Source organism: Halomonas sp. CKK8 (assembly GCF_029625235.1).
Classification (GTDB): Bacteria; Pseudomonadota; Gammaproteobacteria; order Pseudomonadales; family Halomonadaceae; genus Halomonas; species Halomonas ventosae.
The window spans coordinates 734190-789901 of sequence record NZ_CP121193.1 but is presented as its reverse complement, the minus strand read 5'-3'; the positions used below and the strand labels follow the sequence as shown (position 1 = coordinate 789901).

The 55712-nt window shown below is 67.9% G+C and carries 52 protein-coding genes (1 of these 52 only partly in view); 24 read left to right on the top strand and 28 right to left on the bottom strand.

Annotation, left to right across the window (positions count from 1 at the left end):
- Nucleotides 1-188, top strand: partial view of a zf-HC2 domain-containing protein gene (locus tag P8934_RS03755; protein WP_347403448.1) — the 3' portion only. It extends 4 nt beyond the left edge of the window; 188 of the gene's 192 nt are visible here — the last part of the coding sequence; its start codon lies off the left edge, out of view; it ends in the stop codon at nucleotides 186-188.
- A 29-nt stretch (nucleotides 189-217) separates the two neighbouring features.
- On the opposite strand, the gene P8934_RS03750 is transcribed toward P8934_RS03755, so the two are convergent.
- On the bottom strand, nucleotides 218-676 hold the full coding sequence (locus P8934_RS03750) for a DUF302 domain-containing protein (RefSeq protein WP_278033004.1): 459 nt from the start codon (nucleotides 674-676) through the stop codon (nucleotides 218-220).
- 114 nt (nucleotides 677-790) lie between these two features.
- Nucleotides 791-1048 carry a hypothetical protein gene (locus tag P8934_RS03745; protein ID WP_278033003.1) on the bottom strand — a complete coding sequence of 86 codons (258 nt, stop codon included), beginning with the start codon at nucleotides 1046-1048 and terminating at the stop codon, nucleotides 791-793.
- Between the two features lie 297 nt (nucleotides 1049-1345).
- Between P8934_RS03745 and P8934_RS03740 the strand changes: the two genes are divergently transcribed.
- Complete coding sequence (locus tag P8934_RS03740) at nucleotides 1346-2011, top strand: DUF3047 domain-containing protein (RefSeq protein WP_278033002.1); 666 nt, start codon at nucleotides 1346-1348, stop codon at nucleotides 2009-2011.
- A 58-nt stretch (nucleotides 2012-2069) separates the two neighbouring features.
- Here P8934_RS03740 and P8934_RS03735 read toward each other — a convergent pair whose 3' ends face one another.
- From P8934_RS03735 to P8934_RS03720, 4 genes are all read right to left on the bottom strand, one after another.
- Nucleotides 2070-2555, bottom strand: a complete 486-nt coding sequence (locus P8934_RS03735; RefSeq protein WP_278033001.1) for a DUF302 domain-containing protein — start codon at nucleotides 2553-2555, stop codon at nucleotides 2070-2072.
- Entirely contained in the window at nucleotides 2555-3130 is a 576-nt protein-coding gene (locus P8934_RS03730) for a DinB family protein (RefSeq protein WP_278033000.1), read from the bottom strand. The genes P8934_RS03735 and P8934_RS03730 overlap by 1 nt, the downstream gene beginning before the upstream one ends.
- Before the next feature lie 123 nt (nucleotides 3131-3253).
- A complete protein-coding gene (locus tag P8934_RS03725; protein WP_278032999.1) occupies nucleotides 3254-3601 on the bottom strand; it encodes a hypothetical protein in 348 nt (115 codons plus the stop codon).
- A gap of 123 nt (nucleotides 3602-3724) precedes the next feature.
- Nucleotides 3725-6121 carry a PqqD family peptide modification chaperone gene (locus P8934_RS03720; protein WP_278032998.1) on the bottom strand — a complete coding sequence of 799 codons (2397 nt, stop codon included), beginning with the start codon at nucleotides 6119-6121 and terminating at the stop codon, nucleotides 3725-3727.
- 157 nt (nucleotides 6122-6278) lie between these two features.
- Between P8934_RS03720 and P8934_RS03715 the strand changes: the two genes are divergently transcribed.
- The 3 genes from P8934_RS03715 (at nucleotide 6279) to P8934_RS03705 (ending at nucleotide 8637) form a co-directional block, all read left to right on the top strand.
- Nucleotides 6279-6869 carry a TetR/AcrR family transcriptional regulator gene (locus P8934_RS03715; RefSeq protein WP_278032997.1) on the top strand — a complete coding sequence of 197 codons (591 nt, stop codon included), beginning with the start codon at nucleotides 6279-6281 and terminating at the stop codon, nucleotides 6867-6869.
- 86 nt (nucleotides 6870-6955) lie between these two features.
- On the top strand, nucleotides 6956-7525 hold the full coding sequence (locus P8934_RS03710; protein WP_278032996.1) for a carboxymuconolactone decarboxylase family protein: 570 nt from the start codon (nucleotides 6956-6958) through the stop codon (nucleotides 7523-7525).
- A gap of 152 nt (nucleotides 7526-7677) precedes the next feature.
- Nucleotides 7678-8637, top strand: a complete 960-nt coding sequence (locus tag P8934_RS03705; protein ID WP_278032995.1) for a sulfurtransferase — start codon at nucleotides 7678-7680, stop codon at nucleotides 8635-8637.
- A gap of 80 nt (nucleotides 8638-8717) precedes the next feature.
- Here P8934_RS03705 and P8934_RS03700 read toward each other — a convergent pair whose 3' ends face one another.
- From P8934_RS03700 to doeA, 12 genes are all read right to left on the bottom strand, one after another.
- A complete protein-coding gene (locus tag P8934_RS03700) occupies nucleotides 8718-9401 on the bottom strand; it encodes a haloacid dehalogenase type II (protein ID WP_278032994.1) in 684 nt (227 codons plus the stop codon).
- A gap of 81 nt (nucleotides 9402-9482) precedes the next feature.
- Nucleotides 9483-10430, bottom strand: a complete 948-nt coding sequence (locus P8934_RS03695) for a cyclodeaminase (RefSeq protein WP_278032993.1) — start codon at nucleotides 10428-10430, stop codon at nucleotides 9483-9485.
- Nucleotides 10431-10527: 97 nt separating this feature from the next.
- A complete protein-coding gene (eutB, locus tag P8934_RS03690; RefSeq protein WP_278032992.1) occupies nucleotides 10528-11520 on the bottom strand; it encodes a hydroxyectoine utilization dehydratase EutB in 993 nt (330 codons plus the stop codon).
- 93 nt (nucleotides 11521-11613) lie between these two features.
- The gene (locus tag P8934_RS03685) at nucleotides 11614-13041 is read right to left on the bottom strand and encodes an aminotransferase (RefSeq protein WP_278032991.1); all 1428 of its coding nucleotides are present in this window, start codon (nucleotides 13039-13041) and stop codon (nucleotides 11614-11616) included.
- 71 nt (nucleotides 13042-13112) lie between these two features.
- On the bottom strand, nucleotides 13113-14594 hold the full coding sequence (locus tag P8934_RS03680) for an NAD-dependent succinate-semialdehyde dehydrogenase (protein ID WP_278032990.1): 1482 nt from the start codon (nucleotides 14592-14594) through the stop codon (nucleotides 13113-13115).
- 223 nt (nucleotides 14595-14817) lie between these two features.
- A complete protein-coding gene (locus tag P8934_RS03675; RefSeq protein WP_278032989.1) occupies nucleotides 14818-17601 on the bottom strand; it encodes a beta-eliminating lyase-related protein in 2784 nt (927 codons plus the stop codon).
- Between the two features lie 46 nt (nucleotides 17602-17647).
- Nucleotides 17648-18646: a C45 family peptidase gene (locus P8934_RS03670; protein WP_258176215.1), complete on the bottom strand. Its 999-nt coding sequence runs from the start codon at nucleotides 18644-18646 to the stop codon at nucleotides 17648-17650.
- A gap of 47 nt (nucleotides 18647-18693) precedes the next feature.
- Nucleotides 18694-20277, bottom strand: a complete 1584-nt coding sequence (locus P8934_RS03665) for a biotin carboxylase (RefSeq protein WP_278032988.1) — start codon at nucleotides 20275-20277, stop codon at nucleotides 18694-18696.
- 45 nt (nucleotides 20278-20322) lie between these two features.
- Nucleotides 20323-21192 (bottom strand): carbon-nitrogen hydrolase family protein, encoded by an 870-nt coding sequence (locus P8934_RS03660; protein WP_278032987.1) that lies wholly within the window; start codon nucleotides 21190-21192, stop codon nucleotides 20323-20325.
- A 205-nt stretch (nucleotides 21193-21397) separates the two neighbouring features.
- Entirely contained in the window at nucleotides 21398-21871 is a 474-nt protein-coding gene (locus P8934_RS03655; RefSeq protein ID WP_278032986.1) for an Lrp/AsnC family transcriptional regulator, read from the bottom strand.
- Nucleotides 21872-21887: 16 nt separating this feature from the next.
- Complete coding sequence (gene doeB, locus P8934_RS03650) at nucleotides 21888-22901, bottom strand: N(2)-acetyl-L-2,4-diaminobutanoate deacetylase DoeB (protein WP_278032985.1); 1014 nt, start codon at nucleotides 22899-22901, stop codon at nucleotides 21888-21890.
- A 191-nt stretch (nucleotides 22902-23092) separates the two neighbouring features.
- Nucleotides 23093-24292, bottom strand: a complete 1200-nt coding sequence (gene doeA / locus P8934_RS03645; RefSeq protein WP_278032984.1) for an ectoine hydrolase DoeA — start codon at nucleotides 24290-24292, stop codon at nucleotides 23093-23095.
- A 272-nt stretch (nucleotides 24293-24564) separates the two neighbouring features.
- Here doeA and P8934_RS03640 point away from each other — a divergent pair, with 272 nt between their 5' ends.
- From P8934_RS03640 to P8934_RS03630, 3 genes are all read left to right on the top strand, one after another.
- The gene (locus P8934_RS03640; RefSeq protein ID WP_278032983.1) at nucleotides 24565-25515 is read left to right on the top strand and encodes a glyoxylate/hydroxypyruvate reductase A; all 951 of its coding nucleotides are present in this window, start codon (nucleotides 24565-24567) and stop codon (nucleotides 25513-25515) included.
- A gap of 76 nt (nucleotides 25516-25591) precedes the next feature.
- On the top strand, nucleotides 25592-26158 hold the full coding sequence (locus P8934_RS03635; RefSeq protein ID WP_278032982.1) for an isochorismatase family protein: 567 nt from the start codon (nucleotides 25592-25594) through the stop codon (nucleotides 26156-26158).
- Nucleotides 26155-27501 (top strand): nicotinate phosphoribosyltransferase, encoded by a 1347-nt coding sequence (locus P8934_RS03630; protein ID WP_278032981.1) that lies wholly within the window; start codon nucleotides 26155-26157, stop codon nucleotides 27499-27501. Before P8934_RS03635 ends, P8934_RS03630 begins: the two co-directional genes overlap by 4 nt.
- Nucleotides 27502-27626: 125 nt before the next feature.
- On the opposite strand, the gene yghU is transcribed toward P8934_RS03630, so the two are convergent.
- The 4 genes from yghU to P8934_RS03610 all read right to left on the bottom strand — a co-directional run bounded on the left by yghU (nucleotide 27627) and on the right by P8934_RS03610 (nucleotide 30705).
- The gene (gene yghU / locus P8934_RS03625; protein WP_278032980.1) at nucleotides 27627-28490 is read right to left on the bottom strand and encodes a glutathione-dependent disulfide-bond oxidoreductase; all 864 of its coding nucleotides are present in this window, start codon (nucleotides 28488-28490) and stop codon (nucleotides 27627-27629) included.
- A gap of 134 nt (nucleotides 28491-28624) precedes the next feature.
- Complete coding sequence (locus tag P8934_RS03620; RefSeq protein ID WP_278032979.1) at nucleotides 28625-29362, bottom strand: SDR family oxidoreductase; 738 nt, start codon at nucleotides 29360-29362, stop codon at nucleotides 28625-28627.
- A 127-nt stretch (nucleotides 29363-29489) separates the two neighbouring features.
- Complete coding sequence (locus P8934_RS03615) at nucleotides 29490-30092, bottom strand: TetR/AcrR family transcriptional regulator (RefSeq protein ID WP_278032978.1); 603 nt, start codon at nucleotides 30090-30092, stop codon at nucleotides 29490-29492.
- A 52-nt stretch (nucleotides 30093-30144) separates the two neighbouring features.
- Nucleotides 30145-30705: a DJ-1/PfpI family protein gene (locus P8934_RS03610; RefSeq protein ID WP_278032977.1), complete on the bottom strand. Its 561-nt coding sequence runs from the start codon at nucleotides 30703-30705 to the stop codon at nucleotides 30145-30147.
- Nucleotides 30706-30873: 168 nt separating this feature from the next.
- On the opposite strand from P8934_RS03610, the gene P8934_RS03605 reads away from it, so the two are divergent.
- From P8934_RS03605 to betT, 6 genes are all read left to right on the top strand, one after another.
- A complete protein-coding gene (locus tag P8934_RS03605) occupies nucleotides 30874-31557 on the top strand; it encodes a hypothetical protein (RefSeq protein ID WP_278032976.1) in 684 nt (227 codons plus the stop codon).
- Between the two features lie 57 nt (nucleotides 31558-31614).
- Entirely contained in the window at nucleotides 31615-32541 is a 927-nt protein-coding gene (locus P8934_RS03600; protein WP_278032975.1) for a lysine exporter LysO family protein, read from the top strand.
- Nucleotides 32542-32699: 158 nt separating this feature from the next.
- Nucleotides 32700-34139, top strand: a complete 1440-nt coding sequence (locus P8934_RS03595) for an ATP-binding protein (RefSeq protein WP_278032974.1) — start codon at nucleotides 32700-32702, stop codon at nucleotides 34137-34139.
- Nucleotides 34136-34843, top strand: a complete 708-nt coding sequence (locus P8934_RS03590; protein ID WP_278032973.1) for a response regulator — start codon at nucleotides 34136-34138, stop codon at nucleotides 34841-34843. The genes P8934_RS03595 and P8934_RS03590 overlap by 4 nt, the downstream gene beginning before the upstream one ends.
- A 112-nt stretch (nucleotides 34844-34955) precedes the next feature.
- The gene (locus P8934_RS03585) at nucleotides 34956-35618 is read left to right on the top strand and encodes a hypothetical protein (RefSeq protein WP_278032972.1); all 663 of its coding nucleotides are present in this window, start codon (nucleotides 34956-34958) and stop codon (nucleotides 35616-35618) included.
- 203 nt (nucleotides 35619-35821) lie between these two features.
- Nucleotides 35822-37873: a choline BCCT transporter BetT gene (gene betT, locus P8934_RS03580; protein WP_278032971.1), complete on the top strand. Its 2052-nt coding sequence runs from the start codon at nucleotides 35822-35824 to the stop codon at nucleotides 37871-37873.
- Between the two features lie 141 nt (nucleotides 37874-38014).
- Here betT and P8934_RS03575 read toward each other — a convergent pair whose 3' ends face one another.
- Nucleotides 38015-39559, bottom strand: coding sequence for a carbohydrate porin (locus tag P8934_RS03575; protein WP_278032970.1), 1545 nt, complete (start codon nucleotides 39557-39559; stop codon nucleotides 38015-38017).
- Between the two features lie 262 nt (nucleotides 39560-39821).
- On the opposite strand from P8934_RS03575, the gene P8934_RS03570 reads away from it, so the two are divergent.
- The 8 genes from P8934_RS03570 to P8934_RS03535 all read left to right on the top strand — a co-directional run bounded on the left by P8934_RS03570 (nucleotide 39822) and on the right by P8934_RS03535 (nucleotide 48986).
- Entirely contained in the window at nucleotides 39822-40682 is an 861-nt protein-coding gene (locus P8934_RS03570; protein ID WP_278032969.1) for an aldo/keto reductase, read from the top strand.
- 179 nt (nucleotides 40683-40861) lie between these two features.
- Nucleotides 40862-42130 (top strand): ABC transporter substrate-binding protein, encoded by a 1269-nt coding sequence (locus P8934_RS03565; protein ID WP_278032968.1) that lies wholly within the window; start codon nucleotides 40862-40864, stop codon nucleotides 42128-42130.
- A 14-nt stretch (nucleotides 42131-42144) separates the two neighbouring features.
- Nucleotides 42145-43119: a sugar ABC transporter permease gene (locus P8934_RS03560; RefSeq protein WP_278032967.1), complete on the top strand. Its 975-nt coding sequence runs from the start codon at nucleotides 42145-42147 to the stop codon at nucleotides 43117-43119.
- Nucleotides 43116-43958, top strand: coding sequence for a carbohydrate ABC transporter permease (locus tag P8934_RS03555; RefSeq protein WP_106229696.1), 843 nt, complete (start codon nucleotides 43116-43118; stop codon nucleotides 43956-43958). Before P8934_RS03560 ends, P8934_RS03555 begins: the two co-directional genes overlap by 4 nt.
- Nucleotides 43959-43978: 20 nt before the next feature.
- Complete coding sequence (locus P8934_RS03550) at nucleotides 43979-45595, top strand: alpha-glucosidase (protein ID WP_278032966.1); 1617 nt, start codon at nucleotides 43979-43981, stop codon at nucleotides 45593-45595.
- A 46-nt stretch (nucleotides 45596-45641) separates the two neighbouring features.
- A complete protein-coding gene (gene ugpC / locus P8934_RS03545) occupies nucleotides 45642-46748 on the top strand; it encodes a sn-glycerol-3-phosphate ABC transporter ATP-binding protein UgpC (RefSeq protein WP_278032965.1) in 1107 nt (368 codons plus the stop codon).
- 109 nt (nucleotides 46749-46857) lie between these two features.
- Nucleotides 46858-47907, top strand: coding sequence for a LacI family DNA-binding transcriptional regulator (locus P8934_RS03540; RefSeq protein WP_278032964.1), 1050 nt, complete (start codon nucleotides 46858-46860; stop codon nucleotides 47905-47907).
- A 137-nt stretch (nucleotides 47908-48044) separates the two neighbouring features.
- A complete protein-coding gene (locus tag P8934_RS03535; RefSeq protein ID WP_278032963.1) occupies nucleotides 48045-48986 on the top strand; it encodes a carbon-nitrogen hydrolase family protein in 942 nt (313 codons plus the stop codon).
- A 35-nt stretch (nucleotides 48987-49021) separates the two neighbouring features.
- Here the strand turns inward: P8934_RS03535 and P8934_RS03530 are convergent, their stop codons facing one another.
- Together P8934_RS03530 and P8934_RS03525 are read right to left on the bottom strand one after the other, a co-directional pair.
- A complete protein-coding gene (locus P8934_RS03530) occupies nucleotides 49022-49441 on the bottom strand; it encodes a secondary thiamine-phosphate synthase enzyme YjbQ (RefSeq protein WP_278032962.1) in 420 nt (139 codons plus the stop codon).
- An 89-nt stretch (nucleotides 49442-49530) separates the two neighbouring features.
- Complete coding sequence (locus tag P8934_RS03525; protein WP_278032961.1) at nucleotides 49531-50145, bottom strand: methyltransferase domain-containing protein; 615 nt, start codon at nucleotides 50143-50145, stop codon at nucleotides 49531-49533.
- Nucleotides 50146-50395: 250 nt separating this feature from the next.
- On the opposite strand from P8934_RS03525, the gene P8934_RS03520 reads away from it, so the two are divergent.
- Complete coding sequence (locus tag P8934_RS03520) at nucleotides 50396-50635, top strand: hypothetical protein (protein WP_278032960.1); 240 nt, start codon at nucleotides 50396-50398, stop codon at nucleotides 50633-50635.
- 78 nt (nucleotides 50636-50713) lie between these two features.
- On the opposite strand, the gene P8934_RS03515 is transcribed toward P8934_RS03520, so the two are convergent.
- Complete coding sequence (locus P8934_RS03515) at nucleotides 50714-52234, bottom strand: aldehyde dehydrogenase family protein (RefSeq protein ID WP_278032959.1); 1521 nt, start codon at nucleotides 52232-52234, stop codon at nucleotides 50714-50716.
- 138 nt (nucleotides 52235-52372) lie between these two features.
- On the opposite strand from P8934_RS03515, the gene P8934_RS03510 reads away from it, so the two are divergent.
- Nucleotides 52373-53056 carry a response regulator transcription factor gene (locus tag P8934_RS03510; RefSeq protein ID WP_278032958.1) on the top strand — a complete coding sequence of 228 codons (684 nt, stop codon included), beginning with the start codon at nucleotides 52373-52375 and terminating at the stop codon, nucleotides 53054-53056.
- Here P8934_RS03510 and P8934_RS03505 read toward each other — a convergent pair.
- Together P8934_RS03505 and nosP are read right to left on the bottom strand one after the other, a co-directional pair.
- Nucleotides 53048-54451 (bottom strand): hybrid sensor histidine kinase/response regulator, encoded by a 1404-nt coding sequence (locus P8934_RS03505; protein ID WP_278032957.1) that lies wholly within the window; start codon nucleotides 54449-54451, stop codon nucleotides 53048-53050. The genes P8934_RS03510 and P8934_RS03505 overlap by 9 nt on opposite strands.
- A complete protein-coding gene (gene nosP, locus P8934_RS03500; protein WP_278032956.1) occupies nucleotides 54381-55580 on the bottom strand; it encodes a nitric oxide-sensing protein NosP in 1200 nt (399 codons plus the stop codon). Before nosP ends, P8934_RS03505 begins: the two co-directional genes overlap by 71 nt.
- Nucleotides 55581-55712: the final 132 nt, after the last annotated feature.

Sequence of the window (55712 nt, the reverse complement as noted above, 5' to 3'; positions counted from 1 at the left end):
TGATGTGCAAGGAAGCGACCCGCCTGATGTCCCTCAAGCAGGACCGCCCTCTCACCTTCCAGGAACGGGTTTCCCTGAGGCTACACCTTTCCATGTGCGGCGCCTGCCGAGAATGCGACAGACAGTTCACGCTGCTTCATGAGGCCGGCAGGCGATTCGGCCCGGAGCAGGACGATGACGGGCACTAAAGGCCCGTCACTCCTTCACAGCCTTGACTTCACTGGCCTGCGGCAGCGTTTGCCACGCCCTCCAGCACACCGGCGACCTTGTCCAGAGGCAGGTCGCATTCCTCCAGGGAGTGGCGCTCGGCCAGGTAGTGTGGCGAATTCCACTCCAGCCTGACGCCTTCGTCCGTCTCCCGCACCACCATCTTCTGGGGCAGGTCCAGCGCCATGCTCCCCTGGCACTGCATCATCGGCGTACCTACCTGCGGATTACCGAAGATGAAGGTACGGGTCGCCGGCAACGAGAGCCCCACGCCCTCCGCATTGGCGGTGTGATCGACAACAGTCATCAGGGTGAGTCCCTTGTCCTCGATGGCCTCACGAAGCCGCTCCTCGACTCGATCGATATCGTCGCTCGACTGCAGGTGCCTCACCCCGTGCTCTTCCGCCTGCACCACCAGCGGCATGGCCACGAACATGGCCATGGCCGTCCAGATCAGCGTCTTGCCCATGGAACCTCCTCACTTCCAGCAAATGCCCTGTCAGGATGGGCAAGACCCACGCACAAGGCAAGAAACCCGGGCCTGAAGGATCAGGTCCGGGTTCAATCGCTCCAGGGCAGGGGATCAGTTCCACCAGTAGCGCAGGGCATCTCGCGTCTGCTGCCATTCTTCATCTGACCGGCGATGCTGCCCTTCTCCACGCTGACTCACATCCCTGCTGCGCCGCTGATCGATGGAGTTCTCCGACTGAATGGCCGAGCTTGTACTTTTTTCTTGCAACGCCTGACGACGCTTCTCCTGATACTCCGAGTCCATCGCCATCAGGGGTCCGGCACTCAGCATCTGGGCCATCATGGCCAATGTTACGATTCGAATTTTCATGGCTACACCTCGTGACTCTCGGCTAATAAAAGACCTTTAATCAGGTCTTGATACTTTGTCCACTTGAAGCCATTATCCTTACGACACATCCAAAAAAGAGACGACATCAATGAAAGAAAATCGGAAGAACCCTATCACTTCATGAAGTAACGAGGAGATGGATCCAGCTCTATCACGACAAACCCCCGCCTTCTCTTTATCACATGACGAAACCCTGTTGACGTGATGACGTCATAAGATAGTAGAGACACCACCGACCCGACCCAGAGCGCTTGATATAAAGGGAGTGATTTCCCCATGACCAGACCCTTTTCCCTCTTCGGCCTGCTAACGTTGATGACACTGGTCGCAGGACCGGTCATCGCAGCAGATGACCTGACGTTCTCGCCGGATGATATTCACGCCTGGCCGACACGAAATTTCGAGGGCGAGACCCAGTACCGGGTCATCGAACGGGATGGCATGCGACTCCTCCAGGCCAGCGCCCGGCAGCAGGCCTCGGCAAAATACCTGGAACGCGAGGTCGACCTTCGCGAGACGCCCTACCTGCACTGGTGCTGGCAGGTATCAGGCATACATGAGGGGCTCGACGAGACACGAAAGTCGGGTGACGATTACCCGGCCAGGGTCTATGTGGCCCGCAAGACGGGGCTGCTGCCCTGGCAGGTCGAGTCGGTGAACTACGTCTGGGCCTCGAGCCAGCCGGCAGGGTCGGACTGGCCCAATGCCTTTACCTCACGCGCCCAGTTGCTGGCCCTGCAGAGTGGCGAGGCCCGCGTAGGCGAATGGGTGGCGGAAGTGCGGGATATCCGCGAGGACTATCAGCGACTCTTCGGGAGTCGCCCGGACCACATCGATGGCCTCGCCCTGATGAGCGACGGTGACAATGCCGGGGTGGATGCCACGGCCTGGTTCACCCACCTGGCCTTCTCCGCGAGTCCCGAGCCACCCGATTGTCCTTGAGTACGTCCGGTGGACAACCCTTCAGGCATGGGCAGCAGGTCAGCGCAGCGCCAGGTCACTACTCCGTTGCCTCGGTGGCACGCTTGGCAATGGCAGCGAACAGGGTATCGAGTTCGCGGCCCACCGTTTCCAGTTCCTCGCCGGCCGCGTCCACGTAGGGCTCGAGCAGATGCGACGGCGTCTTCCAGGAGAGGGTGGCGCTGCCATCATCATTTTCGGTGACATAAAAGCGCATGGGGGCCTCGATCATCGCCGGGACGCTCAGCCGCAGGATCCGAACCGCATAGTCGTTGCGAAACACGCCGACGACCCGGTTGCCGGGGATGGTGACCCCGCGGTTTGCGGCGGCCTCGGTGGGCCCCGCCTCGGTGACCACGAACATGCCCTCGGCCTCGACCGCCTCCCGCAGGTCCTCAAGCAGTTCATCGAAGCCAAACGAGGTGGGCGTGACCTGCCAGCCCTGGTCGGGCCAACGGGGTTCGGCGCTCACGGGGGCCGCCACGATCAGCACCAGCAGCCAGCTCGCCAGTATCATGCGCTTCATCAGGCACTCCTCCGCGAGATTGGCACCTGCTCCTCGGGTGCCCGCTGCCAGTGCCGAAGGGTGGAGGGATGCACCCCGAACGACTCGGGCAGGTGGATACCCGACTGTTCGGCCAAGAGGGCAATGATCGCCATGTGGTGAATGCTGTGGCTGGTCAGGAAGGCAAGCTCTCGGTTGAGGCTCGACGTCAGGGAGAGCCTCTCGTTGTCCAGGGGATAGGCCAGGGTCAGCGCGCCCGACCACGGCTCGCCGTCCAGCGCCGACAGCCTTGATTCGATGCCGGCCAGATGGCTTGCGGCTTGCTGCGGCCATTGCTCGAGGGCCTCGTCGCGTCGGCGCTGTTCATAGTCGATGACCTCCTCTCCTCGATCGAGGCCGTCGAGGAGGGCATCGTAATGATCGATGATGTGACGCACATGCTTGCCCAGGGTGTGGCGTCCGTGCTCGCCGAACGCCTGTCGATAACGCTCAGGGGCGAGGGCCGCGACCATGCGCCTCAGCTGGGCAAGGGCCAGCAGGTTCTCCTCGACGAGACGCGCCGTGTCGGGAGACGGCCGGGAGTGACATGATGTCATGACGGGTGTCCTGTGAGTTCCACTTTGGGTTACGTCAGGGGATCGCCGTGAAGCGGCAGAGGGAAGAAGCCAGGCCGCCACCGTGGTGACGGACCTGGTCTCCCGCTGAGGGGAAGGAAGGGCTCATCCCTCCCCTTCGCCCTCGCCTTCTGCTTCACCTTCGCCTTCTGCTTCGCCCTCGCCTTCTGCTTCGCCTTCCGCTTTGCCCTCGCCCTTTTCCATGTCCTCGTACTCACCTTCTGCCTTGGCTTCACCCTCGGCGCCACCCTCGGCGCCACCCTCGGCGTGTGCCTCGGCAAGCATCAGGGGAGCCTCCTGGCCATTGGTATAGCTCAGCTCGGGGGATGTCTCGCCGGCCACGGCCTGGAAGGCCGCTCCGCTGGCGACCAGGGCGAGTGCCGGTGCCGTGTAGCCCAGCTGACGGCTGAGGCGACTCAGCAGGCTACGGCGCTTCTCGTCTTGCAGTGTCATGATCATGACCTCCTTGATACAGGGTGGGCGACATGCCAGGCATGTCGTCTTGCCGTGACGCCGGCCCGTGGCCGGCTTCTTCAACGGCGATGCCGGGGGCATCACCGGTTGCTCATGCCCCTGTTACCCCCTCGCCATGGCGGGAGGGTTGACCGAAGGGGCGATGTCTATCCGGGTGACCAGCCATTCGGCCAGTGACGCGGCATCCGGCGCCCCTGGCCCTGACCTCACCGTGCACACGGCCAGGGTGGAGAGCCAGTCGCCCAGAATCGTCACGCTCTGGGTATCCAGCGCCTGGCCATCAACGGTCAGGCAATTCGGCAGCAAGGCGCCGAGCGCCTCCAGCATGGCCTCCGGGGCAAGGGCCTGGTCGGCAGATGCCTCGGCCGGCAGCAGCATGCCACGAAGGGCCACGCTGTCGGGCAACCCGCTCGGGTTCACGCCGGCGACACCCTGCAGCGGAAAGTCCAGGGGTTCGGCGATGGCCGGATCCGAGAGGTCCAGGCGCACGCCGCGGGTCAGCACGCCCGCCGAGGCTTCCATCAGCCGCTGCAGCATGAGGCGGCTCTCCTCCTCGTCGGGGAGCAGGCAGAGCACCCCGTTACCCTGTGGCGTGAGCAGCAGGGCCGCGTCGATCACCGGTCGGCCGGGCATCGCGGCCTGGCGAACCAGATGCGACGTCAATACCGGGCCCAGTTGTGCCAGCGTCAGCCGCGATGCCAGCAGTTGGTCATCGGTGGCCAGGGCATAGCCGCCTGACTCGTGCAGTACCGCCAGCCGCGGCAGCCGGCTCGCCGCCTCGGCGGCCAGCGGCGAGAGCCGCTCGCCGAACCATGTCACCAACCGCGCCATGGCGGGGCCGCTGCCCACGTCCAGGGCCCAGTGACGGCCGTCCAGTCTGAGCCTCATGGCCCGCCCCGACGACGACACCGGTGATGCCTGGTCATGGACCTCGCGCGCTGCCGGCGACGCTGCCGGCGCATCACCCTGCTGGCGGAGCAGGCCGGCACGACACCAGTCATGCAGGGTATTCCACACATCGCGCCGCAGCACCGAGATCTCTGCCGGTGCTCCCGCCTCGGTGGTGGCCCGCGCCAGCTCATCGGCGATGGCATCGGGGTCCAGTCCCTCGGTCGCCAGCAGCCAGGTCAGGGCCGCCGTGTCGTTGGGCCGGTAGTAGTGACCGCTACGCGTGTCATAGAGGGCGAGACGCTCCTCGTCGACCAGCTCCGCCACATGGCGCCGCTGCAGCCGCAGGGGCGGCAGCGAGCGACCCGTCAGGGCCTCGGCCAGCCGCAGGTCGGCCGGGGTGGGTAGCGTGAAATAGGGCAGGTAGCGCTCGGGGTCGGTGGCCGGGAGGAGTCGCAGGAAGCCGCCGGCACGTGCCTGCTCGGCCTGGGCCTCGGCGACCAGTTGCGCAGCGACGTCCGACTCCTGCGTGGCAGTGCCGGCCTCGGACGGTGCCTGTCCGGGGATATCGACCAGCGCGACCATGTCCTGCACCAGCCCGCCCTTGACGGCCTCCTCGACGCGCCCTCCCGTCTCCGGGGCGGCACAGATGCCCAGCGACGGACTGAGGTTGCACTCCAGGATCCACGGCTTGAGGGTGTCGTCCACCAGGCAGTCGAGCCCCAGCAGTTCGTAGCAGCCGCGCGGGTCGGCACCGGCCTCGGCCGTGCGGCGTCGTATGGCATCCACGGCGGAGATCGTGGTCAGGGCCACCAGGTCCTCGATACGTGCGAAGAGGGCCTCGTCGTCGTGCCCCTGATCTCTCAACCAGGCCCGGTATCGCTCCAGGTCGATGAACTCCACCGGCACCTCGGCTCGGCTGTTCAGGGCGTTGATGTCCGGGTTGGTCAGCTGGCTGTAGGGATTGTCGGCATCCTCGGGATCCCAGGGCTCGGAGGCCAGCTTGGCGAAGCCCTGGCGGTAGAGGTAGACGCGCAACGGCTCCAGCGAGGTGATCAGCACGTAGAGCCGCAGGACATACTTGTGGCCGCGGATGGTATGGGGATTGGCCACATACTCCTGTACCAGCCAGTCCTGCGCGAGGGGCGCCTCGGCGACATCCTTCAGCACCCGCACCCCCTTGCCCTTGGAGGCATTGGTGGGCTTTAGGATCCAGCGCTGGCCAGGGTCGGCCTGGGCGGCCTCCTGCAGCGCGTGGTAGTCACCGGGCATCACGTAGGCCCGGGGAAAGAACGCCAGCCGCCGGGCAAGCTCGTGGTCGACTCCATGGCTCTCCCGGATGCGCTCGCGAAGGGTGGCGAGGCTGTCATGGAGCCGGCTCTTGACGGTGAGCGCCGCATTGCCCGGGAAGTGGTTCATCTTGCGCACCGGCGAGACCCGCCGGAACTGCGCGGCATCCGGCATGCCGGTGATCCACCCGGCGTCCCAGTCATGCTCGTCGCCCAGCTGCCAGCCCAGGGGCTCCAGGGCCTCGCGGAAGAACCGGTCCTGCTCGGCAGCCCGCTTGCCGCCCAGCCAGAAGCGCCTTGTCGGCGAATGCTGCTCCGTCATGCTCGGGATCTCCTGTCGGCCATGGTGATCGTCATGATGTCGATCATGGTATCTGGTTGCTCTGTCGACGCCGCGACACGCTCCTTACAGCGATAGCAAGCGGAACCCGATCTGTCGCGCCTTGAATTATGGAACGATCGGTACTAAATTGACCGACATGACACGAGGACGCCCCATCGCATACAGCCCGGACGAGGCGGCCAACGCCGCCATGCAGGTCTTCTGGGCGCGAGGCTACGAGAGCGCCTCGACCCGGGACCTGCTCGAGGCCATGCGCCTCTCGCGCAGCAGCCTCTACCAGGCCTTCGGCAACAAGGAGCAGCTCTTCCTCGAGGCCCTGAGGCGCTATCGGGAATCCCTGGTGGGCCGTCTGGAGCGTCGACTGGGGGCCGCCCCCTCGGCCATGGCCTTTCTCGAGAAGCTGTTTCGCGAGACGGCACAGGAAGCGGGCAGCGACCGCGCTGCCCTGGGCTGCCTGATCTTCAACTCCGCCAGCGAACTCGGCCAGCGGGATGGCCTGCCCTCGCAGCATGCCCGCCAGAGCATCACCACCATCACGGCACTGTTCGAGCAGGCAGTGACGCGGGCCCAGGCGGAGGACGACATCGCCCCGGAACGGGATCCCGCCGCCCTGGCCAGCTACCTGACGATGGGCATGGCCGGGCTAAGGACCCTGTTGAAGAGCGGGGCGGACGCCAAGCAGGCTGGGCAGGCGGTAGAGCTGCTTCTGGACGGCCTGCGACGTTGATGACAACTTTTTCTCGCCATTTTTGGAACAATCGATCCATAAATGGCGCAACGGCATTACCCACGACCACAAAGGAGGCAGACTCCATGTCCGCCGATTATCAGATGCAACTCCCTCCCCAGACCCTCGACAACCCCGATGCCAAGGCGAAGCCGCTCCTCGAGCAGGCCAACGCCAAGCTGGGCTTCGTGCCCAACATGTACGAGGGCATGGCCAAGGCACCGGGCGTACTGGACACCTACCTGCACGGCTACGAGCTGTTCCGCGAGGACTCCGGCTTCGCGCCGCCCGAGCAGGAGGTGGTCTTCCTGACCATCAGCCGCCTCAACGGCTGCGGCTACTGCATGTCCGCCCACAGCATGCTGGGCGAGAAGATGTCCCAGGTGCCGGCCGAGGTGCTGGAGGCAATCCGCAACGACCAGCCGATTCCCGACGAGCGCCTGGCGGCCCTCGCCGAGTTCACCAAGGTGATGTTCGAGACCCGAGGCATGCCCGGCGAAGCGGACGTCAAGGCATTCCTGGATGCCGGCTTCGAGGAGCAGCAGGTGCTGCAGATCGTGCTGGCCCTGGCGGTCAAGACGCTCTCCAACTATTCCAACCACGTCAACCACCCGGAACTCGACGAGGCCTTCGCCGGCCATGCCTGGAAGGGCTGAGCGTATTCCCCCTCTCATCGGCGCCGGAGATAACGGCGCCGTTTTTTATTCTCTAATGGAATAATTTGGTCAGAAAGCATTCTTGCCGCCAGATTGCCCTGCCGGGAGGGCACGCCTAGCATCGTGTCATCCCTGATGATGGAGGACGCCCCATGCAACGTACCCTGCTACTGGCCGCCGGCACCCTGGCCCTGGCCGGCCCGGCACATGCCCTGCACCCCGCTCCGCTGGTCGACGCCGCCTGGCTCGACAGCCAGCTTGGCAGCGACGACCTGGTCGTGCTGGACGTGCGCTCCGCCATCGATGACGGCGGCGACCGGGAGAGCTTCGAGGCGGCGCGCATCCCCGGCAGCCGCTACAGCAGCTACACCGATGCCGGCTGGCGCGAGGACCGCGACGGGGTCGCCGGCCTGATGCCCGCGGTGGATGACCTCGAGGCACTCATCGGCGGCCTGGGCATCGACAACGATGACACCGTGGTCGTGGTCTCAAGCGGCACCGGGCCCACCGACTTCGGCAGCGCCGCCCGCGTCTACTGGACCTTCAAGGCCCTGGGGCACGACGAGGTGACGATCCTCAACGGCGGCTTCGCCGGCTGGGAGCAGCAGGGCTTCGAGACCGCCAGCGGCACGGCGAGCGACCCCGATGCGGTCGATTTCTCGGCCACGCTGCAGGAGCAACTGCTGGCCACCACCGATGAGGTGGAAGCGGCACGTGAGGCCGACGAGACGACGCTGGTGGATGCCCGTCCGCCGGCCTTCTACAGAGGCGAGACCCAGTCACCCGCCGCTCGCGTACCGGGCACCATTCCCGGCTCGGTGAACCTGCCCCATGATGGCAGCCTCGAGGCGCGCGATGGGGCCTACTTCCTGCAGCCGGATTCGCTGAAGGCCCGCATCGACGAGCTCGGACTCGACCAGGAGGCGCCCACCGTGGCCTTCTGCAACACCGGCCACTGGGCCGCCAGCGGCTGGTTCCAGCTCAGCGAGATCGGCGGGCTGAAGAACACCACCATGTACGACGGCTCCATGGCCGCCTGGACCCGGGATGACGACCGTCCCGTCCAGCTGGCCGACCGGGGCACCGTCAGCGTCGGCGAGCTGGCCGAGTAGCCTCGCCGCCCGAAGGTCCACCACAAACCGCCCCGCGGCCGGTCACCGGCCGCGGGGCGCTTGCTATCCTGACGGTGGCACTAACCGAGTCGCTCGGCCAGGGCATCGAGGTCGGCGACCGTGATGTCCGGTTCGATCCCCCAGGGGTCGAAGGGCGCGTCGGGAATACGGCGCACCCAGGCGGCATGCAGGCCGGCATGGCGGGCACCGATGACGTCGAAGGGGTTGCTGGAGATCAGCCAGGTGTCGCCGGGCTCGCTCTCCAACCGGTAGCGCAGATGGGCATAGACCGCCGGGTCGGGCTTGAAGCGCTTGACCTCGTCGACGCTGACCACCGTCTCGAAGCGCTCGCGGATCCCGGCCTGGGTCAGCAGCCCCTCGACCGCCTCGCGGCTGCCGTTGGAGAAGGCCACGGAACGGACCCCCGCCCCGGCGAGACGCTCCAGAGCGGCCGAGGCCTCGGGAAAGGCCGGCAGCCGGGCGTAGACACCCATCAGGTGGTCCTTGTCGGTCTCCGAGAAGCGCGTCTGCAGGGCGCGGTCGGTGAACTCTAGCGCCTCGCGGGTACAGCGGGAGAAGTCCGCATAGGCGCCCATCAGGCCACGGCGGAAGCTGTACTCCAGCTGCTTGTCCCGCCAGCGCCGCGAGAACTCCGGGGCCAGGTCCGAACGGTCCTGCCCGGCGAGGCGCTGCTCGAGCTCGGCGACCACGCCATGGGTGTCGATCAGGGTTCCGTAGACATCGAAGGCGAGTACCTTTGCCATCCCCTTGCTCCTTCCATCGGTGAAAGTTGCCAGCGTGCGCCAGGCGCCCCGCCGCGACAAGTCGACCTGCGGCCGAAAGGCTCAGCCGGAGAGGAGCCTCGACAGGGCGAAGTTGGCGATGGCGGTATCCTGGACACCGGTGCCGGTAAGGTCGCACACCGTCAGCGTGTCGTCAGTCAGGCGCAGGCGCTGCCCCTCGGCGATCACCCGGCCCAGCTCGTGAACCTTGAAGGGCACTTCCCCGCCCTCGAGGGCCTTGAGCTCGCCGTTGCCCTCGCTCTGGGCCCGGGTATCGCAGACGAAGGCATCGGCGCGGATCAGCACCGAGGCATCCAGCTCGCGCTTCTCCGGACTATCCGAACCCATGGCGGTGACATGCACGCCCGCGGGCAGGTCCCGGGCATGCAGCAGCGGCGTGCGCGACGGGGTGGCGGTGACGATGATGTCCGCCTCTTGGCAGGCAGGGTTTACGCTGTCATGCACGTTGACGGCAAGCCCCGTCGCGCGCATCCGCTCGGCATAGGCCTCCGCCCCTTCGCGACGTCGTGCCCAGACGTCCAGGGTATCGAGGTCGCGCACCAGGCGCAGCGCCTGCACCTGGCGCTCGGCCTGTTCGCCGGCGCCGAGTACCGTCACCCGGCGGCTGGTCTCCCGCGACAGGTGCCTGGCGGCGATGGCGCCGGCCAGTGCCGTGCGCACCTGGGTGAGATACCCTTCGTCGAAGAGCACGGCCTCCACCAGCCCGGTCCTGGCCGAGAGCACCAGCATCAGGCCGTTGAGGCTCGGCAACCCCAGTGCCGGGTTGTCGAAGAAGCCGGGGCTGACCTTGATGGCGAAGCGCTCAGCACCGCGGACATGGGCGGTCTTGACGTCCACCTCGCCATTGGCCTCCTCGATGGCCATGGAGAGGATCGGCGGCTGCACCACCTCGCCGCGCCCCAGGGCGGCGAAACCCGCCTCCACGGCGGAGAGTGCCGCCTGGTCGATGCCGACGGCCCCTTCGATGGCATCGCGATGGTAGATCTGCATGGGGAACCTCCAGGAGCGAGTGGCAAGTGGCAAGTGGCAAGTGGCAAGTGGCAAGTGGCGCAGGGTGTTCTGTCCCTTCCTACTTTTTACTTGCCCGTTATCGTCCCGCCAGGGCCCGCGCCCGATCAAGGGTCGAGAGCGAGACCGCGTTGCCGGAGAGGATCAGCGCCACGCGCTGGCCGCGCACGTCCAGGCCATGCTCCGCGATGGCCGCCAGCCCCACGGCGGCGGCGCCCTCCACCAGGCGCTTCTCCGCCTCGAGGAGTTCGACCATGGCCGCGGCGATGGCGCGCTCGGAGACCTGAAGATGGTCGTCCATCACCTCGCGTACCAGTCGGAGGGTGCACCGGTTGTCGCGCCCGATGCCGCCGCCCAGGGAGTCGCCCAGGCTCTCGACCTCCTCCACCGCCACCGGATGGCCGGCCTTCAGGCTCTCCCACATGGCCGCACCTCGGGACAGGCTCACCCCGGTGACCCGGCAGGCGGGGCGAATCGCCTTCACGGCCGCGCCGATGCCACCGAGCAGGCCGCCGCCGGAGAGCCCGACGATGACCCGGTCCAGGCTCGGGCAGTCCTCCATGAGTTCGAGGCCGATGGTGCCCTGCCCGGCCACGACCCGCGGGTCGTCGAAGGGCGGGATCAGGGTCATGCCGCGCTCGTTCACCAGTCGCTCGACCTCGGAGAATGCCTCGTCCTGGCTGGCGCCGACGCGCCTCGCCTCGGCGCCCAGCGCCTCGATGGCGGCCACCTTGTTGGCCGGCACCAGCCGCGACAGGCAGATCACCGCCGGCACGCCCAGCCGGGCGGCGGCATGCGCCACCGCCCGGCCGTGGTTGCCGGTGGAGGCCGTCACCACCCCGGCCGCCAGTGCCTCGCGGCCACGGCCCTCGATCAAGGCAGCGAGCATGTTGACCGCGCCACGCAGCTTGAAGGCGCCGGTGGGCTGGCAGGTCTCGAGCTTGAGCAGGATGTCGGCATCGAAGCGCGCCGAGAGGGCCGCCGAGCGCACCAGTGGCGTGCGCACCACCTCGTCGGCGATGCGCCGGCGTGCCTGGTAGAGCGCCTCCAGGGAGACACCGTGATCGTGCATCCTCTCCTCCACGCCAACGGCGTCGCCGCGGGATGGCCCGCGGCGATGTTCAGGGATTACGGCCTCCCGAAGGGCCAGGGTCGGCCCGGGGCGTCAGGCCACCGTGTCCGCCTCCGCCCTGACGGCTCCCTCGCGGACCAGCTCGTCGAGCACCGCGTCCACGGCGCGGCGGGCCCGAGCGACGATCTCGTCGACCTCCTCGCGGCTGGTGGTCAGCGGTGGCGCGAAGCCCAGGATATCCCCCTGGGGCATGGCGCGGGCGATCAGGTTCTCCTGCATGGCCGCGGCGGCGATGCGCGGGCCGACCTTCAGTGCCGGGTCGAAGGCCGCGCGACGGCTCGGGTCGGCGGCGAACTCCAGGGCCACCAGCATGCCCACGCCACGCACGTTACCGATGATGGGGTGGTCGCCGAAGGCGGCCTGCATCCGCTGCTGCAGGTAGGCGCCGGTCTCGGCGGCATTCTCGGTCAGCCGCTCGCGCTCGATGATCGCCAGGTTAGCCAGGCCCGCGGCACAGCCCAGGGCATGACCGGAGTAAGTCCAGCCGTGGCCGATCGGGCCATACTCGCCGGTGCCCTGCTCCAGCACCTGCCACACGCGGTCGCCGACGATCACGCCGGAGAGCGGCTGATAGGCGCTGGTCAGGCCCTTGGCCACGGTGATCAGGTCGGGCTTGATGCCATAGAAGTGGCTGCCGAAGTCGGCGCCGATGCGCCCGAAGCCGCAGACCACCTCGTCGGCGATCAGCAGCACGTCGTACTTGGCGAGCACCGCCTGGATCTCGGCCCAGTAGCCCTCCGGCGGCGGCACGATGCCGCCGGTGCCGAGCACCGGCTCGCCGATGAAGGCGGCCACGGTCTCCGGCCCCTCGGCGAGGATCATCTCCTCGAGCTTCGCGGCGCAGTGCTTCGAGAACTCGCGCTCGCTCATTCCCTCCAGCTCCGCGGCGCGCTGGTAGTAGAACGGCGCCTCGGTGTGGCGGATGGTATCGATGGGCAGGTCGAAGTGGTCGTGGAACGCCTTCAGCCCGGTCAGCGAGCCGGAGGCGATGCCGGAGCCGTGGTAGCCACGCATCCGCGAGATGACCTTCTTCTTCTGCGGCAGGCCGCGCACGTTGTTGTAGTAGCGCACGATCTTGAGCTGGGTCTCGTTGGCATCACTGCCGGACATGCCGTAGTAGACCTTGGACATGCCGGGACCGGCGAGCTCGAGGATCTTCTCGGAGAGCGCAATCTGCGGCTCGTTGGAGTGCCCCACATAGGTGTGGTAGTAGGACATCTTCAGGGCCTGCTCGTAGATGGCCTCGGCCACCTCGGTGCGGCCGTAGCCGATGTTGACGCAGTAGAGGCCGGCGAAGCCGTCGATGAACTCGCGGCCATCCTTGTCGACGACATGGATCCCCTTGCCGCCGGTGATCACGCGCCCCGGCGCATCACCGTGGGCGAAGTCGCGCAGGTGGGTGGAGGCGTGGAAGGTCACCTTGCGGTCGCGGTCGATCAGGTCCTGGTGCTGCTGGTTCATCTCGTGTTCTCTCTTCTCTCGTGCTCCCCGGCATCCCGCCGGGGAGAAGGTTCATCAATGGGGTCGGGCCATCAGCTGCCGGAGACCGAGCCGAGGGCACCCAGGCAGTAGTACTTCGTCTCGAGATACTCGTCGATGCCGGTCACCCCGCCCTCGCGGCCGAGGCCGGAGTGCTTGACGCCGCCGAAGGGCACCGGCGGCCCGGTCATCTTCACCGAGTTCACCGAGACCATGCCGAACTCCAGCGCCCGCATGATCTTCCAGATGCGGCGGATGTCGTGGGTATAGATATAGGCCGCCAGGCCATATTCGGTGTCATTGGCCATCTCGATGACCTGGTCATCGTCGGCGTAGGCGGTGATGCCGGCCACCGGGGCGAAGCTCTCCTCGTGCCAGATCTTCATGTCGTGGGTCACGTCCGTGAGCAGCACCGGCATGAAGAAGTTCTCGCCCGGCGCCTGGCTCTGGTCACCGGCCACCAGGGTGGCACCCTTGGAGATGGCATCGTCGACGATGGCCGCAGCCTTCTCCACCGCCTGGCGATGGATCAGCGGCCCCAGGTCGATCTCGCTCTCCAGCCCGTTGCCCACGGTCAGCGCCGCCATGCGCTCGGCGAAGTGCTCCACGAACTCGTCATGAATCGATTCGTGGACCAGGATGCGGTCCGCAGCGAGGCAGTCCTGGCCGGCGGTCTGGAACTTGGCCGCCACTGCGGCGAAGGCCGCCTCCCGGGGGTCCATGTCCGGCCCGACGATAAAGGGGGCATTGCCTCCCAGTTCGAGGGATACACGCTTCACCGTGTTGGCACACTGCTCGAGCAGCAGCCGGCCGACCCGAGTGGAGCCGGTGAAGGAGAGCGCCTTGACCCGGTCCTCGGCGCACAGGATCTTCGACACTTCGGCAGGCTCGCCCAGCACCACGTTGAACACCCCGGCCGGGATGCCGGCGCGCTCGGCAAGCTCCGCCAGCGCCAGCGCCGAGAACGGCGTCTCGCCAGCGGGCTTGACGATCACCGTGCAGCCGGCGGCCATGGCGGCGGCAGCCTTGCGGGTGATCATCGCCAGCGGGAAGTTCCACGGGGTGATCAGCGCGGCGATGCCCACCGGCTCCTTGATGGTACCCAGTGCCGCGTTGGGAATATGGCTGGGAATGGTCTCGCCGAAGGTGCGCTTGCCCTCCTCGGCGAACCAGCGCACGAAGCTGGCGCCGTACTCCACCTCGCCGCGGGCGTCAGGCAGCGGCTTGCCCTGCTCCAGGGTCATGAGGGTGGCGAGGTCCTCGCGATGGGCCTGCAGCAGGTCGTACCAGGCCAGCAGCCGCTCGCAGCGCTCGTCGGCGCGCAGCGCGCGCCAGTGCACGAAGGCGGTCTCGGCGGCATCCACCGCCGCGGTGATCTGGTGGGCCTCCAGCCAGGGAATGTGCCCCAGCGCCTCGCCGGTGGCCGGGTCGAACACGGCCTCCTCGCGGCCGCCCTCGCCATGGGTCCACTTGCCATCGACGTAGGCGTACTGGCGGAACAGGCGCGGATCGCTGAGCTTGCTGGACAGAGTCATGCTGTACCTCCCCTGACGCACCGGCCGCATCGAGATTATCGGGCCGGTGTGGAAAAAACGGGCGAGCCGCCTCTTCGGCAGGGCGGCTCGATGGGTACAGGATAGGGGCTTTGGCGGGACGGGACTTTTCGTTACCGGCGGCGGACGGCACAGGATTTTTTGTCCTGTGCCGGAAACGTGCGGTTTTTTCTGTGGCGCGGCGACGCTCGGGCGCCGGGCGCCGTCAGCCCGCCGGCGGGTTGCGCAGTGCCTCCTCGGTGAAGACCAGCAGGCCGAGCTCCGGGCGGTAGCCGTGGATCTCGGTGACGTCCAGGGCCTGCAGGAAGTAGAGGATCTCCTCGCTGACCACCTGCCCGGGGACCAGCACCGGGAAGCCCGGCGGGTAGGGGATCACGAAGCTCGCCGAGACCACGTCGCGGCCGGTGCGCATCTGGGCCTGGAGTTCGCCGTTGTCAAAGCGCAGGTACTCGGTGTTCTCTTCGTCGTAGCTGAGGAAGTAGGCCTGGCGGATATCCCCCTCCGGGGTGTTGCCGTCGGGGTCGGGCCGGAAGGCCGCGTGGAAGCGGCTGAAGTCCGGCAGCGGCGGCAGCTCCTTGGTCAGAGAGTGGACGCGGTTCTCGATGATCTTGCGCTCCGGCCGGCTGCTCTCCTCCCAGCGATACTCGAACTCCTTGGCCAGCTTGATCAGCACGTCGAGCAAATAGGCGATGGAGCCCCGAGTGGTGCCGATGTTGGTCATGAACAGCACGGTGTTGCGCGAGGTCTTGTTGATCTGGATGCCGTACTTGTTCATCAGGTATTCGTTCTTGAAGGTATCGCCGTCGATGCCCGTGGCGCCGATGGCGATGGTGATGCGGCTGGGGTCGACGACGAACTCGTCATTGGCCCAGGCCTCCTCCATCTTGTTCCAGCCGGTGACCGGGTCGTAGAAGGTCTCGACCCCCGACTGCCGGTACTCCAGCGGCACCATGTCCTTATTGACCAGCACCCGGAAGTACTTCTGCAGCAGCGGATGGGTATAAAGCTGCTCGCGCAGCGACAGCGCCGCCTCCACCTGGGCGTGCACCAGCTCGAAGCCCTCCATCTCGGCCTGCATGCGCCCCACGTCCAGCGAGGCAATGATCTGGTAGTTGGGCGAGGTCGAGGTATGGGTCATGTAGGCCTCGTGGAACGGCGCCTCGACCTTCTGTCGGTAGTCCTGGTCCCAGACGTGGATCATCGACCCCTGGCGCAAGGAGGTCAGGGTCTTGTGGGTGGAGTGGGTGGCATAGGCCCGGATGCGCACCGCGTCGGGGTCGGGCAGCAGGGGCCGGTCGAGCCAGGTGGCGTCGTCGTCGGGGTCGAGAGTGTCGAACTCCGCCTTCCAGGCGTCGTACTCCGCGCGGTAGGCCTCGCTGCGGTAGCGGTCACGCAGGGTGCGGGCGGCATGCATGGCGGTGCGCGGCCGGTAGGTAGGGTTGAAGCCGGCGAAGGCGAACCACGCCTCGTCCCACAGGAACACCAGGTCGGGCTTGATCGCCAGGCACTCCTCCATCACCCGGCGCACGTTGTAGACCACGCCGTCGAAGGTGCAGTTGGTCAGCAGCAGCATCTTGACCTTGTGCAGCTGGCCCGCGCGCTTGTACTCCAGCAGCGTCTTCTTGATCTCCTTGAGCGGCACCGCCCCGTACATGGAGTAGTCGTCGAGCGGGTAGGAGTCCAGGTAGCTGACGTGGGCGCCGGCCAGCACCATGCCGTAGTGGTGCGACTTGTGGCAGTCGCGGTCGATCAGCACGATGTCGCGCGGCTTGATCAGCGCCTGCACCACGATCTTGTTGGCGGTGGAGGTGCCGTTGGTGACGAAGAAGCTCTGCCGCGCACCGAAGGCGCGGGCGGCATACTCCTGGGCCTTCTTGATCGGCCCGTAGGGCTGGAGCAGCGAATCCAGCCCGCCGGAGGTGGCCGAGGTCTCGGCGAGGAAGATGTTGATACCGTAGAAGTCGATCATCTGCCCGGCCCAGTGGGAGCGGGTGATCGACTTGCCCCGCGAGATGGGCATGGCGTGGAAGACCCCGGTGGGCTTCTTGCTGTACTCGCGCAGGGCATCGAAGAAGGGCGTGCGATAGCGGTTGTCGATGGCGCGCAGGATGGTGTGGTGCTGCTCGATGTAGTCCGTCTCGCGGTAGAAGATGCGATTGAAGTGACGGATGTCGCGGCTGGCCGTGGCCTCCACGTCGCCGCTGGTAACCAGGAACTGGTCGATCTCGGGACGCAGCTCGTGGATCATGGTGCTCAGCAGGATGCTGCGCTCGGCCTCGGACTGCTGCTCCAGGGACTGCTCGGAGATCCCCTCGAGGTAGCTGCGCAGGGCGCTGAGGTTGTACTTCGACTTGTAGGGGAACTCGTAGCGGATCAGGCAGGCCTGGATATTGGGATTCACCAGCACTGCGATCAGCGCATCCTCGAAGCTTCTCACCGTGACCACATCGTAGACGAAGCGGTCCTCGGGGCGACGCATGTTGTGGAAGGCCTCGCGGACCACCTCCTCCTCCGGGGCCGAGAGGTTGTCGACGATCAGCAGCTCGAAGTAGGGCTGGGCCGAGCTGTTCGAGGCCGGGTGCCCGCGGCGCAGCTGCGCCAGGGCATCGAGGGTCTCGAGGTCCTCGGCATCGGCATCGGTCTCGCTGAGGTCGACGTGGCGCCGCCGGTAGGACTCGCTGATCAGCGCGCGCACCAGGCGCTTGACCACCTTCTCCAGCAGCCCGTACTCCTCGCGGTCGAACAGTGACCAGAGGTGGCGGAAGTCCTCCTTGGAGGGGAAGGCGTGGTAGTCCTCGATGATCTCGAGCCGCGTCAGCTTGACGTCGATCGCCTTGACCAGGTTCTTGGCCCGGCCCTCGTCGTCCAGGCGTACCAGTCGCCCGAGATCGCGCTTCAGCGCGTTCCAGGTGTCGGCGCGCAGCTGGGAGATCTTGTGGTAGAAGCCCAGGGCGGTATAGGGCGTCTCGGTAGCACTCGTCTCAGGCATGGCAACACCCATCCTTGCTCTTGTTGTCGGGGGATCGATCGTTCGGTCAGCCGCTGTGCAGCCCGCGGGTGCCGTAGCGCACGGTGATCCGCTCCTCGGGAAAGTCGTCGAAACTCAGGTCCAGGGTCATCCCGGGCCAGTGGAACTCGGCCCGGCCCGTGCGGGGGCGGTAGACCGCGGTATAGACGGTCCCCAGGCCACGCCGGTAGTCGTGGCGGAACAGTGGCGGGGCCGAGAAGGCCGCGATCAGCCGCTCCTCGGTGGTGGCCTCGTCGTCCACCAGGATCGACAGCTGCCGCTCGCGGATCAGGGTCTCCGAGGCCAGGGCATGGGCGTACCACTCGATCTTCTTCTGGTGGTTGGTGGCCACCGGCACGCGGCGGATGCTGGCGCGGCGATCCGGGCCGATCATCGCCGTCACGTAGCGGCCGGCGGCATCGGCCACGGTGATGTTGTAGGCCATGTGGGTGGGCACCCGCGCCAGCACCTCGGCCGCCTCGGGCACACTGTCGCAGAACTCCAGCAGGTAGCGCAGGATGATCGGCGCACCGAAGCCCACGCCCACCGCCTTGCGCCCGCCGAAGGCCAGCGACACGGCGAGCCCGCGGTCATTCATGCCGTCGAGCACGCCCCACAGGCAGTCGGACATGGCGATCACCCGCCGCTCGTTCCAGTGCGTGTAGAGGATCGTGCCCTCGCACAGCTCCGGCGGGTAGTCGTAGTTGCGCGCCAGCACCGTGGAGGCGGGGTTGGCGAGCACCGCCTGGGAACAACCGGTGATGTAGGGTGGCGGCTGGTAAAGGCTCAGGAAGCGCGCAGCCAGGTCACCGCCGCCGGCCAGGTCGCAGAGCGCCCGATAGGTGTCGAGCAGCTCCGGCATGTGCCGGCGCAGGGCGTTGTAGCAGGCGAGATACCCCGGCCGCTCGCGCTCCCCCTCGCTGAGGTACCACTGCTCGTAGGCCGGCCAGTGGTACTCGAAGAGCGCCTGCCACCGCGCGCCGGCCTTGGCCTCGTGCACGGTGCGGAAATCGAGCATCTTGTCCATGTCGGCCGCAGGCACCTCCCGGGGCGAAAGGGAAACGGTCCCGGAGCTCACAGGATCTTGAAGTTGCCGCCGCCGACGGCATGGCTGACGGCCACCTCCTCCACCACTGGATCCTGCAGCGACTGGCCGGCGTACTGGCCACGGATGCCGTCGATCCACGCCTTGGCGCGCTCGTTGAGCTGGAAGTCGTCATCCATCAGCCGCCCGCGGGTGATCAGGATGCCCAGGTCCGCCCCCTCGTAGCGGAAGTCGCCCGCACCGCTGATGCGCAGGAAGAAGCCCTCGCTGTCGTTCTCGGCGGCATGGGGATGGTAGCTGTAGTGGTCGTAGCTGACGCTGCCGTCGCCGGCCATCTTCCACACCCCGGTGCGCGGCGCCTGCGTCAGCAGGTCGACGCTCTCGTCGGTATGCTTGATCACCAGCTGGCTCCAGCTGTCGACGCTGTCGGGGTGCGACCAGCGCTCGTTGATCTCGTTGATGTCGAGGTCGAAGTCGACGTCCGAGAACTCCAGCAGGTGGAAGAGGAACAGCGGGATGTCGGAGTGGGCGAAGGCCGCCACGTTGGTCAGCGAGCTGGCCCCCGTGACCCGCGGATTGAGCTCGCCCAGATAGACCTCGCCGTTGTCCATGTCGATCAGGAAGTCGAGCTCGAAGTAGCCGCGGTAGCCCTCCTCGCGCAGCGCCTCGCCGAACTTGAAGGTGTACTCCCGGGCCTTGTCGCGGATCTCCTGGGTGAAGGCGCCGGCGAACATCTCGTTGCCGCACCAGCCCCCCTTGTAGGGGGTCAGCGACTTGAAGCCGACGAGCTCGGTCATCAGCGGTCCCACCACGGTGCCACAGCGAGTGGCGCAGGCCTCGATGGCCGAGCCGCGACAGTTGATACGCTTCATGATCTTGACCTCGGACTCGGCCTCGATCTCTTCGGCGTGCTTGTAGTAGTCGTCCTCGCTGGCGATGAAGAAGGTGGTGTGGCCGGAGTCGCCGAAGGCGGTCTGCACCACCAGGTCATTGCCCAGGTCCTTGCTCACCTCGCAGAGTTCCTGGTAGCTGCCGACCCTGGCCAGCACGTTGGGCACGCTGGGCACCCCAGCCTTGTTGCCGATACGCACCGTCTCGATCTTGTTGTCCATGCGTTGACGCAGTGTCGCCGGCGGGAACGCCACCCGCAGCCCGAGCTGCTTGCAGACCTCCTCGGTATGCTCGTCGAACATCAGGAAGGCGGCCACGCCGGCATTCTCGCCATCTGCGCGCGACTGGATGAAATCGATCACCTCCTTGTGCTCGAGGAGATAGTTGTTGATGTCCTCGATGCTCTCGAAGTCGCGGGGGAACTTCTCCTTGGGAACGAAGACGTTGCGCTGCTGCCCCTCGAAGCAGTCGATGTAGTTGATATGGCGGAAGTTGCCCACCCAGTCACCGATTCCCAGCAAGTTGAAATTGGTGGCCGAGATGAAATAAATGGGCTCCTTGTTGTTGAGGAAGTGGCGGCGGACATCGGCAATGGTTGTTATTTTGCTCATCGTGGTCGCTCCATCGGTGACGGGGGAGGCGCCGGGCGCCTGGTGCGCGGCAGGGGCCGCCGGGGAATTGTGGAACAGGCGGCGCAGCAAACGAATCAGTGCCTCCAGCATGGGGTCTCCTCTTCACTGTTCACTGTACCGCCCGCGGGCGAGGGGTCAGTACTCCTCGATATCGGCACGTACCGGCTTCTGCAGCGGGCCAAGGGTATCGAGGAAAGGGGTCGAGCCGGTCTCGCTCCGGTACAGCGAAAAATCCACCTTGCGGTCGCGGAAGCTCTTCAACGGCTGGCCCAGACCACGCAGTCCCGCCTCGCGTTCACGGCGCACCCTCGTCATGTCGATCTCGATCGGCATGATCTCCTCACCGATACCCGCCTGGTGGATGACGTCGCCGGAGGGTCCCACCACGATGGAGCGACCGTTGCCCAGGGCCCCGGCACCGTTGATGTCGAAGAAGTAGCACTGGTTGACCGCGGCGTTGGTGCGCGCCATCGACAGTTCGATATCACGGTCGATGGTATCGGTCATGGTCGGGTGCAGGATCACCTCGGCGCCCATGGCGGCCAGGGTGCGGGTAGTCTCGGGGAACCACATGTCGTAGCAGATCGACACTCCGAAGCGACCGACATTGGGCACGTCAAAGACCACGAACTCGCTGCCACTCTCGACCCCTATCTCGTAGGGACGGAAAGGGAACAGCTTGCGGAAACGGTTAACCACCTGCCCGTGGGGGTTGATGACCGAAAGGGTGTTGTAGATGCCGTCCTCGGCCTGCTCGAACATCGAGCCGGGGATCAGCCAGATGCGATGCTGTTCGGCGATCTGGCAGAACAGGGCCTCGGCGCTGCTGGGCATCGGCTGGGCGTGGTGCGTCGATGCCCCCATGGGCATCAGCTCGCTGAACAGGACCATCTGCACCTGGGGGAAACGGCTCATCAGCACGTCGATCCGGTGGCGCATGGCCTCGGTGTTGTCACCATGGTGGTGGGCATGCATCTGCACGCCGGCGATCGTGAAATAGGACATTGGAATCTCTCTGCGTCAGGCGATCTCGGAAACTTCCAGGGCGCTGTCGAACACTGACCGGCACCATCGGGAGCATGCCGGCGGGATCGCCCGGCCGGGTGAGCCTCGGCCCACCCACCTGTCACCAGCTTATGCCACAAGGGCCGCGGTGACATCAACGCTGAAATTTCGCTGAATCGAAAAGCAGGGCAAATCGGAAAGGGGATCAGGCCAGGTCGTCGGGCGAGAAGCCCGGCGCGGGGCGCTTGACGGTCTTGGTGACGATATAGGTGAAGTAGCGCTCGATGCCGGCCTCCCCGGTCAGCCAGGCATCCATCAGTCGCTGGTAGGCGTCGATGGAGTCGGTCTCGAACTTGATCAGGTAGTCGACGCCACCACCCACGGCCACGCACTCGGTGACCTCGGGGGTGGCGTGGACCAGGGCCTCGAAGCGGGCGAAGCTCTCGGCGTTGTGGGCCTTGAGCTCGACCTGCACCCATACCGGCGTGCGCTTGACCAGCGCCGCGGCATTGATGCGGGCGCTATAGCCCTCGATGATGCCGGCCTTCTCGAGGCGGCGAACCCGCTCCCAGCAGGGGCTGACCGAGAGGTTGATCGCCTCGGCCAGCTTCGACTTGGTGATGCGGCCGTCCCGGGAGAGGATCTCGAGGATCTTCAGGTCATAGCGGTCGAGTTTCATCGGTGTCCCGGCATCCTCAGCCCAGCGAGTCGACGACGTCGGCGATCACCGCGATGGTGTCGCCCATGTTGACCAGCGCCGGATGGCGCCGTGCCGCCAGCACGCCGCTGCGCCCGGCCCGATACGCCACCGGCGCAGTGCCGCTGCGCGTCATGTCGTAGACCCGGGCCACCACCTCGCCCTTCTCGACTCGCTCGCCCAGGGCGACGCAGAGCTCCAGCACGCCACTGTGTTCGCTCTGCACGTAGCAGCTGGCATCGGGCATGTCGAGGTAGACCTGGGGGGCGTCGGGCATCTCCACCTCGCCGGCCACCAGGCCATAGTGGATCAGGAAGTTGCGCACACCGCGCTCGGTGATCGCCATGGTCTCGGGGGTGGAGGTGCCGCCCCCGCCGAGCTCGGTGGCCACGAAGACCTTGCCCTGGCTCTCCACCGCGGTGTCGAACAGCGCCGCCGCGTCGAGCTCGAACATCATCATGGCGTAGGGGGCACCGAAGGCCTTGGCGCCCTCCAGCGCCTGGCGCTGCTGCTCGGCATCCTCCAGCACGTGGGAGGCGCCGAAGGGGATGATGTCCAGAGTGCGCCCGCCGGAGTGCAGGTCGAGGACCACGTCGCACATCGGCACCATCACCCGGGTGAAGTAGTCGGCGATCTTCTCGGTCACGCTGCCGTCGGGGTCGCCGGGAAAGCTGCGGTTGAGGTTGCCACCGTCAAGCCCGGAGGTGCGCTTGCCGGCCATCACCGCCGGCTGGTTCATGCAGGGCACGATGATCACCCGGCCGGTGACCTCCTCGGCACGCAGTTCGCTCGCGAGCTTGAGCAGCGAGGTGATGCCCTCGTACTCGTCGCCGTGGTTGCCGCCGGTCAGCAGCGCCGTGGGGCCCTCACCGTTCTTGACCACGGTGACGGGGATCATCACCGCCCCCCAGGCCGACTCGTCCACGGAGATCGGCAGCTTGAGGAAGCCGTGCTGGACGCCGTCGGCGTCGAAGTCGACGGTGGCGCTGATAGGGCTGGGACGCTTGGTCATGTCAGGGAACTCCTTGTTCTGTGTTTGCCGACAAACGCTCGGGGCTGTTCCGGCGATAGGCCTTCAGGCGGGGCCGGCCATCCGGAGGCGCTGTGAACCCATCCCTGGGCGCTACCGATGCCATCCATGGCATAGGACCTCCCTTCCGGCCTATCCCCGGCGCCCCTCGCTGTGGCCGTTGCCGCTTTCTCTCAGCGCACGAAGAGTTGGCGCGGGAAGTCGGCCAGGGTCTCGCAGCCGGTCTCGGTGATCAGGATGCTCTCGGTGATCTCCAGGCCCCAGTCGTCCTCCCACAGGCCCGGCATGAAGTGGAAGGTCATGCCGGGCTGCAGGATGGTCTCATCGGAGGGGCGCAGGCTCATGGTGCGCTCGCCCCAGTCCGGGGGATAGCTGATGCCGATGGGATAGCCGCAGCGCGCGCCGCCGCGGTCGAAGCCGTACTTGTCCATGGCCGCACCCAGCGCCATGGCGATGTCCGCGGTGCGGTTGCCGGGCTTGGCCACTGCCAGGCCATTCTCGATGCCCTCGAGCAGAGCCGATTCGGCTCGCACGAACTCCTGGGGCGGTCTGCCGAGGAAGACCGTCCGCGACATCGGCGCATGGTAGCGCTTGAAGACCCCGGCGATCTCGAAGAAGGTGCCCTCGCCCTCGCGGAACGGCGTGTCGTCCCAGGTCAGGTGCGGGGCGGCGGCGTCACTGCCGGTAGGCAGCATGGGCACGATGGCGGGATAGTCGCCGCCGTAGATCTTGCCCTGCGCGTCCCGCCAGCCCTCGATGCCGACGCGATAGATCTCCGAGACCAGCTTGCTCTTGGGCAGGCCCGGCTCGATCACCTCGAGGATCCGCGTATGCATGCCCTCGACGATCTTCGCCGCCACGCGCATGTACTCGATCTCCTGGGGCGACTTGACCGCACGGCACCAGTTGACCAGTGAGTTGGCGTCCATGAAGCGCGCGTGGGGCAGCTCGCGCAGCAGGCACTGGTAGGCCTTGGCCGAGAAGTAGTAGTTGTCCATCTCCATGCCCACCACGCCCTCGTGCCAGCCGCGGTCGGGCAGGATGGTCTGGGCGAGATAGTCCATGGGATGCATGTCCGGATTCTGCACGTAGTAATCCGGGTAGTAGGTGATGTTGTCCGGGTCGATCCAGCAGGTCCGCAGGGCGCCATTGGCGTCCATCCGTCGGCCGTACCACACCGGCTCGCCTTCCAGGCCCACGAGCACGCACTGGTGCACGTAGAAGGACCAGCCATCGTAGCCGGTCAGCCAGGCCATGTTCGAGGGGTCACTGACGATCAGCACGTCGATACCACGGCTGGCCATCTCGGCACGCACCTTCCACAGGCGGGTCGCGTACTCCTCACGAGTGAAGGGCAGGGAAACCTGGATCATGAAGCCACTCGCCATCGCATCATCAAGAAAATCGGCCCTCTCTGCCGCGAGAAGGCCGGGCCGGGGGCCGGATCACTGACACGGGGCCGGGCCGCATCAGGGGGTGCGGCGGGCATTCCGGACAGCCGCTCGGTTCCCTCGGGTGGAGGTTACTGCCAACCCATGGTGGGCGGTCAAGCATTTCCTGATGCTCTGTCACGAATGCCCTGTCACGCTTGTTCACGGCCCGCCACGCTCCCATGATGGAAGGAAAGATCGCCGATGGAGGAAGCATGAAGGTCCTGGTCCATATCGATGACGCCGAGCAGTGGCGGGACGCCCTGGCCGAGCGTCTGCCGGATGCCGAGGTATTCACCAGCAGCGCCCCGGCCGAGAAGCGCCGCGAGGCGGACTACCTGGCGGCGTGGAAGCCCTCCGCCGAGCTGCTCGGCGAGCCCGAACGGCTCAAGGGCATCGTCAACCTCGGCGCCGGGGTCGACGCCCTGCTGGGCAACCCGGGGCTTCCCGAGGGCGTACCCATCGTCAAGCTGCGCGATGCCGGCATGGCCGAGCTGATCGGCGACTATGTGCGCTACGGCATCCTGCACTTCCAGCGTGACTTCGACCGCTACCGCCGCCAGCAGGCGCGCCACGAGTGGCACGAGCGGGCGGTAGTCGACAAGGCCGACTGGCCGGTGGGCGTGCTGGGACTCGGCGCCATCGGGGCGAAGGTCGCCGCCATGGTCGCCGCCGACGGCTTCCCGGTGCATGGCTGGAGCCGCTCGCCCAAGTCGCTCGACGGCATCACCTGCCACCATGGCGAGGCGGGGCTCGATGCGTTGCTTGGCCGGGTCAGGAGCCTGGTACTGCTGCTGCCGGACACTCCCGCGACCCGCCATGTCATCGACGCGGCCGCCCTGGCGAGGCTCCCCGAGGGCGCCACCCTGATCAATCCGGGGCGCGGGACGCTGATCGACGAGGCCGCCCTGCTCGACGCGCTCGGTCCAGATAGCGAGGGCGAGGGGGAGACGGAGGGTCGGCTGCGCGGGGCGCTGCTCGACGCCTTCCCCACGGAGCCGCTGCCCGGCGAAAGCCCGCTCTGGTCGCATCCGCGGGTCTGGGTCACTCCCCACATGGCCGGTCCCACCCCCCTCAGGGCGGCCCTGGACCAGGTGGCCGAGGCCCTGCGCGCCTTCGAGGCCGGCGAGCCCCTCGACACCGTCGACCCCGCGGCCGGTTATTGAGCCCTCCCCCTACAACTGGTACCGGGAAGGCCTTACGCTGGAAGAAGACACCCAACGACCTCCCGGGAGGTGCGTGATGACCATGAAAGTTGACTACGGCTCCCACGACGCGCTGCTCGTCGTGGACATGCAGAACGACTTCTGCGAGGGCGGCGCCCTGGCCGTCGCGGGCGGCGCGGCCCTGGTGCCGGGCATCAACGCCGAGATCGAGGCGGCCCGGGCGGCCGGTGCCCTGGTGGTCGCCTCACGGGACTGGCACCCCGTCGACCACGTGAGCTTCTCGCATCGCGGCGGTCCCTGGCCGGTGCACTGCGTGCAGGACACCCCCGGCGCCGCCTTCCACCCCGACCTGGCACTGCCTGAAGACGCCATCCTCGTCAGCAAGGCCACCGCCTTCGATGCCGATGCCTACTCCGCCTTCGATGGCACCGGACTCGGCGGCTACCTGCAGGAGAAGGGCATCGAGCGGGTGATCGTCTGCGGCCTGGCGCTGGATGTCTGTGTGCATGCCACGGTACTGGCCGCCAGTCGGGAGGGCTTTACCACCCTGCTGCTGGAGGCGCTATCCGCCGCGGTCGACCCGGATGCCATCGAGGCGTGCCACCGTGACTTCGAGGAAGCCGGTATCGAGGTGCGCCCATGAGCGAGCCGATTCCCCTGCAGGTCGAGGATGGCGAGCTGGCCCTGCTCACCGACCTCTACCAGCTGACCATGACCCAGGCCTACTGGAAGGAATCGATGCAGGAGCGGGCCACCTTCAGCCTCTTCTTCCGCAAGATGCCCCCCGCCCGCCGCTTCATGCTGGCCTGCGGGCAGCAGCATGCCGCGGCCCTGCTCAGCCGGCTGCGCTTCGGCGACACGGCCCTCGAGCGCCTGGCCGGCACCGGCCTGTTCGACCCGGGCTTCCTCGACTGGCTGGGCGACTGGCGCTTCGAGGGCGACATCTGGACCCTTCCCGAGGGCACTCCGGTGTTTGCCAACGAGCCGCTGCTGGAAGTGGACGCGCCCATCGCCCAGGCGCAGCTGCTCGAGAGCCTGGTGATGAACCTGGTGCAGCTGGAAACGGTGCTCGCCTCCAAGGCGGTGCGCATCGTGATGGCCGCCCGCGGCCGCCCGGTGGTGGATTTCGGGATGCGCCGCATGCACGGCGTGGACGCCGCGGTGCGGGGAGTCCGGGCGTACCGCAGCGCGGGGCTGGCCGGGACCAGCAACGTGCTCGGCGGCCTGCGCCACGACCTGGCGATCAATGGCACCATGGCCCACAGCTATATCCTGGCCCACGACGACGAGCAGGAAGCCTTCCGTGCCTTCGCCCGCCACTATCCCGGCACCACCCTGCTGGTGGACACTCATGACACCCTGGAAGGGGTGCGCAAGGTGATCGAGATCATGCGCGAGGAGCCCGAGGTCGGCGTCAAGGCCATCCGGCTCGACTCCGGCGACCTGGGCGAACTGGCGAAGGGCGCACGCGCGCTGCTCGACGAGGCCGGACACCAGGAGATCACCATCGTCGCCAGCAGCGGCCTCGACGAGCACCAGATCGCGGCGCTGCTCGAGGACGGTGCGCCCATCGATGCCTTCGGCGTCGGCACCCAGATGGGCGTCTCGGCGGATGCGCCGGTGATCGACCTCTCCTACAAGCTCGTGGAGTACGCCGGCACCCCGCGGGTCAAGCACTCGCCGGGCAAGATCAACCTGCCCTGCCGCAAGCAGCTCTATCGCCGCCAGGACGACCGGGGCCGCTTCGTCGGCGACGTCATCGCCCTGCGTGACGAGACCATCGACGCCGGCGAGCCGCTGCTGCGCCAGCTGGTCCGGGCGGGGCGACTGGACGAGGAGGAGATGGCCCGGGCCGATGAGGCCCGCGAGCGGGTCGCCGACGCCCTCGAGCGCTTCCCCGAGGACGTCAGGCGGCTCGCGGAGGGCGAGAGCGACTACCCGGTGACGCTCAGCCCCGAACTCGAACGCCTGCAGTCCAGCTCCTGAAGCGCCCCACCTTCGCCGGGGCCGGCAGACCGGAACACTGCCCGACAAGGGAATGAGGAAGGGGCACATCGCCTGCGATGTGCCCCCCCCTTGCGTCGTGTCACCAGGTCTCGCCGGTGGCACCGTCACATCTTGTCTTGGGTCCGGGTCTCGAAGTCGCTGGCCGAGTGGCGCTCGTGCAACTGCTCGGAGCGCTCCCCCCAGGTGCGGTTGACCATGCGACCGCGCTTGACCGCCGGCCGCTCGGCGATACGCCTCGCCCAGCGCTGCACGTTGGGGTACTCGTCGACGGCCAGGAACTCACCCGCATCATAGAGCAGCCCCTGGACCAGCAGGCCATACCAGGGATAGATGGCGATGTCGGCGATGGTGTAGTCGTCGCCGGCGACAAAGGCACGCTCAGCCAGCTGGCGGTCGAGCACGTCGAGCTGCCGCTTGGTCTCCATGGTGTAGCGGTCAATGGGGTACTCGAGCGGCTCCGGCGCATAGGCGTAGAAGTGGCCGAACCCGCCACCGACGAAGGGGGCGGCACCCATCTGCCAGAACAGCCAGTTGAGGGTCTCGGTCCGCCCGGCATGATCCTCGGGCAGCAAGGCACCGAACCTCTCGGCCAGGTAGAGCAGGATCGCCCCCGACTCGAACACCCGGGTCGGCGGCTGGGTCTTGTGGTCCATCAGCGCCGGGATCTTGGAGTTGGGGTTGACCCCAACGAAGCCGCTGGAGAACTGCTCGCCCTCGCCGATGCGGATCGGCCAGGCGTCGTACTCGGCGCCCTCGTGTCCCAGCGCCAGCAGCTCCTCGAGCATGATGGTCGCCTTCACGCCGTTGGGCGTGGCCAGGGAGTAGAGCTGCAGCGGATGCCTGCCGACCGGCAGCTCCCTGTCGTGGGTCGGCCCGGCCACGGGGCGGTTGATGCTGGCGAACTGGCCGCCGCTCTCGCGCTCCCATTGCCAGACGCGTGGTGGCTGATAGGCGGTATCGTTACTCATGGGCAAGCTCCTGTGCCGAATGGCAGTCGGGTGTCCATTGCGCATGCCCGGCGAGGTCCTCGCCGGGCATGCGTGGTGGCGGGCCGTGCAGGTGCCAAGGCCCGCCAACGGGCATTGCCGCGAAGGACTTCGCCTTACAGCGGCTGCTTGGTCGGGCGAATGATCAGTTCGTTGACGTCGACGTCCGCCGGCTGCTCGATGGCATAGGCGATCGCCCGGGCGATGGCAGCGGCATCGATGGCCATCTCGTAGAGCTCATCCACGCCCTTGGCGGTGTCGGGGTCGCTGATGGTGGTGGTCAGCTCGGTGGCCACCGCCCCCGGGGAGATGTTGGTGGAGCGGATCTCCTCGCCGCCCTCTTGGCGAATGCCCTCGGAGAGTGCCTTGACCGCATACTTGGTGGCGCAGTAGACCGCCGCGGAGGGGAAGACCACGTGGCCGGCCACCGAGGAGAGGTTGATGATATGGCCGGCATGCTGCTCGCGCATGGTCGGCAGCACCGCGGCGATGCCGTAGAGCACGCCCTTGATGTTGACGTCGACCATCTGCTCCCACTCGTCGACCTTGAGCTGGTCAAGCGGCGACAGCGGCATCAGGCCGGCGTTGTTGACCAGCACGTCGATGCGGCCGTAGGCCTCCTTGGCGGCGGTGGCCAGGGCCTCGACCTGGTCGCGGTCGGTCACGTCGGTGACGCGATAGATGGCCTCGCCCCCCTGCTCGACGATGGCGTCGCGCAGCGCCGCGAGACGCTCCTCGCGACGGGCGCCGAGCACCAGCTTGGCGCCGGCCTTGGCCAGGCGGTGGGCGGTGGCTTCGCCGAGGCCGCTGCTGGCCCCGGTAATGATGACGACCTTGCCATTGATCTCGGACATGGGCTCTTCTCCTTGGGAATACATCAGGGTGTCGATTTCCGGCCAGCTCGGCCGGGCTAGCCTTTATAGACCAGTCTACTAGTAACGGAACGCACGCCACCGGACAAGGCTGGCTCTCGGTCGGGGATCAGCTCGCCACGGGCAGCTCGCCGGACAGCACCTGGCGGAAGAGGATCGCCTCGAAGCACTCCATGGGGGCCAGGGACTTGACGGTCTTGGCACGCAGGATGGCACCCTCCCAGCCGGCCATGATGAAGCCCGCCAGCGCCTCCGTGTCGAGGTCTTCCGGCACCTCGCCGGCACTGCGGGCCTCCTCGAGGCAGGCCACCAGCCGGCGCTCCCAGGCGCGGAACACCTGGTCGAGGCGGGCACGGAAGACCTCGCTGCGCGCCGAGAGCTCCTGGCCCAGGTTGCCGATCAGGCAGCCGCGGGCATGATCGCAGGAGAGCATGTCCGCCTTGCCGGCAGCGAAGTAGCGGCGCAGGCGCTCCAGCGGGGAGGCGTCACTGGCCTCGAAGATCGCCGTCAGCCGGGCGTCGTACTGCTCGGCGAAGGCGTCGATCACGGCCAGGCCGAAATCCTCCTTGCTCGAGAAGTAGTGATAGAAGGACCCCTTGGGGACCCCGGCCCGGCTGAGCACCGCATTGATGCCGGTGGCGTTGAAGCCCTGCTCGGCAATCAGGTCGGCGCCGATCTCGATCAGCTTGTCGCGGGTGGCGTGCGTCTTCATGCCGGCAAGATTAGACCAGTCGTCTAGCTGCGTCAAACCCTACCGGCAAGCATCAGTCGAGCATGGCGGCAAAGCGCTTGAGCCACGCCGGGTGGGCCGGCCAGGCAGGCGCCGTGACCAGCTTGCCGCTGGCCACCGCCTGGTCGACCTCGATCTCGGCATAGTCGCCGCCGGCCAGGCGCACTTCCGGGGCACAGGCCGGATAGGCCGAGACCCGATGTCCCTCGAGGGAGACGGCCGCCGCAAGCAGCTGGGCACCGTGACAGATGGCGGCCACCGGCTTGTCATGGTCGAAGAAGTGCCGGACCATCTCCAGCACCCGCTCGTCGAGGCGCAGGTACTCCGGCGCGCGCCCGCCGGGGACGACGAGGCCGTCGTAGTCGGCGACCTCCACCTCGGCGAAGGTGGCATTCAGGGTAAAGTCGTGCCCGGGCTTCTCGGAGTAGGTCTGGTCACCCTCGAAGTCGTGGATGGCGGTGCGGATCTTGTCGCCCTCGCGCTTGTCGGGGCACACCGCATCGACCACGTGCCCCATGGCCTGCAGGGCCTGGAAGGGCACCATGATCTCGTAGTCCTCGACATAGTCACCGGCGATCAGCAAGAGTCTGGCCATGGGAGTCTCCTCGGTGGTGTGGCGGCGACGGTGGAGTCGCCCTGCAAGGGCAGCCTAGCAGCCCCTCAGAGGGGCCGCCGGGGAAATGCGCAGGGAGCGTGCAGGCGGGAACCCCCGGGCCCGCGGGGACTCTCACCCCTGCCCCATCGACGGCCATGGAGTCCTCGCATGCCCGCACCGCTGCGCCGTTGCGCCGCCCTCGCCCTGCTCCTGCTGCTGGTCGCCGGCAGCGCCCTCGCCGCCGAGCCGCGCCCCTTCGATGCCCGCTACCGCCTCGAGGTGGCCGGCTGGCCGAGCACCACCGTCGAGCACCGCCTGAGTCGTGACGGGACGCACTGGCAGAGCGACATGCGAGCCGCCATCGCGGTGGCCCGGGGCCACGAGCGCAGCCGGTTCATCGCCGGCGAGGCCATCCGCTCGCTGCACTATGACAGCGGCTACAGCCTGCTGGGCATCGGCAAGGCGTATGAGCTGGACAGGGAGGCCCTGGCCCGGCTGCCCGACCGCCAGACCGCCCTGTTCGAGCTCTCCCGGCGCGCCGTGGCCGACGACTGCGACCCGACCTGCCGGCTGCGCTACCTCGACCATCGCGGCCGCGAGGAGCGGGTCGACTACCGCCGGCTGGACCGCCGCACGCTCGAGCTGCCCGCCGGACGCTTCGAGGCGGTCAGGGTGGAGGTCACCGAGCCGGACGACCCCGATCGCCGCATGGTCTTCAGCTTCCACCCCGGTGTGCCGGGCCTGCTGCTGGCCATGGAGTACCACCACGACGGCGAGCGGCGCAGCCGGCTCGCCCTCACCGACCTGACCCTCGCCGCCGCCGGACTCGCTTCCTCCCCGAAGGGAAATTGACTAGAGTGGGCGGCTTTCGGTCGCCGCCGGCGACCCCTGGACGGGAAGGGAGTCTCGATGCTGAGCGGTCTGGTGATCGTGCTGTTGCCGCTGGTGCTGGGTTACCTCGTGCCGGTGCGGGATGCCCGGCTGATGGCGCTGATCAACCGCGGCGTGAACGCCTCGATCTACGTGATCCTGCTGCTGATGGGGATGAGCCTGGCGGGACTGGACAACCTGGCCGGCCAGCTCTCGCGCCTGGGCGGGCAGGCCCTGCTGCTGTTCGCGGTGATCTCGGTCTGCAACCTGGCGGCCCTCTGGTGGCTGTCGCGCCGGCTGGGCCTCACCGCCGACCCCTCGAGGGCGGTGGCGGGGGCGCCTACCAGCAAGTGGGCCGCCATGGCCGGATCGCTGGCGCTGGTGGCGGTGGTGGTGGCCGGCGTGGTGCTCGGCCTGCTGCTGGAGTGGCTCACCGGCAGCGGCCTGTTCGCCACGGCCGAGACCCTGGCCGAAGGGGTGCTCTACCTCCTGCTGGCGCTGATCGGATGCCAGCTGCGCAACTCCGGCATGCCGCTGCGCCAGATCGTGCTCAACCGATTCGGCCTGGCCATCGCCCTGACCCTGGCCGCCAGCTCGCTGGTCGGCGGCCTGCTGGCGGCGCCGCTGCTGGACCTGGCCTGGAACGAGGGGCTGGCGCTGGCCGCCGGCTTCGGCTGGTACTCGCTCTCCGGCATCCTGGTCGGCGACCAGCTGGGCCCGCTGATGGGCGGGGTCGCCTTCTTCAACGACCTGGCCCGGGAACTGCTCGCCTTCGTGCTGATCCCGCTGCTGATCCGCGGCCATGCCGCCCTGGCCATCGGCTATGGCGGCGCCACCTCCATGGACTTCACCCTGCCGGTGATCCAGCAGCACGGCGGTGTGGCCTGCGTGCCGGTGGCCGTGGTCTCGGGCTTTCTCCTCTCGCTGCTCTCGCCACCGCTGATCCTCTTCCTGCTCTCGCTGTGACCGACTCGCGCCGTGGCCGCCGCCCTTGCCGGCGGGGACGGCATGGGCGAGGCTGACCGCAAGCTGCACATTGCCTGCACAGAACCTGACCGATGGCTGCACGCCGAGCGGCGAGAATGCACCACGCCCTCGCCGCCCCTCGCTCCCGGAGCCCGCCCATGCGCTCGCCACGTCTCCCCCGTCCGGCCGTCTCGCGACTCGGCGTCAAGCTGTTCGCGATCATCCTGGTGGTCAACGTGGCCATCTCCGGACTGGTGTTCCTGGCGGTCTCACGCAGCCTCGACCAGGGCTTCATCGAGTACCTGGACCAGACCCAGACCCGTCGCGCCGAGACCTTGGCCGAGGGGCTCGCCGAGGAGTGGGCAGGCCGCGGCGACTGGCAGTGGCTGCGCCAGTCGCCCGGCGCCTGGCACCGCCTGGTGCGCCGCCAGCTGTGGCCCGGCGACACCCCGCCGCCGGAGGGCATCGAGCGGCGCCTCGGGGATCCCAAGGACTTCGTGCTCCACGACGCGGCCGGGCTGCCGGTGATCGGCCTGCCCCCGGACAGCGACCAGGAGGCGGCGGAGCTGCGCTGGCTGCCCATCGAGAGCGGCGGCGAGCGGGTCGGCATGCTCGGCTACCGCCCGCCCCAGCAGCTGATGGCGCGCATGGACCGCATCTTCCTCTCCCGCCAGCAGCGCAACCTCGGCATCATCGTCGCCGCCCTGGGCCTGGCCTCGCTGCTGCTGGCCGGCGGCCTCTCCTGGTGGCTGGGGCGGCGCACCCGCGGCATGGCCCGGGCCACGCGGCGCCTCACCGAGGGCGACTACAGCACGCGCCTGGCGGAGCGCGGTCGCGACGAGCTGTCGAGCCTCGCCCACGACTTCAACGTGCTCGCCGCCACCCTTGAGGCCAGTCGCGAGGCACGCAACCGCTGGGTCTCCGATATCGCCCACGAGCTGCGCACGCCGCTGGCCGTGCTGCGTGGCGAGATCGAGGCCATGCAGGACGGCATCCGCTCCCTGGACCAGGACAACCTGCACTCGCTGGCCCAGGAGGTGGGCCAGCTGGAGCGCCTGGTGGCCGACCTGCGCCTGCTCTCCCAGAGCGATGCCGGCGCCCTGGAGGTCCAGCTGGCGCCCCTGGACCTGGCGGAGAGCCTCGCCTCGCGCCTCGACGAGGCCGGCGGCTGGCTGGGCGACAGCGGCATCCAGCTGGAGCACGAGATCGAGGGGCCGGGGTGGATCCGCGGTGACACCCAGCGGCTGCGCCAGCTGTGGAACAACCTGATCGACAACACCTGCGCCTATACCACGGCCCCGGGGCGGCTGCGGGTGCGCCTCTCCGCCCACCAGGGGCAGGTGCGGGTGACCTGGGAGGACAGCGCCCCCGGCGTGCCCGAGGCCGAACTGCCGCGGCTCACCGAGCGGCTCTACCGGGTCGAAGGGTCGCGCAGCCGCGCCAGTGGCGGCAGCGGCCTGGGGCTGTCGATCGCCACCGCCCTGGCCCGCGCCCACGGCGCGCGCATGGAGGCCTCCCCCTCGCCACTCGGCGGGTTATGCTGGACGCTGACCTTTCCCGCCATCGAGGACCACCAGCTCAGGGAGGACGCCGCATGAGCACCCCGGACACCGAACAGGACCTGGTCCTGATCGTCGAGGACGAACCCAAGATCGCCCGCCTGGTCGCCGACTACCTGCAGGGCAGCGGCTTCACCAGCCACCACCTGGCCCACGGCGATGCCGTGCTGCCCTGGCTGGAGGCCCGCAGCACACGCCCCGAGCTGGTGCTGCTCGACCTGATGCTGCCCGGCACCGACGGCCTGACCCTGTGCCGGGAGATCCGCCAGCGCTGGCCGGCGGTGGCGATCATCATGCTCACCGCCCGGGTCGAGGAGGTCGACCGCCTGCTGGGCCTGGAACTGGGCGCCGACGACTACATCTGCAAGCCCTTCAGCCCCCGCGAGGTGGTGGCGCGGGCCAGGGCCGTGCTGCGCCGCAGCCGGGCTGCCACCTCGCCGGCCCCCGAAGGCAGTGACCTGGTCCTCGACGAGGAGGGCTGGCGGGCCCTGGCCGACGGCCACGACCTGGGCCTCACCGCGGTGGAGTTCCAGCTGCTCAAGGTGATGATGCACTCCCCCGGGCGCATCTTTACCCGCGAGCAGCTGATGGACCACATGTACCGAGACCACCGCATCGTCTCCGAGCGCACCGTCGACAGCCACATCAAGAAGCTGCGCCGCAAGATCGCCGAGACCTGGCCCGAGCGCGAGGTGATCCGCTCGGTCTACGGCGTCGGCTACAAGTACCAGCCGGAGGAGTGAGCCCCCGGCAGATGCACGACCTTTGCACCCTCGCTGCATGCCGCTTGCACCCCCGGCGACGAGACTGGCAGCGTCAACCCGAGGCCCGACGCGGCCCCCAAGGAGAACCGCCATGACACGCTCACTCACCCGCACCCTGCTGGCTCCCGCCCTGCTCGCCGTCGCCATCGCCCCCCTGGCGCTCTCCGCCAGCGCCCCCCCCGGTGGCGAGGGCAGGCAGCAGGGCTGGAGCGAGGAACATCGCCAGCAGCACGAGCAACGCCGCCAGGCCCTCTTCGAGCGGGCCGGCATCGACGAGGAGACTCGCCAGGCCCTGGAGGAGGCCCGCCGCGAGCACCGCGAGGCGGTCCGCGAACTGCGCGAGGAACACCGCCAGCGCATGGACGAGATCCTCGGCGAGGAGCAGCGCGAGGCACTCGAGGCCGCGCGTCAGGAAATGCGCGAGGAGCAGCGCGCCGAGCGCCGTGAGGCCATGCAACAGCGCCTGACCGAGCTGGTCGACAGCTGGGAGCTCTCCGACGAGGAGCGCGAGGCGTTGCGCGAGGCCCGCGAGGCGATCTACGCCGACATGCAGGCGCTGCGCGAGCGCGACTTCGACTCCCGCCAGGAGCGTCGCGAAGCCATGCGTGACCTGCGCGAGGAGCACCAGGAGACGCTCGCCGAGATCCTCAGCGACGAGCAGATCGAGGAGATGCGGTCGGTGCTCTCCCGCCATGGCCGCCAGGACAAGGGCGGCGATGGAGACAAGGACAAGGGCAACGGCGCCGCCGACTGACGCCTGCTCCTCCTATACCCCCGCTTCCCCCGTTTCGCCCGGCCTCGTGCCGGGCGTTTTCGTTCGAGCCTGGACGTTCGAGCCTCGACTTTCGCTCCGTGAGGTTCATGCCCTGAAGGTCATGTCTTGAAGTTCCCTGGCGGGGGCTGTATTTTATTTGAACGTTCATTCAATAAAAGAATCCCCCGAAAGAGGAGCCCCGCATGTCGCATGTCCCCTCCCTCCCCGACCGACGAGACCGGCTGAACCGCGTCGTCTTCCATGGCAGCGTGGCCGGCATCCTGATCTTCCTGGTGCTGACCATGCTGTTCACTGAGCGGGCCGGCGCCTTCTTCGATGCCGGCCTGGCCTGGGTCAGCGAGACCTTCGGCTGGTACTACATGCTCGCCGCGGTGGTCTACCTGGTCTTCGTCGTCGTCATCGGCGCTTCCCGGGTGGGCAACATCCGCCTGGGCCCCGACCACGCCAGGCCGGAGTTCTCGCTGCTCTCCTGGGCCTCGATGCTGTTCGCGGCCGGCATCGGCATCGACCTGCTGTTCTTCTGCGTGGCCGAGCCGCTCGCCCACTACCTGGCGCCGCCGGATCTCGACCCCGAAAGCGCGGCGGCGATGCGTGCCGCCGTCCCCCAGACCTTCCTGCACTGGGGGCTGACCGGCTGGGGCATGTACGTGCTGATGGGCATGGCGCTGGCCTACTTCAGCTACCGCCACCGCCTGCCGCTGGCGATCCGCAGCGCCCTCTACCCGCTGCTCGGCCAGCGCATCCACGGCCCCATCGGCCACGCCGTGGACATCACCGCGGTCATCTCCACGGTGTTCGGCATCGCCACCAGCCTCGGCATCGGGGTGATGCAGCTCAACTACGGGCTGACCTACATGTTCGACGTCCCGGAGAGCCTCTCCGTGCAGGTGGTGCTGATCGCCCTGGTGGTGGTGCTCGCGACCATCTCGGTGGTCAGTGGCGTGGAGAAGGGCATTCGCCGCCTCTCCGAGTTCAACATGCTGCTGGCCGCCGCCCTGCTGCTGTTCGTGCTCTTCCAGGGCGACACCCTGCGCCTGCTCGATGCCCTGGTGCTCAATGCCGGGGACTATCTGGGCGGCTTCGTCGGCGCGAGCTTCGATACCTATGCCTTCGCCGGCGAGGAGGCCCAGCAGTGGAAGGGCTGGTGGACCATCTTCTTCTGGGGCTGGTGGATCGCCTGGACGCCCTTCGTCGGCCTCTTCCTGGCCCGCATCTCCCGCGGGCGCACCATCCGCGAGTTCGTCACCGGGGCGCTGCTGATCCCGCTGGGCTTCATGATGGCCTGGATGTCGATCTTCGGTAACAGCGGCATCGACCTGGTGGCCAACCAGGGGCTGGTCGAGCTCGGCGAGCAGGCGCTGAACACCCCCCAGACCACGATCTACACCCTGCTCGAACAGTACCCCTACATCGGTCTCACCGCCTCGGTGGTGACCGTGCTTGGCATCGTCTTCTTCATCACCTCGGCGGACTCCGGCGCCCTGGTGCTGGCCAACTTCACCTCGATCCTGTCCGACGTGAACCACGATGCCCCGATCCGCCTGCGCATCTTCTGGTCGGTGGTCATCGGCCTGATCACCATCGCCCTGCTGATGGCCGGCGGGCTCAATGCCCTGCAGAGCGCCGTGGTGATCACCGCCCTGCCCTTCTCACTGGTGATCTTCGCCATCATGGCCGGCATGTCCCAGGCCCTGAAGCTCGAGAGCAGCAAGGCCGACGCCCGCCGCCAGGTCAGCGGCACCGCGCCGGGGGGCGACTGGCGGGAGCGCCTCGACCGCGCCCTGGACACCTCGAACCGGGCCGGGGCGGCCGCGACCGTCGAGCACGCCATCCGCCCGGCCCTGGCCCAGTTCGCCAGCGAGCTGGAGAGCCGGGGGCAACGGGCCTCGGTGAGCGAGGAGCACCTCGAGGACGAGCCCCTGCCGCGCCTGACCCTGCAGGTGGACTTCGACCAGGCCCAGAGCTTCGTCTACCAGGTGTGCGCCAACCGCCTGCGCACGCCGAGCTTCCTGCCGGTGGACGACGACTACTATGTGCGTCTCGACGTCCACCTGGCCGAGGGCGGCACCGGACAGGACCTCAACGGCTATACCCGCGGCCAGGTGATCGGCGACGTGCTCTCCGAGTACGAGCGCCACCTGCATTTCCTGGCGCTGTCGGATGCCGCCGGCAGCGGCGTGCAGGCCATGCCCGGCGCCACGGGCGAACCGCCCGCCAGCGCCTCGCCGGCCTGACGACGACCGCCAGCAACCGACAACGGCGACGCCAGTGGCGTCGCCGTTGTCGTTTCCGGCCGACGAAAAAGCCCGCGGCCATCACGCCACGGGCAAGCATCGAAACAGCAGACAGGGCCCGGCCGGCGCCGGGCCGTGTCATCAGAACCAGACTTCGGTCTGCACGCCGAAGGTCCACTGGCTGCCGGTAAACTCGTCGCTGCCGAAGGCATCGTCGGCGCTGTAGTCATTCAGCTCCTCGTCCCAGTCGCTCCAGCTGGCGAACAGACGGATCTCCGGCCGCTGCCAGAAGCCGCCCACCTGGGGCTTGAAGGTCGGGGCGATGGTGAACTTGGTGTAGCCCCCCTCGACGGCAGTGCGACCGTCAAAGCCCTGGGGATCGAGGTCCATCCACTGGTAGCTGGCCTCGTACTGCATCTCGAAGTTCTGGGTCAGCTCATTGGCCAGGCGCACGTTGAGGGTCGCCCAGTCGTACTGGTCGCCGTCGACATAGCGGTCCTCGCTGGTCTCGGCGAGAAGCGCCGGGGCCACGCGCCACTTGGGGGCCACATAGGTGGTGCCGTAGAGGCCGACGCGGGTCGCGGTGGCATCATCGGTCAGATTGCCATCGGAGCCGAGCCCTTTCACCTCGGCCCCCAGGCCCTGGCCATGCAGCACGGCGGCCTTGAAGTTGCCCTCGCCCAGGCCGAAGAAGCTGTCGCCATGGTAGGCCACCATGGTATGGAAGCCGGAGTCTGCACCTGCTTCACCGGTGCTGATCACGGTTTCATTGTCGTCCAAACGCAAGTCGTTAAGCCGTTCGTCGTTATCGGCGGCGGACATGCCGCTCACCATCCACTGCCAGTTACCGAAATAATTGTTGGAGGTCAGGATCAGGTTATCGGTATCGCCGCTGTCATCCCCTGGCGACTCGCGTGTCACGGGGAAGTCGCTGAAGCTGCGGCCGTAGAGCGAGACGTTGGACGTCCAGCTGTCGGCCAGCTGCATGTCGTAGATCCCCGCGCCGGTACCGGAGAGGAAGATGAAGTCGGTATCGAGCCAGTGGATATCGAAGTTGTCGCGGTCGAAGCGCTTGCCGGCCCAGATCGAGGCGTTCTCGAAGGCGCCGGTGAAGCTCGGCAGGTCGCTGAATTCGGCATAGACCTGGCGCACGTTGAGGTTGGACTCGTCGGCGGTCCAGTCGTTGCTGGTGGTGGTACCGTCGGCGATCATGGTGCGGTAATGGGCCTTGGCACCGTTGTCGAAGCGCATCTTGTAGTTGAAGATCGCCTCGGCGTAGGTGTCCGGCTCGTTGCCCAGGCGTCCCACGGCCCCACCCCGGGAGCCGGCCGGGGTAACGTAGGGGCCGCCCTCGGCGCTCTTGCCATCCTCGCCGATCAGCAGTCCCGAGCGGGCGTAGACGTTGAAGGAGAAGCCCTCCTCGCCGCTGGCCTGGCGCTCGACCCTGGCCAGGCGCTCCTCGACCTCGTCCGGTGACAGGCGCCCCTCGGCCTGCTGCTCGGCCAGGTCGGCGCGCTGTTCGGCGGCATCGGCCCGCTGCTCGGCGGCGGCGATGCGCGCTTCCAGCTCGGCGAGGCGTTGCTCGAGATCACTGGACTGGGCATTGGCGTTGCCGGCCAGGGTGAGGCCGGCGGCGGCGATGGCGATGGCGATGGCGAGGGGCTTCTTGAGCGTGACAGTGTGCATTGTCGTTCTCGTCCTTTGTTGTTGTCGTGACGGGTGGTCATCACGAAGGGTGGGGAGTCCCCCGGGGCCGAGGCGTCACCCCGGCACGAGATACGTCTCGAAACTTAATCGATTAAGATCCTGACCACAAAAAGACTTTTGGAATATTACGACCAATGTCTAAGAAATAAGCAGGAACTCGGCACTCTTGCGGTAATAAAACTACAAATCGATCCTCCCCATGACATACCCTGCCCCCTCGACACCATGACGAGGACATACGATGACGCCCGGACACCCTTCCCCCTCCCTGATGCTCGGCATGATGCGCCTCCATGAGCGCCCCGAACTGCAGGCGCCCGAGCGGCTGGCCGACTGGCTCGAGGCGCGCCTAGACCAGGGGCTCGACTGGTTCGACCATGCCGACATCTATGGCGGCAACGGCCACAACGAGCGCCTGTTCGGCGAGGCCCTGCGCCGCCGGCCGGGCCTCGCCGCCCGGGTGAGGGTGGTCACCAAGGCCGGCATCCTGATGGCACCCGGCGACACCAAGCACTACGACAGCTCGCCGGTGTGGCTTGCCGGCGCCATCGACCGGGCCCTGGGGCGACTCGGGGTCGAGCGGCTGGACCTCTTCCTGATCCACCGCCCCGACCCGCTGATGGAGGCCGAGGCCACCGCCAGGGTGCTGGACGATGCCGTCCGGGCCGGCAAGGTCGCCGCGCTGGGGGTCTCCAACTTCCTGCCCGAGCAGTGGCGCCGCCTCCAGGCCGCGCTATCACATCCGCTGACCCACCACCAGCTGCAGCTCTCCCTCACCCAACCGGCACCGCTGTTCGACGGCCAGTTCGATGCCCTGCGCCGCGACGGCCTGTCGCCCCTGGCCTGGTCACCCCTGGATGGCGGCACCCTGTTCCAGGGCGCCGCCGGCCAGGCCCTGGCGCGTCTCGCCGCCCACCATGGCGTCAGCCCCGCCGGCGTTGCCCTGGCCTGGCTGCGCCGCCTGCCGGGTTCGCCGGTGCCGGTGATCGGCACCCTCGACCCGGCACGGATCACGACCCTTCGCGACGAGGCCCGGCTCTCCCTGTCGCGCCGGGAGTGGTACGCCCTGCTGGAGGCGGCCCGCGGCCATGAGGTCGCCTGACCGTCAGGCAGGCTGCGACCAAAGTCGTGGTTGAACTCCGGCGTGAGCGGCGGCTAACTGTGCCGGACACGATCTTAATCGTTTAAGTCGTGAGGGAGCGAACGGCTGGAGGGTGACACATCGCCACCGGTCCTCCCTCCCCTGAGCCAGCGACAACAACAAGCGACGAGGAAGCCAGCATGTTCAAGAAGACCCTGATCTCCGCCATCGCCCTGGCCGGCGCCGCCGCCGGCAGCAGCCAGGCCCAGGCGGCGGACCTGACCATCTCCTGTGGTGCCGTCGGCGCCGAGCTCACCCTGTGCGAGGAGGGCGTCGCCCAGTGGGAGGAGCAGACCGGCCACGAGGTGGACATCGTCTCCACCCCCAACTCCTCCACCGAGCGCCTGTCGCTCTACCAGCAGATCCTCTCCGCCCAGTCCAGCGACATCGACGTGATGCAGATCGACGTGGTGTGGCCGGGCCTGCTGGCCAACCACCTGCTCGACCTCGGCGAGGCCCTTGGCGAGGACGTGGCCTCCGGCCACTTCGAGACCATCGTCGCCAACAACACCATCGATGATCGCCTGGTGGCGATGCCCTGGTTCACCGATGCCGGGGTGCTCTACTACCGCAAGGACCTGCTCGAGGCGCATGGCGTCGAGGCCCCGGAGACCTGGGAGGAGCTGACCGAGATCGCCACCGAGATCCAGGCCGCCGAGCGCGAGGCCGGCAATGACCGGATGTGGGGCTATGTCTTCCAGGGCCGTGCCTACGAGGGGCTGACCTGCAACGCCCTGGAGTGGATCGCCAGCTACGGCGGCGGCACCATCGTCGATGCCGAGGGCGAGATCACCATCGATAACGCGCAGGCCGCCGAGGCGCTGGACCTCGCCGCCAGCTGGATCGGCAACATCTCGCCGAAAGGTGTGCTCAACTACACCGAGGAGGAGGCCCGCGGCATCTTCCAAAGCGGCAATGCGGTGTTCATGCGCAACTGGCCCTATGCCTGGTCCCTGGCCCAGAGCGAGGACAGCAACGTGCGCGACAAGGTCGGCGTGGTCAAGCTGCCCAGCGCCGAGGGCCAGGAGAGTGCCGCCACCCTGGGCGGCTGGAACCTCGCCGTGTCCCGCTACACCGAGAACCCCGAGCTCGCCGCCGACCTGGTGGCCTTCCTGACCGGCGAGGCCGAGCAGAAGCGCCGCGCCATCGAGGGCGCCTACAACCCCACCCTGGCCGCTCTCTACGAGGACGAGGAGGTGCTCGCCGCCGTGCCCTTCTTCGGCACCCTCTACGACACCTTCACCAACGCCGTGGCACGCCCCTCCGCTCCCACCGGCGACAACTACGGCCGGGTGAGCAACAGCTTCTTCAACGCCGTGCACCAGGTGCTCTCCGGTGACCAGAGCGGCGCCGAGGCCGTCTCCCAGGTGGACAGCGAACTCTCCCGCATCAAGCGTCGCCGCTGGTAACCCAGGAGGTCCCCATGTCGACTCCCGTAACCAAACGCGCCCCCCAGGTGGGGCGCTCCTCAGCGGCCGGCTATCGCGGCACCAAGGTGCGCCGCCAGCGGGTCCGCGCCGCCTGGCTGTTCCTTGCGCCCATGCTGGTGGCGCTGGCGCTGGTCGCCGGCTGGCCGCTGCTGCGCACCTTCTACTTCAGCTTCACCGATGCCTCGCTGTCGGATACCGCCGGCGCCGCCTTCATCGGCATCGAGAACTACCTGGTCTTCGAGGATGGCGCCTGGTACGGCCTGCTCACCGACCCGGTGTGGTGGACCTCGGTGTGGAACACCCTCTACTTCAGCGTGGTCTCGGTGTCGCTGGAGGTGGTGTTCGGCATCATCGTCGCGCTGCTGCTCAACGCCGAGTTCAAGGGCCGCATGCTGGTACGCGCCGCGGTGCTGATCCCCTGGGCCATCCCCACCATCGTCTCGGCCAAGATGTGGGCCTGGATGCTCAACGACCAGTTCGGGATCATCAACCACCTGCTGATGGCGGCCGGCATCATCGACGCGCCCATCGCCTGGACCGCCAGCGCCAGCTACTCCATGTGGGCGGTGATCATGGTCGACGTCTGGAAGACCATTCCCTTCGTCGCGCTGCTGGTGCTCGCCGCCCTGCAGATGCTGCCCAAGGACTGCTACGAGGCCGCCGAGGTCGACGGCATCCACCCGGTCAAGGTGTTCTTCCGCGTGACCCTGCCGCTGATCACCCCGGCCCTGCTGGTGGCGGTGATCTTCCGCCTGCTCGATGCCCTGCGGGTGTTCGACGTGATCTACGTGCTGACCTCCAACTCCACCAGCACCATGACCATGTCGATCTACGCCCGCCAGCAGCTGGTCGAGTTCCAGGACGTCGGCTACGGCAGCGCCGCCTCGACGATGCTGTTCCTGATCATCGCCCTGGCCGTGGTGATCTACCTCTACCTGGGCCGCCGCCAACTGGGAGTCGACCAATGAACCAGTATCAGCTGACCAAGCTCGCCAAGCGGGTCGGGTTCTATGCCCTGATCGCCGTGGTGATGGTCTACGCGATCTTTCCCTTCTACTACGCGGTGATCACCTCGCTGAAGCCCTCCAGCGACCTGTTCCGGGTCGACTTCTGGCTATCGACGGTGGACTTCGGCAACTACGTGCAGATCTTCACCCAGAAGAGCTTCGTGCGCGCCATCTTCAACTCGATCATCGTCTCGCTCTCCGTGGTCTTCATCGCCCTGCTGCTCGGCATCACCGCCTCCTATGCGCTGGGCCGGGTGCGCTTCCGCGGCCGTACCACGGTGATGCTGGTGATCCTCGGGGTCTCCATGTTCCCCCAGGTGGCGGTGCTCTCCGGGCTCTTCGAGGTGATCCGCGGGCTCGGCCTCTACAACAACCCGGCCGGCCTGATCCTGAGCTACACCATCTTCACCCTGCCCTTCACCGTCTGGGTGCTGACCACCTTCATGAAGCAGCTGCCCATGGAGCTGGAAGAGGCGGCGATCATGGACGGCGCCACCCCCTGGGTGACCATCACCAAGGTGTTCCTGCCGCTGATGTGGCCGGCCATGGCAACCACCGGGCTGCTCGCCTTCATCGCCGCCTGGAACGAGTTCCTCTTCGCGCTGACCTTCACCCTCACCGACGACCAGCGCACCGTGCCGGTGGCGATCGCCCTGATCTCCGGCGGCAGCCAGCACGAGCTGCCCTGGGGGCCGATCATGGCCGCCTCGGTGACCGTCACCGTGCCGCTGGTGATCCTGGTGATGATCTTCCAGAAACGCATCGTCTCCGGCCTCACCGCCGGTGCCGTCAAAGGATGAACCGACACATGGACCCCAAGATGCAAGACAACCTGACCTGGTGGCGCGGCGGCGTCATCTACCAGATCTATCCGCGCAGCTTCATGGACGCCAACGGCGACGGCATCGGCGACCTGGCGGGCATCACCGAGAAGCTGGACTATGTCGCCTCGCTGGGCGTGGACGGCATCTGGCTGTCACCCTTCTTCACCTCGCCGATGCTCGACTTCGGCTACGACGTCAGCGACTACCGCGACGTCGACCCGATGTTCGGCACGCTCGACAACTTCAGGGCCCTGCTGGCGAAGGCCCATGCGCTGGGCCTGAAGGTGATGATCGACCAGGTGATCAGCCACTCCTCGGACCAGCATCCCTGGTTCCAGGCGAGCCGCGCCGATCGCACCAATGCCAAGGCCGACTGGTACGTCTGGGCCGACCCCAAACCCGACGGCACGCCACCCAACAACTGGCTGTCGATCTTCGGCGGGCCGGCCTGGACCTTCGACCCGCGCCGCCGCCAGTACTACCTGCACAACTTCCTGACCAGCCAGCCGGACCTCAACTTCCATAATCCCGAGGTCAGACAGGCACAACTGGACAACATGCGCTTCTGGCTGGAACTCGGCGTCGACGGCTTCCGCCTGGACACCGTCAACTTCTACTTCCACGACGCCGCCCTCACCGACAATCCCCCGGTACCGGCAGGCAGTCCCAAGACCCTGGGCGCACCGGAGGCCAACCCCTACACCTGGCAGCGCCACGTCCACGACATCAGCCGTCCGGAGAACCTGGACTTCCTGCGCGAGCTGCGCGCCCTGATGGACGAGTTCCCCGGCACCACCACGGTGGGCGAGATCGGCGACGACAACCCGCTCGAGCGCATGGCCGAATACACCGCCGGCGGCGACAAGCTGCACATGGCCTACACCTTCGACCTGCTCAACGCGCCCCACTCGCCGGCCTATCTCCGCGAGGTGATCGAACGCTTCCAGCGCCTGGCCGGCGACGCCTGGCCCTGCTGGGCGACCTCCAACCACGACGTGGAGAGAAGCGCCACCCGCTGGGGCCGGGGCGAGGACCCCGTGGCCTATCCCAAGGTGATGCTGGCCATGCTCTTCTCGCTGCGCGGCAGCGTCTGCCTCTACCAGGGCGAGGAGCTCGGCCTGCCCGAGGCCGAGGTGCCCTTCGAGCGCATCCAGGACCCCTACGGCAAGGTGCTGTGGCCGGAGTTCAAGGGCCGCGATGGCTGCCGCACGCCGATGCCCTGGCGCCAGGCCCCGCAGGGCGGCTTCTCACCCGTGGAGCCCTGGCTGCCGGTGGAGGAGCGCCACCTGCCGCTGGCTGTCGAGAACCAGCAGGCCGACCCCGGCTCGCCGCTCGCCGCCACCCGCACGCTGCTGGCCTTCCGCGCCGCACATCCAGCGCTGGTCGAGGGCGACCTCACCCTGGTCGACGTCGGCGAGGAACTGCTCGGCTTCGTGCGCGAAAGCGACGGGGAGCGCCTGCTGTGCCTCTTCAACCTCGGCGGCAGGACCCTGAGCACGACGCTGCCCCACGCCGGCATCCCGCTCCAGGGGCACGGCTTCGTCTCGGCACTCGATGGCGACACCCTGACCCTGCCGCCCTATCAGGCGGCCTTCCTGGCCCTCGACCACTGACAACACACAACAACGGCCGGCCCCGAGGCCGGCCAGGAGGCGCAAGATGGCAAGCGTGACACTGGAAAGGCTCAACAAGACCTTCGGCAGCACCCATATCATCAAGGATGTCGACCTCAAGGTCGGCAACGGCGAGTTCGTGGTCTTCGTCGGCCCCTCGGGCTGCGGCAAGTCGACCCTGCTGCGCCTGATCGCCGGGCTGGAGTCGATCAGCGACGGCGAGCTCAGGATCGCCGACGACGTGGTCAACGACCTGCCGCCGCGCGAGCGCGGCGTGGGCATGGTGTTCCAGTCCTACGCCCTCTACCCGCACATGACGGTCTACGAGAACATGGCCTTCGGCCTCAAGCTGGCCAAGATGGCCAATGAGACCGTCGATGAGCGGGTGATGGCCACGGCCCGCATCCTGCAGCTCGAGGAGCTGTTGCACCGCAAGCCCAAGGAGCTCTCCGGCGGGCAGCGCCAGCGCGTGGCCATGGGCCGGGCCATGGCCCGGGAGCCTCGCATCCTGCTGTTCGACGAGCCGCTCTCCAACCTGGACGCCTCGCTGCGCGTGCAGATGCGCAACGAGATCGCCCGCCTGCACCACCGCCTGGGCTCCACCATGATCTACGTCACCCACGACCAGGTGGAGGCGATGACCCTAGCGGACAAGATCGTGGTGCTGCGCGACGGCCGCATCGAGCAGGTGGGCAGTCCCCAGACGCTCTACCAGCAGCCGGCGACCAAGTTCGTCGCCGGCTTCATCGGCTCACCGACCATGAACTTCATGCCGGCCGAACTGCTCGGCGGGCACGAGGAGGGCTGTCGGGTCCGGGCCCCGGGGCTCGGCGAGCTCGCCCTGCCGCAGGACGCCAGCGGCCAGGAGCCCGGTGCCGAGCTGTCGCTGGGCGTGCGCCCCGAGCACCTGCGCCTGGCCGAGGCCGACGGCGACAACCGCTTCGAGATCGTCAACGTCGAGTACCTGGGCAACGAGGTCTACGTCTACCTCGAGCCCAGGGTCGGCGACACCCTGCTGATCCACCGCAGCGAGGCGCCGAGCCGCTGGGAGCTCGGCCAGCAGGTCGCCCTGGTGCCGGAGCTCGAGCATGTGCACCTGTTCGACGCCCAGGACCGGGCCCTGGAGATCGCACGGGGGCGGCGCGCTGCCTGACCGTGAGGCCAAGGCCCGCGAACCGTGCGAGCGCCATCGCGAACCGATCCTGTCTCGTCGGTCAAGGAGCGGCTATCCTAGTCGACGAATTGCTTAGCAAGGAAACGTCTTGATACCGCCACGTCGCATCACGCTCAAGGATCTGGCTCGCGAGCTCGGTGTCTCCACCGCCACCGTCTCCAACGCCTTCAACCGGCCCGACCAGCTCTCCCCGAAACTGCGCGAGCACATCCTCACCGAGGCCCGGCGCCTGGGCTACAGCGGCCCCGATGCCCGGGCCCGCAGCCTGCGCACGGGCCGTTCGCGGATCATCGCCGTGATCCTCGCCGAGAGCCTGACCTACAGCCTCAACGATGCGGTCGCCAGCGAGCTGCTCTCGGGCATCGCCGAGGTGCTCGACACCCGCGGCCACACCCTGCTGCTGCTCTCGGGACGCCAGAACGCCGCCAGCGTGCCCGGTGCCTCGAGCATTGCCGACGGCTTCATCATCTATGGCCTGATGCCGAGCCTGAAGCTGCTCTCCGACCTCCCTCCCGAGCGCCCCCTGGTGGCGGTGGACTTCGATATCGAGGACCACGCCACGGTGCACGTCGACAACGAGCCGGCGAGCTACGCCATCGCCTGCCATGCCCTGAGGACGCCGACGCGACGCCCCGCGGTAATCAACCTGCGACTGACCGAGCAGCCCTGCAACGGCCGCATCGACAACGACCAGGCGCTGCTCTCGGCCGAGCGCACCATCACCCGGGCCCGCCTCGCCGGCTTCCAGCGGGCCTTCGTCGAAGCCGGCATCGACCCGGCCGAGGTACCGATGTGGAACATCGAGGAGAACACCTTCGAGGTCTGCACCCCGGTGATCGAGGAGATCCTCGACCTGCCGGCGGCCGAGCGGCCCGACCTGCTGCTGTGCATGTCCGACCGCATCGCCCTGACCGTGGTGACGCTCGCCGAGCAGCGCGGCCTGCGTATCCCCGAGGACCTGCGGCTGACCGGCTTCGACGGCATCGCCGAGGGGCAGTATCGTGCTCCCCGACTGACCACCATCCGCCAGGACAGCACCGAGAAGGGCCGCATCGCCGCGCGCATGATCCTCGGGATGGAACCCGCCGAATCCAGGGTCATGGCCACCGAAATGATGATCGGCGACACCTGCCCCTGACGCCAATCGACTCATCCGGCCGCATGCTTCAGTTGCGGATCCCGGGCGCCTCCCTCCCCTCACCGCTATAGTGAAGGTCAGGCTAGTGCCCGTGATCGGTGTCCTTCGGCGCCCGCACCGCGCACGAGGACCCTCTCATGGCCACGACGGTTGCGGTGATCCAGAAGCCTCCGGTACTGCTCCAGCGAGACGCGACCATCGAACTGATGCTGGCGTCGATCGAGGAGGCCGCCGTTGCCGGGGCGACCCTGCTGGTCTTTCCCGAAGCCTATATCCCCGGCTATCCGACCTGGATCTGGCGACTCGCCCCGGGCGGCGACATGGCGCTGACCAGCGAGTTGCATGCCAGGCTGCGCGAGAATGCCGTCGACCTCGGCGGCGGCACCCTGGAGCCCATCCAGGAGGCGGCCGCCCGGCACGGGGTGACCCTGGTGACGGGCCTCAACGAGATCGATAGCCGCTACAGCGGCACCACCCTGTTCAACAGCGTGGTCGTGATCGGCCCGGATGGGCGGCTGCTGAATCGCCATCGCAAGCTGATGCCGACGAACCCCGAGCGCATGGTCTGGGGCATGGGCGATGCCAGCGGGCTCACGGTGGTCGAGACCCCCGCCGGGCGCCTCGGCACCCTGATCTGCTGGGAAAGCTACATGCCGCTGGCGCGCTACGCCCTCTATGCCCAGGACCTGGAGGTCTTCATCAACCCGACCTGGGATTCCAGCGACATCGCGCTCGCCTCGCTGCGCCATATCGCCAGGGAGGGCGGCTGCTGGGTGATCGGCACGGCCACCGCCCTCCAGGGAAGCGACATTCCCGCGACCTTCCCCGAGCGCGACCGGCTCTACACGCCGGAGGAGTGGGTCAACGTCGGCCATGCGGTGGTCATTGCCCCCTCGGGCGAGGTGGTGGCGGGCCCCCTCGATCGGGAGAAGGGGATTCTCTATGCCGAGATCGAGGTCGAGACCGCCCGCCGGGCACGTCGCTCGCTGGACGTCTGCGGCCACTATGCCCGGCCGGACATCTTCTCGCTGTCGGTGAATCGCGCCCCCCAACCCCCGGTGGTGTTCACGGAGGCCTGACAAGCATGCTTGGCGACAGGAGGGCGCGGCGCGAATCAGGCCCCGTTGAGGGTCGCGATCAGCCGGCGCGCCCCTCCGTGGTCCCGGTGCTCTCCCAGCCAGAGTCCCTGCCAGGTGCCGAGCACCGGGCGGCCGTCGCGCACCGCCAGGGTCAGCTGGGTGCCGAGCAGGCTGGCGCAGACATGGGCCGGCATGTCGTCCGGCCCCTCGAGGGTATGGCGGAAGTAGGGCAGGTCGCCGGGGATCCGCTCGCGCAGGAAGGCATCCAGGTCATGGCGCACGTCCGGGTCGGCGTTCTCGTTGAGGGTCAGCGACGCCGAGGTGTGCAGGAGCTGCAGGTGAAGCAGCCCCATGGAGACCTCCCGTACACCGGGTAGGCCATCGACCACCTCGTCGGTGATCAGGTGAAAACCGCGCTCGCGCGGCGCGAGACGCAGTTCCTGCTGCTGCCACATGACGGCTCCTGAAACTGAACGCGGGATACCGCCATGCTAGCGCGACCCGACGCAATGACAAGGGACCCTGGCTGCCGTCAGGCCTGGGCTCAGCGCGTGAAGCGCGCCACCTGGGTCGGCTGGCCGAGGTGGGCGTCCATCTCGCCGATCCCGCAGATGCGCACCCGATAGCCGTTGCGGCGTGCCACGCCCTGTGCCCAGTCGCGAAAGCGCGCCCGGTCCCACTCGAACTTGTGGTCGGGATCCCGGAACTCGCCCGGCGCCATGTCATAGAGCGGGTTGTATTCGTGGTTGGGGGTGGTTACCACCAGCAAGTGCGGCCGCAGCCCGGCGAACACCGCGCGCTCGACCCGGGAGAGCGCCTCCGGCGGGACATGCTCGATGGTCTCCACCATGGCCGCGGCCTCGAATCCCACCAGCGCCGGGTGGGGATCGGCATAGGAGCCGCAGACCAGTTCGAGGCGTCCGGCCCGGGCCGCCGGCAGATTCTCCAGGCGCAGCTTGGCCTGGGCCAGCAGCTCGCCGGAGAGCTCCAGGCCCACCACCCGCTCGAACTGGGGATCGCGCAGCAGGTACTGCAGCAGCCCGCCGGAGCCGCACCCCAGGTCGAGCACCCGTCGCGCACCGCTGTCCCTGACCAGGGACGCCACGCGCTGAAGCCGCGCCTGGTGGAGGTCGGGGGCCTCGAGGTCGATCATCTCCATGCTCTCTCCGCGGGGACCGGGCGAGAGATAATGACGCAAAGCGACCGGGACGGGTAGCGGCGAGCCAAAAAAGGCGCGACTCGTGTCGCGCCCGCGGCGGCCCATGGCCAGTGAAGGCCGCTGCCGTATGAGTGTCGGCACGACCGCCGTCATGACCTGGCCCTGACGGCCATCCGCGACGATGGCTGATAGGCGCCACCGCCTCCGACTACACTGATGAGTACCCCCCGCTCAACGAAGCGAGAAGGCCATGAGTCATCGATTCATAGAGGTCATCACCGACTTTCCCACCACAGAGCAGCGCTACGTCATGTTGCTGCATCTCGACCAGATCGTGCAGATCCGGCCCGAGGTCGAAGCGGAGAATGAACCGCGCCACGAGCCGACGGCCGTGATCACCCTGATCAGCGGCGAGACGCTGATCCTCAAGAACAGCTTCAAGAGCGTGGTCAAGCGACTCACCGAGGCGAAGATGGTGATGCGACCCTGACAGATGGCCGGCCACGAGGGCCGGCCATTTCGTTCCCGTGCAGGAGTGGCCCGGACCTGACGATCGGGACCGATGGCGTCAGAAGAAGCCCAGCGGGTTGATGTCATAGCTGACCAGCAGGTTCTTGGTCTGCTGGTAGTGCTCGAGGGCCACCTTGTGGGTCTCGCGGCCGACGCCGGACTTCTTGTAGCCGCCGAAGGCGGCATGGGCCGGGTACTGGTGGTAGCAGTTGGTCCACACGCGGCCGGCCTGGATGCCGCGCCCCATGCGGAAGGCGACGTTCATGTCGCGGCTCCAGACGCCCGCGCCCAGGCCGAACTCGGTGTCGTTGGCGATGGCCAGCGCCTCCTCCTCGTCCTTGAAGGTGGTCACCGCCACCACCGGACCGAAGATCTCCTCCTGGAAGACGCGCATCTTGTTGTTGCCCTTGAGCAGCGTCGGCTGGATATAGAAACCGTTGTTGATGGCCGGATCCAGGGACTCCCGCTCACCGCCGGTGAGGAACTCGGCACCCTCCTCCCGGGCGATCTCCATGTAGGACATGATCTTGTCGAACTGCTCCTGGGAGGCCTGGGCGCCCACCTTGACGTCGGTATCCAGGGGGTTGCCGCGGGTGATCTGGCCCACCTTCTCCATCACCTTGGCCATGAAGGCGTCGTACATGCTCTCCTGGATCAGCGCCCGCGACGGGCAGGTGCACACCTCGCCCTGGTTGAAGAAGGCCAGCACCAGGCCCTCGGCCGCCTTGTCGATGAATTCCGGCTCGGCGTTCATGATGTCGGCGAAGTAGATGTTCGGCGACTTGCCGCCCAGTTCCACGGTGGAGGGGATGATGTTGTCGGCGGCGCACTTGAGGATATGCGCACCCACCGGGGTGGAGCCGGTGAAGGCGATCTTGGCGATGCGCTTGCTGGTGGCGAGTGCCTGGCCCGCCTCGGCGCCGTAGCCATTGACGATGTTGACCACCCCCGGCGGCAGCAGGTCGCCGACCAGCTTCATCAGCTCCAGTATCGAGGCCGGGGTCTGCTCGGCGGGCTTGAGCACCACGCAGTTGCCCGCGGCCAGCGCCGGGGCCAGCTTCCAGACGGCCATCAGCAGCGGGAAGTTCCAGGGGATGATCTGCCCCACCACGCCCAGCGGCTCGTGGAAGTGGTAGGCGACGGTGTTGGCGTCGATGTCCGCGGCGGTGCCCTCCTGGGCGCGGATGCAGCCGGCGAAGTAGCGGAAGTGGTCGACGGCCAGCGGCAGGTCGGCGTTGAGGGTCTCGCGCACCGCCTTGCCGTTGTCCCAGGTCTCGGCCACGGCCAGCATCTCGAGGTTCTGCTCCATGCGGTCGGCGATCTTCAGCAGCACGTTGGAGCGCTCGGCGGCGGAGGTCTTGCCCCAGGCCGGGGCGGCCTGGTGGGCGGCATCCAGCGCCTTGTCGATGTCCTCGGCACTCGAGCGCGGGATCTCGCAGAACACCTCGCCGTTGACCGGGCTGACGTTGTCGAAGTACTGGCCCTTCACCGGCGGCACGAACTCGCCGCCGATGTAGTTGCCATAGCGTGTCTCGAAGCTGACCAGCGAACCGGACTGGCCGGGGTTGGCGTAGATCATGGCGTGACTCCTGACTGTTGTCGTTGTGGCGATACACCCACCAGTGTTGGTCAGCGGCGCCTTGTGCGACATACTCCGGTGGCAGGAGAGGGCCTCCTCCTTCGGTAGGAGGCGAGACGAGTCCACGAGGGATTGCCCATGCACACCCTGATGGTCGCCGACGACCATCCGCTGTTCCGCGAGGCGATCGCGGCGGTGATCGAGGCTGGCCTGCCCGACAGCCGGCTGCTGGAGGCGGAGAGCCTGGACCAGGCCCTGCGCCATGTCGCGGCCTGCGCGGAGCTGGACCTGGTGCTGCTCGACCTCGGCCTGCCCGACGCCAGCGGGCTCGAGGGCCTGCGGGCGCTGCGCGCGGCACACCCCTGGCTGCCGGTGGCGATCCTCTCGGCCGACCAGGAGCGGCGCACCATCCTCGACGCCCTCGACCTGGGCGCGGTGGGCTACATCCCCAAGTCGACGCCGCGCCGGGACCTGCTCGCGGCGCTGGCCCAGCTGCTGGAGGGCCAGGTCTACCTGCCACCGGAGATCATGCGGCGCCCCGCCGTCACGAGGCCCTCCCCCGCCACGGCCGGCATGCCCTCGCCCGGCCCTCGCTTCGCCGAGTTGACCGACAAGCAGCTCGAGGTGCTGCTGCGCCTGAGCCGCGGCGCCTCCAACAAGGTGATCGCCCGTGAGCTCGACATCGCCGAGACCACGGTGAAGACCCATGTCTCGGCGATCCTGCGCAAGCTCGGCGTGCCGGGCCGGGTGCAGGCGATCCTCGCCGCCAATGATGCCGACCTCGAGGCCCTGCTGGCCGAGCGCCACGGCCCGTCACGTTGAGTCACCGCCCAGCAGGTCGACCAGGGCCATGCGCAGCCGCAGGGGCTTCAAGGGCTTGAGCAGGCAGCCATAGCCCAACTGCCGGGTCAGGCCCTTGATCGCCGCATCGTGGTTGGCGGTGATCACCAGCACCGGGAGCCCCGGCTGGCGCTCACGCAGCCGCGCCGCCACCGCCAGCCCATCGGGGGCCTCCTCGCCCAGGTGGAAGTCGACGAGCAGCACGTCCGCGCTGGCACCGGCGGCCTTGCCCTCCAGGTCGGCCAGCGAGGTCGCGGTCAGCGCCCGGCAGCCCCAGCCCTCGAGCAGCGCGGCCATCCCCGAGCAGATACCGGGATCATTGTCGATCACCCAGATACGCGCGCCCTCCAGGACGCTGCCCAGCCCCGGCGAGATCGCCGTGGCCTGGGAAGGTGGCGATGTCACCGGCAATCGGCCATGGGGGACCCGCACCGAGAAGAGCGAGCCGCGGCCCGGCACGCTGGCCAGCCGCAGGGGGTGGTCGAGCATCCCCGCGATGCGGTCGACGATGGCCAGGCCCAGCCCCAGGCCGCGATCCTCGGCGTCGCGATTGCCGCCCAGGCGCTGGAACTCCTGGAAGATCGCCTCGCGCTGTTCCTCGGGGATCCCCGGCCCGCTGTCCCCCACCAGGATCTCGACCCCCTCGGGGCGGCGGCGGCAGCCCAGCAGGATCTTGCCGCGCGCGGTGTAGCGGATGGCGTTGGTCAGGAAGTTGCGCACCACCCGGGCCAGCAACGCCAGGTCCGAGGCGACCACCGCGCCGCTGCCCACGTAGTGCAGCTCGAGTCCCCGGGCCGCGGCCATCTGGCGGTACTCCTCGGCCAGCACGTCGAGCAGCCGGGCGACGGGGAAGGGGGCGATATCCGGCTCGAGCACCCCGGCATCGAGCCGCGAGATGTCCACCAGGGTGCCGAGCAGCGCCTCCACGTCCTTGAGCGAGCGGCCGATATGGCCCACCAGCCGGGTCGAGGGCTCGGGCAGGGAGTGCTCCTCCAGGGCGCTGGTGAACAGCCGGGCGGCATTCAGCGGCTGCAGCAGGTCGTGGCTCACCGCGGCCAGGAAACGGGTCTTGGAGAGGTTGGCCGCCTCCGCCTCCGCCTTGGCGGCATGCAGCTCGGCGAGGGTGCGCTGCAGCGTCTCGGTGCGCTCGCGCACCTGCTCGGCGAGCAGCACCGCATGCTCGAAGGCCGCATAGGGGGCGCCGCCCGCCACGCCCGCCGACTCCACACGCTCCATCAGGGCGGTGGCGATCCGCCGCAGGCGGGCGTTCTCCTCCAGCAGCTCCCGCTCCCGCGGGCCGGCGTCGTCAGGCGTCTGGCGTGGCCGGGAGAGATCCAATGGCAACCCCGGTGAAGGTCTGGTTGATGTGCATGCCATGGTGCTGCTCCCCGTAGGTATTGAAGCCGATCACCCGCGAGTGACCCAGCAGGCGAGAGGCCGGGGCAACCAGTCCCAGGGACTCCAGCTCGAGCCGGCGCAGGAAGCAGTCGCAGCCGATCACCAGCGCCGGCTCGCCGAGCCGCGCGGTGAGCCCGGTGAAGACCGCCTCGAGGTCCTCCAGCAGCGGGGCCGGCTGCATGGCGGTGAGCACGATGCCGTTCTCCACCGCGCAATAGAAGCTGAGGCTGCCGTCGTCGTTGACCCGCTGGATGGAGCGCACGAAATGCGCCTCGCCCAGGCGCACCGCCAGCGGATGGCGGGCGAATACCTCGGGCGCCAGGGCCTCGACCGGCAGGCCCACCAGCCGGGCGTACTCCTCGGCGGCCGGCAGGGCATTGAGCTCCAGCACCCGGCGTCGCTCGCGGTCGGCGCGGGTGACCACCAGCTTCTCCTCCCGCGGGCGCAGGTGGTGGGTGGTGAAGACCTCGAAGGGCAGCCGGGTGTTGATCACCACCACCACCGCCGCCTGGCCATGGAAGCGGCCGTCGGCGTGCACATGGGTATGGGCCAGGCGGTTGTCGTCGCCGGCCGAGCCGCCGAAGCTGGGGATGCGTCCCAGGGCAGCATCCAGGGTCGCCAGCACCTGCTCCTCGCAGCTGGAGAGGCCATCGAGCAGGGTCAGGGCAAAGCTGTGCTCCCCCACTGGGGCCAGGGCGCGGCCGCGACAGTCATCGAGCAGGCCATCGACCAGCCGCTGGGCACGGATCAGGTCGAAGCCTGCCAGGTCCTCGACCAGCGCGCAGGAGACGGCGAAGTGGCGACGGTCGAGGCCGATGGCGACGATACAGCCCCGCTCGTAGCCCTCCGGGGTGATCTCCCCGGCGGTGGTGCAGCCCGCCACCGCCACCCCCTCGAAGGCCTCGTCGAGGGCCGAGGAGAGCGCGGCCAGGGGATACTCGGCGCTGCAGAAGAACAGCACGAAGCCGAGCTCGGCATGCCGCAGCGCCCCGGCCAGCTCCCGGGCCGCCCCCCGGGGGTCCCGTCGCCGGCTGACCGCCGTGCGCAGCGGCGGCTCCGCCTCGAGCGGGCCGGGGGCGACGGGGGTGTCGGGAGAGAGATCCAGCATGTCGGCCTGCCTGTGCGGTTTCAGGCAGTGTATGTCGCCGGAGCAAGCGGCGACAACGCCGGCCTGCGGCAGCGCAAGGTGCTACCGCCGCGGTGATGAGCCCCCTGGTACTTTCTGCTGATCCGGGGACGA

What these genes read in the sequence shown, in the direction of transcription:
- P8934_RS03570 (WP_278032969.1), top strand. Translation starts at nt 39,822, where the DNA reads ATGACGCCCGGACACCCTTCCCCCTCCCTGATGCTCGGCATGATGCGC.
- P8934_RS03670 (WP_258176215.1), bottom strand. Translation starts at nt 18,646, where the DNA reads ATGGACAAGATGCTCGATTTCCGCACCGTGCACGAGGCCAAGGCCGGC.
- P8934_RS03710 (WP_278032996.1), top strand. Translation starts at nt 6,956, where the DNA reads ATGTCCGCCGATTATCAGATGCAACTCCCTCCCCAGACCCTCGACAAC.
- P8934_RS03655 (WP_278032986.1), bottom strand. Translation starts at nt 21,871, where the DNA reads ATGAAACTCGACCGCTATGACCTGAAGATCCTCGAGATCCTCTCCCGG.
- P8934_RS03635 (WP_278032982.1), top strand. Translation starts at nt 25,592, where the DNA reads ATGACCATGAAAGTTGACTACGGCTCCCACGACGCGCTGCTCGTCGTG.
- betT (WP_278032971.1), top strand. Translation starts at nt 35,822, where the DNA reads ATGTCGCATGTCCCCTCCCTCCCCGACCGACGAGACCGGCTGAACCGC.
- P8934_RS03520 (WP_278032960.1), top strand. Translation starts at nt 50,396, where the DNA reads ATGAGTCATCGATTCATAGAGGTCATCACCGACTTTCCCACCACAGAG.
- P8934_RS03610 (WP_278032977.1), bottom strand. Translation starts at nt 30,705, where the DNA reads ATGGCCAGACTCTTGCTGATCGCCGGTGACTATGTCGAGGACTACGAG.
- P8934_RS03600 (WP_278032975.1), top strand. Translation starts at nt 31,615, where the DNA reads ATGCTGAGCGGTCTGGTGATCGTGCTGTTGCCGCTGGTGCTGGGTTAC.
- P8934_RS03730 (WP_278033000.1), bottom strand. Translation starts at nt 3,130, where the DNA reads ATGACATCATGTCACTCCCGGCCGTCTCCCGACACGGCGCGTCTCGTC.
- P8934_RS03605 (WP_278032976.1), top strand. Translation starts at nt 30,874, where the DNA reads ATGCCCGCACCGCTGCGCCGTTGCGCCGCCCTCGCCCTGCTCCTGCTG.
- P8934_RS03665 (WP_278032988.1), bottom strand. Translation starts at nt 20,277, where the DNA reads ATGCTGGAGGCACTGATTCGTTTGCTGCGCCGCCTGTTCCACAATTCC.
- P8934_RS03525 (WP_278032961.1), bottom strand. Translation starts at nt 50,145, where the DNA reads ATGGAGATGATCGACCTCGAGGCCCCCGACCTCCACCAGGCGCGGCTT.
- P8934_RS03725 (WP_278032999.1), bottom strand. Translation starts at nt 3,601, where the DNA reads ATGACACTGCAAGACGAGAAGCGCCGTAGCCTGCTGAGTCGCCTCAGC.
- P8934_RS03685 (WP_278032991.1), bottom strand. Translation starts at nt 13,041, where the DNA reads ATGAACCAGCAGCACCAGGACCTGATCGACCGCGACCGCAAGGTGACC.
- P8934_RS03560 (WP_278032967.1), top strand. Translation starts at nt 42,145, where the DNA reads ATGTCGACTCCCGTAACCAAACGCGCCCCCCAGGTGGGGCGCTCCTCA.
- P8934_RS03705 (WP_278032995.1), top strand. Translation starts at nt 7,678, where the DNA reads ATGCAACGTACCCTGCTACTGGCCGCCGGCACCCTGGCCCTGGCCGGC.
- P8934_RS03715 (WP_278032997.1), top strand. Translation starts at nt 6,279, where the DNA reads ATGACACGAGGACGCCCCATCGCATACAGCCCGGACGAGGCGGCCAAC.
- P8934_RS03555 (WP_106229696.1), top strand. Translation starts at nt 43,116, where the DNA reads ATGAACCAGTATCAGCTGACCAAGCTCGCCAAGCGGGTCGGGTTCTAT.
- P8934_RS03680 (WP_278032990.1), bottom strand. Translation starts at nt 14,594, where the DNA reads ATGACTCTGTCCAGCAAGCTCAGCGATCCGCGCCTGTTCCGCCAGTAC.
- P8934_RS03590 (WP_278032973.1), top strand. Translation starts at nt 34,136, where the DNA reads ATGAGCACCCCGGACACCGAACAGGACCTGGTCCTGATCGTCGAGGAC.
- ugpC (WP_278032965.1), top strand. Translation starts at nt 45,642, where the DNA reads ATGGCAAGCGTGACACTGGAAAGGCTCAACAAGACCTTCGGCAGCACC.
- P8934_RS03695 (WP_278032993.1), bottom strand. Translation starts at nt 10,430, where the DNA reads ATGCAGATCTACCATCGCGATGCCATCGAAGGGGCCGTCGGCATCGAC.
- P8934_RS03585 (WP_278032972.1), top strand. Translation starts at nt 34,956, where the DNA reads ATGACACGCTCACTCACCCGCACCCTGCTGGCTCCCGCCCTGCTCGCC.
- P8934_RS03615 (WP_278032978.1), bottom strand. Translation starts at nt 30,092, where the DNA reads ATGAAGACGCACGCCACCCGCGACAAGCTGATCGAGATCGGCGCCGAC.
- P8934_RS03640 (WP_278032983.1), top strand. Translation starts at nt 24,565, where the DNA reads ATGAAGGTCCTGGTCCATATCGATGACGCCGAGCAGTGGCGGGACGCC.
- yghU (WP_278032980.1), bottom strand. Translation starts at nt 28,490, where the DNA reads ATGAGTAACGATACCGCCTATCAGCCACCACGCGTCTGGCAATGGGAG.
- P8934_RS03565 (WP_278032968.1), top strand. Translation starts at nt 40,862, where the DNA reads ATGTTCAAGAAGACCCTGATCTCCGCCATCGCCCTGGCCGGCGCCGCC.
- P8934_RS03745 (WP_278033003.1), bottom strand. Translation starts at nt 1,048, where the DNA reads ATGAAAATTCGAATCGTAACATTGGCCATGATGGCCCAGATGCTGAGT.
- P8934_RS03630 (WP_278032981.1), top strand. Translation starts at nt 26,155, where the DNA reads ATGAGCGAGCCGATTCCCCTGCAGGTCGAGGATGGCGAGCTGGCCCTG.
- P8934_RS03515 (WP_278032959.1), bottom strand. Translation starts at nt 52,234, where the DNA reads ATGATCTACGCCAACCCCGGCCAGTCCGGTTCGCTGGTCAGCTTCGAG.
- P8934_RS03700 (WP_278032994.1), bottom strand. Translation starts at nt 9,401, where the DNA reads ATGGCAAAGGTACTCGCCTTCGATGTCTACGGAACCCTGATCGACACC.
- P8934_RS03620 (WP_278032979.1), bottom strand. Translation starts at nt 29,362, where the DNA reads ATGTCCGAGATCAATGGCAAGGTCGTCATCATTACCGGGGCCAGCAGC.
- P8934_RS03675 (WP_278032989.1), bottom strand. Translation starts at nt 17,601, where the DNA reads ATGCCTGAGACGAGTGCTACCGAGACGCCCTATACCGCCCTGGGCTTC.
- P8934_RS03535 (WP_278032963.1), top strand. Translation starts at nt 48,045, where the DNA reads ATGGCCACGACGGTTGCGGTGATCCAGAAGCCTCCGGTACTGCTCCAG.
- P8934_RS03575 (WP_278032970.1), bottom strand. Translation starts at nt 39,559, where the DNA reads ATGCACACTGTCACGCTCAAGAAGCCCCTCGCCATCGCCATCGCCATC.
- P8934_RS03740 (WP_278033002.1), top strand. Translation starts at nt 1,346, where the DNA reads ATGACCAGACCCTTTTCCCTCTTCGGCCTGCTAACGTTGATGACACTG.
- P8934_RS03735 (WP_278033001.1), bottom strand. Translation starts at nt 2,555, where the DNA reads ATGAAGCGCATGATACTGGCGAGCTGGCTGCTGGTGCTGATCGTGGCG.
- P8934_RS03750 (WP_278033004.1), bottom strand. Translation starts at nt 676, where the DNA reads ATGGGCAAGACGCTGATCTGGACGGCCATGGCCATGTTCGTGGCCATG.
- nosP (WP_278032956.1), bottom strand. Translation starts at nt 55,580, where the DNA reads ATGCTGGATCTCTCTCCCGACACCCCCGTCGCCCCCGGCCCGCTCGAG.
- P8934_RS03720 (WP_278032998.1), bottom strand. Translation starts at nt 6,121, where the DNA reads ATGACGGAGCAGCATTCGCCGACAAGGCGCTTCTGGCTGGGCGGCAAG.
- P8934_RS03550 (WP_278032966.1), top strand. Translation starts at nt 43,979, where the DNA reads ATGCAAGACAACCTGACCTGGTGGCGCGGCGGCGTCATCTACCAGATC.
- P8934_RS03505 (WP_278032957.1), bottom strand. Translation starts at nt 54,451, where the DNA reads ATGGCATGCACATCAACCAGACCTTCACCGGGGTTGCCATTGGATCTC.
- P8934_RS03510 (WP_278032958.1), top strand. Translation starts at nt 52,373, where the DNA reads ATGCACACCCTGATGGTCGCCGACGACCATCCGCTGTTCCGCGAGGCG.
- doeB (WP_278032985.1), bottom strand. Translation starts at nt 22,901, where the DNA reads ATGACCAAGCGTCCCAGCCCTATCAGCGCCACCGTCGACTTCGACGCC.
- P8934_RS03660 (WP_278032987.1), bottom strand. Translation starts at nt 21,192, where the DNA reads ATGTCCTATTTCACGATCGCCGGCGTGCAGATGCATGCCCACCACCAT.
- eutB (WP_278032992.1), bottom strand. Translation starts at nt 11,520, where the DNA reads ATGCACGATCACGGTGTCTCCCTGGAGGCGCTCTACCAGGCACGCCGG.
- P8934_RS03530 (WP_278032962.1), bottom strand. Translation starts at nt 49,441, where the DNA reads ATGTGGCAGCAGCAGGAACTGCGTCTCGCGCCGCGCGAGCGCGGTTTT.
- P8934_RS03595 (WP_278032974.1), top strand. Translation starts at nt 32,700, where the DNA reads ATGCGCTCGCCACGTCTCCCCCGTCCGGCCGTCTCGCGACTCGGCGTC.
- doeA (WP_278032984.1), bottom strand. Translation starts at nt 24,292, where the DNA reads ATGATCCAGGTTTCCCTGCCCTTCACTCGTGAGGAGTACGCGACCCGC.